Genomic DNA, 57,671 nt, shown 5'->3' with positions numbered 1-57,671 from the left:
GCCTGACTCTGGCGAACGGCGTCTCGGCGACCTGCACGATCGTCAACGACGACCAGGCGGCGACCTTGACCCTGGTCAAGACGGTGACCAACGACAGCGGCGGCACCGCGACGATCACGGACTTCCCGCTGACCGCGACCGGCCCGACCACGATCACCGGCGTCAGCGGCACCGCGACGGTGACCAATGCACCGGTCAGCGCCGGCGTCTACACCCTGACCGAAGCGACCTTGGCCGGTTACACCGCCGGTGCCTGGAGCTGCAGCGCGGGCACCTTGTCGGGCAACAGCCTGACCTTGGCGAACGGCGTGAGCGCGACCTGCACGATCGTCAACGACGATATTCCGCCGACGCAGACGATCGCCAAGACCATGGCCAATGCCGACAACGACGGCAGCGGCACGGTGTCGCTGGGTGACGTGCTGACCTACACGGTGACGGTGACCAATACCAGCACGACCACGAATCTCAATAACGTGGTGGTGAGCGATCCGACCATCACGCCGACGGGGGGCTCGACGCCGTGCGCAAGCGTCGCACCGGGTGGAACCTGCACCTTGATCGGTACCTATACGGTGATCGCGGCCGACGTGTCCGCCGGTTCGGTCAGCAACACCGCGACTTCGACCAGCGCTATCTGCCCGGCAGGGAGCACCGATCCAGCGTGCACCACCACGTTGACCACGCCGGTGACGGCGCTGAGCCAGACGATCGCCAAGACCATGGCCAATGCCGACAACGACGGCAGCGGCACGGTGTCGGTGGGCGACGTGCTGACCTACACGGTGACGGTGACCAACACCAGCGCCAGCGGCAACCTGACCAACGTGGTGGTGAGCGACAGCAAGATCACCCCGAGCAGCACCACCTGTGCATCGGTGGCGCCGGGTGCCACCTGCGTGCTGACCGGCACCTACACGGTGACGGCGGCCGACGTGACCGCCGGCAACGTGGTGAATACCGCGACTTCGACCAGCCCGGTCTGCCCGGTGGGCAGCACCGACCCGGCCTGCACCACCACGGTGACCACGCCGGTGACGGCGCTGAGCCAGACGATCGCCAAGACCATGGCCAATGCCGACAACGACGGCAGCGGCACGGTGTCGGTGGGCGACGTGCTGACCTACACGGTGACGGTGACCAACACCAGCGCCAGCGGCAACCTGACCAACGTGGTGGTGAACGACAGCAAGATCACCCCGAGCAGCACCACCTGTGCATCGGTGGCGCCGGGCGCGACCTGCGTGCTGACCGGCACCTACACGGTGACCACGGCCGATGTGACCGCCGGCAACGTGGTGAACACCGCGACCTCGACCAGCCCGGTCTGCCCGGCGGGCAGCACCGATCCGGCCTGCACCACGACGGTGACCACGCCGGTGACGGCGCTGAGCCAGACAATCGCCAAGACCATGGCCAATGCCGACAACGACGGCAGCGGCACGGTGTCGGTGGGCGACACGCTGACCTACACGGTCACCGTGACCAACACCAGCGTCAGCGGCAACCTGACCAACGTGGTGGTGAGCGACAACAAGATCACCCCGAGCACGATCACCTGCGCGAGCGTCGCGCCGGGTGCCACCTGCGTGCTGACCGGTACCTACGTGGTGACGGCGGCCGACGTGACCGCCGGCAACGTGGTGAACACGGCGACCTCGACCAGCCCGGTCTGCCCGGTGGGCAGCACCGACCCGGCCTGCACCACGACGGTGACCACGCCGGTGACGGCGCTGAGCCAGACGATCGCCAAGACCATGGCCAATGCCGACAACGACGGCAGCGGCACAGTGTCGGTGGGCGACGTGCTGACCTACACGGTGACGGTGACCAACACCAGCGCCAGCGGCAACCTGACCAACGTGGTGGTGAACGACAGCAAGATCACCCCGAGCAGCACCACCTGTGCATCGGTGGCGCCGGGTGCTACCTGCGTGTTGACCGGCACCTACACGGTGACGGCGGCCGACGTGACCGCCGGCAACGTGGTGAATACCGCGACTTCGACCAGCCCGGTCTGCCCGGTGGGCAGCACCGACCCTGCGTGCACCACGACGGTGACCACGCCGGTGACGGCGCTGAGCCAGACGATCGCCAAGACCATGGCCAATGCCGACAACGACGGCAGCGGCACGGTGACGATGGGCGACGTGCTGACCTACACGGTGACGGTGACCAACACCAGCGCGAGCGGCAACCTGGCCAATGTGGTGGTGAACGACAGCAAGATCACCCCGAGCAGCACCACCTGTGCATCGGTGGCGCCGGGCGCGACCTGCGTGCTGACCGGTACCTACACGGTGACGGCGGCCGACGTGACCGCCGGCAACGTGGTGAATACCGCGACTTCGACCAGCCCGGTCTGCCCGGTGGGCAGCACCGACCCGGCCTGCACCACGACGGTGACCACGCCGGTGACGGCGCTGAGCCAGACGATCGCCAAGACCATGGCCAATGCCGACAACGACGGCAGCGGCACGGTGTCGGTGGGCGACACGCTGACCTACACGGTCACCGTGACCAACACCAGCGCGAGCGGCAACCTGACCAACGTGGTGGTGAGCGACAGCAAGATCACCCCGAGCACGACTACCTGTGCATCGGTGGCGCCGGGTGCCACCTGCGTGCTGACCGGTACCTACACGGTGACGGCGGCCGACGTGACCGCCGGCTCGATCAGCAACACCGCAACCTCGACCAGCCCGGTCTGCCCGGCGGGCAGCACCGATCCAGCGTGCACCACGACGGTGACCACCCCGGTGACGGCGCTGAGCCAGACGATCGCCAAGACCATGGCCAATGCCGACAACGACGGCAGCGGCACGGTGTCGGTGGGCGACGTGCTGACCTACACGGTGACGGTGACCAACACCAGCGCGAGCGGCAACCTGACCAACGTAGTGGTGAGCGACAGCAAGATCACCCCGAGCACGACTACCTGTGCATCGGTGGCGCCGGGTGCCACCTGCGTGCTGACCGGCACCTATGTGGTGACCGCGGCGGATGTGACCGCCGGCTCGATCAGCAACACCGCAACCTCGACCAGCCCGGTCTGCCCGGCGGGCAGCACCGACCCGGCCTGCACCACCACGGTGACCACGCCGGTGACGGCGCTGAGCCAGACCCTGGCCAAGGCGATGACGGGTAACGCCGACGAAGACGGTTCGGGCACGGTGTCGCTGGGCGACACGCTGACCTACACGGTCACCGTGACCAACACCAGCGCGAGCGGCAACCTGGCCAATGTGGTGGTGAACGACAGCAAGATCACCCCGAGCACGATCACCTGCGCGAGCGTCGCGCCGGGCGCGACCTGCGTGCTGACCGGTACCTATGTGGTGACCGCGGCGGATGTGACCGCTGGCTCGATCAGCAACACGGCGACCTCGACCAGCCCGGCTTGCCCGGCGGGCAGCACCGATCCGGCCTGCACCACGACGGTGACCACGCCGGTGACGGCGCTGAGCCAGACCCTGGCCAAGGCGATGACCGGCAATGCCGATGAAGACGGTTCGGGCACGGTGTCGCTGGGCGACACGCTGACCTACACGGTCACCGTGACCAACACCAGCGCAAGCGGCAACCTGACCAACGTGGTGGTGAGCGACACCAAGATCACCCCGAGCACGACTACCTGTGCATCGGTGGCGCCGGGTGCCACCTGCGTGCTGACCGGCACCTACGTGGTGACCGCGGCCGACGTGACTGCGGGCAGCATCAGCAACACCGCGACCTCGACCAGCCCGGCCTGCCCGGCGGGCAGCACCGACCCGGCCTGCACCACGACGGTGACCACGCCGGTGACGGCGCTGAGCCAGACCCTGGCCAAGGCGATGACGGGTAACGCCGACGAAGACGGTTCGGGCACGGTGAGCCTGGGCGACACGCTGACCTACACGGTCACCGTGACCAACACCAGCGCGAGCGGCAACCTGACCAACGTGGTGGTGAACGACAGCAAGATCACCCCGAGCACGACCACCTGCGCGAGCGTCGCGCCGGGCGCGACCTGCGTGCTGACCGGTACCTATGTGGTGACCGCGGCGGATGTGACCGCTGGCTCGATCAGCAACACGGCGACCTCGACCAGCCCGGCCTGCCCGGTGGGCAGCACCGATCCGGCCTGCACCACGACGGTGACCACGCCGGTGACGGCGCTGAGCCAGACCCTGGCCAAGGCGATGACCGGCAATGCCGATGAAGACGGTTCGGGCACGGTGTCGCTGGGCGACACGCTGACCTACACGGTCACCGTGACCAACACCAGCGCGAGCGGCAACCTGACCAACGTGGTGGTGAGCGACAGCAAGATCACCCCGAGCACGATCACCTGCGCGAGCGTCGCGCCGGGCGCGACCTGCGTGTTGACCGGCACCTACGTGGTGACCGCGGCCGACGTGACCGCCGGCAACGTGGGGAACACGGCGACCTCGACCAGCCCGGCCTGCCCGGCGGGCAGCACCGACCCGGCCTGCACCACGACGGTGACCACGCCGGTGACGGCGCTGAGCCAGACCCTGGCCAAGGCGATGACCGGCAATGCCGATGAAGACGGTTCGGGCACGGTGAGCCTGGGCGACACGCTGACCTACACGGTGACGGTGACCAACACCAGCGCGAGCGGCAACCTGACCAACGTGGTGGTGAGCGACAGCAAGATCACCCCGAGCACGACCACCTGCGCGAGCGTCGCGCCGGGTGCCACCTGCGTGCTGACCGGTACCTACGTGGTGACGGCGGCCGACGTGACCGCCGGCAACGTGGTGAACACGGCGACCTCGACCAGCCCGGCCTGCCCGGCGGGCAGCACCGATCCAGCGTGCACCACGACGGTGACCACGCCGGTGACGGCGCTGAGCCAGACCCTGGCCAAGGCGATGACCGGCAATGCCGATGAAGACGGTTCGGGCACAGTGAGCCTGGGCGACACGCTGACCTACACGGTCACCGTGACCAACACCAGCGCGAGCGGCAACCTGACCAACGTGGTGGTGAGCGACACCAAGATCACCCCGAGCAGCACCACCTGCGCGAGCGTCGCGCCGGGCGCGACCTGCGTGCTGACCGGCACCTATGTGGTGACGGCGGCCGACGTGACCGCTGGCTCGATCAGCAACACGGCGACCTCGGCCAGCCCGGCCTGCCCGGTGGGCAGCACCGATCCAGCGTGCACCACGACGGTGACCACGCCGGTGACGGCGCTGAGCCAGACCCTGGCCAAGGCGATGACGGGTAACGCCGACGAAGACGGTTCGGGCACGGTGAGCCTGGGCGACACGCTGACCTACACGGTCACCGTGACCAACACCAGCGCGAGCGGCAACCTGACCAACGTGGTGGTGAGCGACAGCAAGATCACCCCGAGCACGACCACCTGTGCATCGGTGGCGCCGGGTGCGACCTGCGTGCTGACCGGCACCTACGTGGTGACCGCGGCCGATGTGACCGCCGGCAACGTGGTGAACACGGCGACCTCGACCAGCCCGGCCTGCCCGGCGGGCAGCACCGATCCAGCGTGCACCACGACGGTGACCACGCCGGTGACGGCGCTGAGCCAGACCCTGGCCAAGGCGATGACGGGTAACGCCGACGAAGACGGTTCGGGCACGGTGTCGCTGGGCGACACGCTGACCTATACGGTCACCGTGACCAACACCAGCGCAAGCGGCAACCTGACCAACGTGGTGGTGAGCGACAGCAAGATCACCCCGAGCAGCACCACCTGCGCGAGCGTCGCGCCGGGCGCGACCTGCGTGTTGACCGGCACCTACACGGTGACGGCGGCCGACGTGACCGCCGGCAACGTGGTGAACACGGCGACCTCGACCAGCCCGGCCTGCCCGGCGGGCAGCACCGACCCTGCGTGCACCACGACGGTGACCACGCCGGTGACGGCGCTGAGCCAGACCCTGGCCAAGGCGATGACCGGTAACGCCGACGAAGACGGTTCGGGCACGGTGTCGCTGGGCGACACGCTGACCTACACGGTCACCGTGACCAACACCAGCGCGAGCGGCAACCTGACCAATGTGGTGGTGAACGACAGCAAGATCACCCCGAGCACGATCACCTGCGCGAGCATCGCGCCGGGCGCGACCTGCGTGCTGACCGGTACCTATGTGGTGACGGCGGCCGACGTGACCGCTGGCTCGATCAGCAACACGGCGACCTCGACCAGCCCGGTCTGCCCGGCGGGCAGCACCGATCCAGCGTGCACCACGACGGTGACCACGCCGGTGACGGCGCTGAGCCAGACCCTGGCCAAGGCGATGACGGGTAACGCCGACGAAGACGGTTCGGGCACGGTGTCGCTGGGCGACACGCTGACCTACACGGTCACCGTGACCAACACCAGCGCGAGTGGCAACCTGACCAACGTGGTGGTGAGCGACAGCAAGATCACCCCGAGCACGACCACCTGTGCATCGGTGGCGCCGGGTGCCACCTGCGTGCTGACCGGCACCTACGTGGTGACCGCGGCCGACGTGACTGCGGGCAGCATCAGCAACACCGCGACCTCGACCAGCCCGGCCTGCCCGGCGGGCAGCACCGACCCGGCCTGCACCACCACGGTGACCACGCCGGTGACGGCGCTGAGCCAGACGATCGCCAAGACCATGGCCAATGCCGACAACGACGGCAGCGGCACGGTGACGGTGGGCGACGTGCTGACCTACACGGTGACGGTGACCAACACCAGCGCCAGCGGCAACCTGGCCAATGTGGTGGTGAACGACAGCAAGATCACCCCGAGCACGATCACCTGCGCGAGCGTCGCGCCGGGTGCGACCTGCGTGCTGACCGGTACCTACGTGGTGACCGCGGCCGACGTGACTGCGGGCAGCATCAGCAACACCGCGACTTCGACCAGCCCGGTCTGCCCGGTGGGCAGTACCGATCCGACGTGCACCACGACGATCAACACTCCGGTGGTGCCGTCGACGGTCAGCTACACCAAGTCCTCCAGCACGGCCGGTCCGGTCGTGGTCGGCGACGTGATCACCTACACGTTGACGACGACGGTGGCCAACGCGCAGACCATCGGCGCGCTGACCCTGACCGACACGCTGGGCGCTGGCCTGGATTTCGTGGCGGTGACCAGTGCCGGCAGCTACGCCTGCAACGCTGCGAACCCGCTGGTCTGCACGCTGCCGGCGGGCACCGTCCCGGGCGCCTACGTCGTGACGTACACGGCGCGAGTCAACGCTCAGGCCACCGGTTCGGTGACCAACGCGGTCGTCGCTACGGGCACGGACAACCCGACCTGCACCGGCACCTGCACCACCACGACTCCGGTGACGGCGTCGGCGGTGAGCTACGAGAAGACGGCGAGCACCGCCGGTCCGGTCGTGGTCGGCGATGTAATCACCTACACCTTGACGGCCACGGTGACCAACGCGCAGACGACGGGCGTGACCACGCTGACCGACACGATGGGGTCCGGCCTGGACTTCGTCGCGGTGACCAGCGCCGGTGCCTTCACCTGCAATGCGGCCAATCCGTTGGTGTGCAGCCTGCCGGCCGGTACGGTGCCGGGCAGTTACGCGGTGACTTACACCGCGCGGGTCAACGGCCAAGCCGGCGGCAGCGTCAACAACGCGGTGGTCGGTACCGGTACCGATGCGCCGAACTGCAGCAACGTGGGGTGCTCGGTGACGACGGAAGTCGCGCCGCCGGTGGTCAGCTACACCAAGTCGGCCAGTACGGCCGGCCCAGTGGCCGAAGGCGACACGATCACCTACACGCTGACGACGACGGTGGCCAATGCGCCGACGCGCAACGCCCTGACCCTGACCGATACCCTCGGCACGGGTCTGGACTTCACCGCGGTGACCAACGCCGCCGGCTACAGCTGCAACGCGGCCAACCCGCTGGTGTGCACCTTGCCGGCCGGTACGGTGCCGGGCACCTACACGGTGAGCTACACCGCGAAGGTCAACGCACAGGCATCGGAAACGGTGAACAACACCGTGGTCGGCACTGGTGCGGACAACCCGTCCTGCGTGGGCGCGTGCACCACCAGCACCACGGTTGCGCCGCCGCCGATCCTGCGGGTGATCAAGCAGGCCTCGCCGCGCGACGTGAAGATCGGCGACCTGGTCCGCTACACAGTGACGGTGGAGAACACCGGTACCGTCGACGCGATCGACGCGACCCTGGTCGACACGCCGCCCGCGGGCTTCACCTTCGTCGACGGTTCGCTGTCGGTCGCCGATCGCGACGGCGTCGGCCGCCTGGTCGGCACCTATCCGATCCAGGTCGACCAGGTCGACATCGCCGCCGGCGAGCGCGCGACGTTCACCTACCTGTTGCGGGTCGGCGCCGGCGTGCGCGCGGGCATCCACTCCAACAGTGCGTTGATGCGCGACAACGGCAAGATCGTCTCGAACGTGGCCACGGCCGAAGTGCAGCTGATCGCCGATCCGTTGCTCGACCATGCCCTGGTCCTGGGCACGGTGTTCGACGACCGCGACGGCGACGGCTGGCAGGACAGCGCGGCGATCGACGATGCGCGGGTCCAGGGCGGCTTCGCTCCGCAGGCCTACCTGCCGAACTCGACCACGGTCGACCGCGGCAACGGTCCGCAGGCGGAACCCGATGCGAGCTCGCCGATGCTGCACGGCATCGTCCTGGGCAGCATCTCGGCCCGCCAGTCCGATGCCGATCCGGCCGATGCGCACCGCGTGGTGATCAGCCAGCGCCTGAAGGAGCTGAGCTTCACCGACGACTTCGCCTTGACCACCAGGCAGGGCGTGACGGTGCGGATGGATGCGGCCGGTACTACCCGGATCGAACGCAGCGGCGACGCGGCCAAGAACCTGAGCGCGGCGGCGCCGACGGTGGAGCGTCGGGTCAGCCCAACCGAAGGCGGCTACGTGGTCGACTACATCGTCCGCAACACCGGTGTCGACGAACGCGGTATCCCGGGCGTGCGCATCGCCTCGATCGAGGGCTTGTTGATGGAGACCGACCAGTTCGGCCGCTATCACCTCGAAGGCGTGGACGTGGGTACCCTGGAACGCGGCCGCAACTTCATCCTCAAGGTCGATCCGTCGACCCTGCCTCCGGGCAGCGTGTTCACCACCGACAACCCGCTGACGCGTCGCGTCACCCCGGGCCTGCCGGTCCGCTTCGACTGGGGCGTCAAGCTGCCGGCGGGGCTGATCGAAGGCGGCGAGGAGCAGGTCGAGATGGAGCTGGGCGAAGTCTTCTTCGCCCCGGGCAGCGCCGAGGTGCGTGCGCAGTATCTGCCGGCGGTCGAGAAGATGGCCGAGAAGATCAAGCAGCACCGCGGCGGCGAAGTGGTGATCAGCGCCAACGGCGATAGCGAGTCGCTGGCGTTCGATCGGGCTTCCGCGGTCAAGGCCGCGTTGGTCAAGCAATTGCCGGCCGACGTGCTGCAGGCGCTGAAGGTCAGCGTCCGCGGCAACGCCGATGACCCGGGTTCGCTGATCGTCGGCCTGGGCGAGGGCGGTGCGCTGCTGGGCACGGTGCTGTTCGATACCGACAAGGAGACCATCAAGCCGGAGTTCGAGCCGCTGCTCGACAAGGTCGCTGCTGCGCTGGAGCGCATGCACGGCGGCGTCATCGCGATCGTCGGTCACACCGATGTACGCGCTTCGTACCAATACAACACTGCGCTCGGCATGCGACGCGCCAAGGCCGTCTACGACGCGTTGGCCCAACGACTGAGCCCCGAAGTGCGCGCCAAGGTGCGAGTCGAGTCGAGTAACGATCCGACAGCCCCTGTCGACGTGAAGCGGAATTGAGGGGGCGGATCATGAAGATGAAAATGAAATTGCTGGACTACACCCTGATCAGCCTGTTGGCGGGCGCAGCCCCGTTGGCGACTGCGCAGGAGTCCACCAAGGAGGCCGCCGCCCAGACCGAAGGGGCCGCCGAAGCCGTGAAGTGCACCGAAGACGCGTGCAGCGGCGAAGACGGCTTGCTGTTCAAGCTGCGCACGCGCAGCTACAGCAAGCCGGTCACCCAGGGCACGACGGCGAAGTCCTCGTCGGAAGCCCTGCAGCCGGACCGCCGCGTGACGGTGGCGCTGGAGCAGCCGGGCAAGGCGGTGGCGATCGGCAAGTGGTCGGTCAGCCTGCCCAACGGCGGCGTGATCTGGGCGACCGAGGATCCCACCCTCGGCCGGCCGGAGATGAACATCAGCAGCAGCAGCCTGGTGTCGTTCGACGGCACCAAAGTGCTCAAGCCAGTGCGCTTCTACGCGTACAACAACTATTCCTCGTTCATCCAGCGCGCCGAAGTGCTGATCTACCGCGCCAGCGACACCGACCTGGTCGATCCGCTGGCCAAGGTCGAGCTGCCGGTCGGTGCGATCAGCGAGGCCGAATGGGACGGCACCCTGCCGGCCGGTTATGAGGCGCGTGCCGGCGACGAACTGCTGTACCTCGTGCGTGCCTACGGCGCGGACGGCAGCGTCGACGAAACCTATCCGCAACGCATGCAACTGGTCCGGCCGGAAGAGGCCGAACGCGGCCTGCAGACCATGCGCAACGCCATGGAGCGCAAGCAGGGCACCTCGCTCGGCGTCGAAGAGGCGCAGCGCAACAGCCTGACCGAAGCGGTGTTCGGCAGCAGCACCCTGCGCCAGCAGAACATCGGCATCTACGGCTCGCGCATCCGCATCCAGGGCCGCAACATCCCCGAGAACTATTCGGTCACGATCAACGGGCGCAACTTCCCGGTCGACCTGGAACGCAAGCTGGTCGCCGAATACCTCGAGCCGATCGGCCGCCACGAGTACGACCTGCGCCTGAAGGGCGAGGGCGGCGAGATCAATCACAAGCTCGACATCGACGTCAGCGGGCGCTACATGTTCGCCGTCGCGATCGCCGATGTGACCGCGTCCAAGGGCAGCGCCTCCGGTTCGATCGAGCCTCTGGCCGGCGACGAGCACTTCGACAAGAGCTTCCTGCTCGAAGGCCGCCTGGGCTTTTATCTGAAGGGCAAGATCAAGGGCAAGTACCTGGTCACCGCCCAGGCCGACACGCGCGAGCGCGAGGTCAGCCAGTTGTTCAACGGCTTCTGGAAAGCCGATCCGCAGGACATCTTCCGCCGCCTCGATCCGGACCTGTATTACCCGGTCTACGGCGACGACTCGACCACCTACCGCGACGTCGACACCATGGGCCGGCTGTACGTCCGGGTCGATTGGGACAAGAGCCAGGCGCTGTGGGGCAACTTCGAGACCGGCATCACCGGCACCGAGTACGGCCAATACAGCCGTTCGCTGTACGGCGGCGCGGTGAACTGGCGCAGTCGCCGCAGCACCGTGCTCGGCGAGCCCGGCAGCGAACTGCGCGTGTTCGGGTCCGAGGCGCAGACCGCGCCCGGCCATAACGAGTTCATCGGCACCGGCGGCAGCCTGTACTACCTCAAGCACACCGACGTGCTGCCGGGCTCGGACAAGATCGTGCTGGAAGTCCGCGACGCCACCACCGGCCGGGTCGAGAACCGGGTCGACCTGGTGCGGGGCGCCGACTACGAGATCGACGAGATGCAGGGCCGCATCCTGCTGACGCGTCCGCTCGCGCAGGTCACCCGCGAGAACATCCCGACCTTGACCCGCGACACGCCCCTGGACGGCTTCACCCAGGTGCTGCTGGTCGACTACGAGTTCATTCCGAACGGCTTCGATGCCGACTCGGTCACCGCCGGTTTCCGCGGCAAGCATTGGTTCGGCAACCACGTCGCGCTCGGCGCGACTTATGTCGACGAGAACCGCGCCGGCGACGACTACACCCTGAAGGGCGCCGACCTGACCTTGCAGGCCGGCCGCGGCACCTACCTCAAGCTGGAGCAGAGCCGGACCGAAGCGACCAGCTCGCCGATCTTCTTCTCCGACAACGGCGGCCTGAGCTTCAACGAAATCAATTCCGGCCTCGACAACCGCAAGGGCGAAGCGCGGTCGGTGGAAGCGCGGGCCAACTTCAAGGAATTGGGCTGGACCGATCTGGACTGGTCGGCCGGCGCCTGGTGGCGACGCGTCGATCCGGGCTTCTCGATCTCGCGCTACGACCTGGGCCAGGAAGTCGAGGAACGGGGTTTCGAAGTGCTGGGCCAGTTCAATCCCTCGTTCAACATCTACGGCCGCTACAGCCGGGCCGAACGCGGCACCGAATCGCTGACCCAGGCGCAGCTGACCGGCGAATGGCGGATCAGCGACTCGACCACCTGGGCCGCTGAAATCCGCCGGGTGGAGGAGAACCGCGCCACCCTCGACGCCGCCGGCGTACTCGGCGCCCTGCAGTACAAGCGCCGCTTCGGCAGCAGCTTCGACCTGTACGGCACCGCCCAGGTGACCCTGGACGACGACGACGGCCGCTACGCCGACAACGACGCCTTCACACTCGGCGGCAAGTACGTGTTCGGCAATCTGTCGAGCGTCGGCGCCGAGCTGACCACCGGCGACCGTGGCGACGCGGCGCAGATCAACGCCGAATACCGCATCCAGCCCGACCACACGGTCTACGGCAGCTACACTTATTCGACCGACCGCACCGATTACGACCCGCTGTTCAACAACCGCCTCAACTCGGGTTGGACGCTCGGCCAGCGCTGGCGCCTGTCGAACCAGGTCAGCATGTACAACGAGAGCCAGTTCCTGAAGGCGCCGAACGAATCCGGCCTGGCCCATACCTACGGCATGGATTTCTATCCGAGCCAGGGCTGGAACCTCGGCTTCACCCTGCAAAGCGCACGCCTGGACAAGGAGATCGGCGAAGTCGATCGCCGCGCGGTCAGCCTCAGCGGCGGCCACACCTCGGCGGCGACGCAGTGGCAAAGCAAGCTGGAGTGGCGCGAGGACACTGGTGCGGAACGTCGCGAGCAGTGGGTCACGACGAATAACCTGACCCACAAGATCAACGAAAGCTTCCGGATCGCCGCCCGCTTCAACTACTCCGAGACCACCGACCAGATCAACGCCGAGGCCGGCGCCAAGTTCATCGAAGGCAACATCGGTTTCGCCTGGCGGCCCTGGAACAGCACCAAATACGCGCTGCTCGGCAAGTACACGTATCTGTACGACGTCTCGGCGCTGCCGCAGATCGGCGACAACGTGGCGTTCTACGATCAGCGCAGTCAGATCCTGTCGTTGGAAGGCATCTACAACCCGAACCACCATTGGGAGTTCGCAGGCAAGCTGGCGCGTCGCGAAGGCGAAGTGCGTTACGGCCGCCTCGAAGGCCAGTGGGCCGATTCGGCGACGACCTTCGCCGCCGTGCAGGCCCGTTACGAGTTCGCCGAAACCTGGCATGCGCTGGCCGAATACCGCTGGCTGGGCGTGCGCGACGGCGGCGACCGTCAGGGCTTCCTGGTCGGCGTGGACCGCGACATCGGCCGCAACTTCCGCGTCGGCGTGGGTTACAACTTCACCGAGTTCAGCGACGACCTGACCAACTTCGACTACGACCACAAGGGTTGGTTCTTGAATCTGGTCGGTACTTACTGACGAGGAGACACGGCAGTCGGGACTGCCGTGACCGACTGGCGGCGTGGGCTTGCCGAAAAGTCGGCGCGAGGTGGTGCCCGATGCGGTGGCGCCGCAGTTCGTGTTGGCGTTGTGCCAGCCCGTGCGAGTCGGGCGGCCGATCACTCATCGATGGAGCATGGACAACGACACGGGTGGCGACGATGCGGCGACGCGCTTACGCATGGGCCACAGCCTTGCACGCGATGTTCGGGCGATCGTCTGCCGCGTACAGATCCAGCGGGTCGCTCGCCAAACAGGAGCAGATAACTTGAAGGCCGTTTCCCCTTTCATGCGTATCGCGTTTTACGTGGCCGTCGCGAGTGCCTTGAGCGCCGTGGCAATGCCCGCATCCGCTCAGTTCACCGACCAGAACTGCAACGTCATCTGGGCCGAGACCAACACGAGTCCGACCAGCGTCGGTTTGTTTCGGGTCGATCCGGTCACACTGACCGCACAGCCGGTATCGGTGACCAATAACCTGACGGGCTCCGCTGGCTTGGCGATCGACGCACGCACCGGCTACCTCTATATCGTCGGCAACGACGACAACATCTATCGCACCAGCGGCGTCGCCGGGAACATGACCCAGGTCGCCACCGACATCGACGGTCCCGGTTCAGGTCCGGCGACCAATAAGTGGGCGCGAGCGACCATCCGCAACGGCGTGCTCTATGCGAATACGAGCGTGCCCACCACGGGCGGCGGGACGACGACGCATACCTGGACGACCAAGCGCTTTACGGTCAACGCCGATGGCAGCCTGACGCCCATCAGCGACCTCACCATTACCTTGAACAAGGCGAACACGCTGGACTACAGCGGCGGCGATCTTGCCCAGGACGACAATACCGGTCGTCTGTTCATGATGCTCAATCGTACCGGCAACGATTTTCTGTATTTCTATGAGGTCAACACCACGACCGGCTTGCTGACGCCGCTCATCACGTCGCTGGGGAATGGCGGAATCAGTAATCCGGTCGCGGGCATGGGGTGGGGCTCCTTCGCCGCGTACGGCGGTAATTTCTACATAGCGAGCGGATCGGGAAACTACGCTCTGTTGCCGACCGATATTCAGAGCAACCCGGCCATCGTTACCATTACCGGCGCGCCAGTGCCGAACAACGGTCAGACCGGGGCAGCCGACATGGCAGCCTGCGGCGCGCCGAAGTTCCAGATCACCAAAGCCGGGCAAGCCCGCGACGCGCAAGGCAATCCAGCCAGCGTGGTCGTCGTCGGCAGCACCATCGACTACACGGTGACGATCACCAACGTGGGCAGCACGCCGGCGACGGGCGCAAGCTGGTCGGATGCGCTACCGGTCGGCACCAGTTACGTGGCGAACACGGCTACGTTGAATGGCGCCAACCTCAACCAGGCGGCGTATCCGTTCGCGTCTAATTACCCAATCAATTCCGTGGGCAGGCCTGCAGGCACCATGGGCTTTCTCGCACCGAACAACGTAGCCACGCTGACTTTTCGCGTATTGGTCGACTCAGTGCCTGCCCCGACTGTGACGAATACTGCGACGACCGCATTCACCGGACCAATAGCGAGTCCGGCGCCGAACTGCGCTGTGGCCTTGACCGGCTACTGCGCGGTGCATGCCACTCCTGTCGGCACCACGCTCGCGCTGTCGAAGATCAGCAATGGCGGGGTCGGCTCGTTCGCCTTCACCGGTACCAACGGTGTGGCTGCGCAAACCCTGACGACGACCGTGGCTGGAACCCCGGTCAACGGCGCGGTGCAACTGCTGACTGCGACTGGAGTAGCGACGACAGTGACCGAAACCGCCGTCGTCGGCTACGCGGTAACCAGTATCGCGTGTACGGGGCTGGGCGCGGGGGGCACCGCAACGCCGAACCTCGCGGGTCGGACGGTGACTTTGGATGCCGCCGCGACGGCTCCCGGCGCAACGATCGTTTGCACCTTCACGAATGACGGCCAAGCCGCACTGAGATTGCAGAAGGCGCTCCCATTGGGACGCTTCGTCGCTGCCGATCAGTTCACCTTGTCCATTACGGGCCCCGGTGCTCCAGTTAGCGTGACCACGACCGGCGCCACGAATGTTCCGACTGAAGTCGCAATGCTGAGCTCGGCGCCGACAGGGACTACCTATGTACTGGGCGAAGCGGCTGCGAGCGGTGCGAATCTCGCCAACTACGTAACGACCTATGCCTGCACCAACGCCTTAGCGGGCGGACAGACTCCGAGCGGCAGCGGCGTTAGCTTTAATGTCGCCGCCGTGCCGGGCGACGACTTGACCTGCACGCTGACCAATACCCGCAACCCGATCTCGGATTTGGTCATCGCCAAGACCAACACCCCGGCCTCCGGCCCGAACGACCAGGCCAACGACACGCTGGCGCGCGGCGCGACTACGATTTATACCATTGCGGTCAGCAACAACGGCCCCGACACGGTTACCGGTGCAGTGCTCAGCGACCCGGCGGCCAATCGCAGCGGTCTGACCTGCACCGCGCCGCCGAGTTGCAGCGGCGCGGCCTGTCCGCCGGGCCTGACCCTGGCGCAGTTGGAAAGCGGCGTCGCCTTGGGCGCTTTGGCCAACGGAGCCTCCGTGGTCGTGACCCTGACTTGCACGGTCGACTGAGGCCGCGACATCTGCGCGCCGCCGAATCGCCGGCGGCGCATCGGCCCGAGGCGTCCGCCTGACGACGGGCACACCGGCGGACGGTTTCCCTCCGCGTCTGGACGCATCGCCGATCGCGTCGCTTGTTACTGCGACGCACCCGTTGCTTCTGCCTGAGTGGCAACCGCTATCGGTTTCGACGGCAATATCGCCATCGCCTCAAACTTCCGGCGCCTCGGCCGGCTGAAATGAGCCGCAGTGCTTATTCAAACTGAACCTTGCGAAACGCGCAGACGTATCTGGCCGAGGTGAGTTTCAATAACCGCCCGGCCAAAGACAAGTTTCGTTCGCGGGTTCTTTCGAAAATCCCGATTCAGTGTCACGCGGCTGACATTTACCGTCAATTAGCGCCCCAATAGGTGGGCTGGATAGGGCGAGGGCGAGGAGGAGTCGGCACGTAGCCGACACGAAGAGCGCTTTTCATCCCGATGTAAACCGTTTCATCGCGTAGTTGGCGAAACTTTGCCGGATCTGGGCAAAAACGTGACGGTTGGCACAGAATTTGTATTGCTATCCATAACAAGCGGCGGTTCGCGGCAGGTTGCCGGAGATCCGAGCGATGCAACCGGCAGCAAAAATCCGAGGCGTGGTGGATTTTGCTCATGGAGATTCCGGCGCACGGCTTTTATCTTGTTGCGCGGGCGGTGCGGGGTGTGCGGAGCGGGCAATTTAATTATTCCCGATTTCGCTGGCTGCGGCCTGGATGCATTGGCCTGCAACGGTTCGGATAACGATCGGCGGCGCACACATGAGGTCTGAGTTTCAAATGTAATTAATTGCAATGCGGTTGCTGGGTGCGATCCGGTGGACGCAGCCAGCCGGGTTGTGCCGGTCACCTGATAATCGGGGCCGAGCAATGTGGATATCGTTGCACATATCAAATTTTCATTTCGATCCGGATCCTGTTAAACGCACGCTTCGAGCAATCGTGTCGTGCCTGTGGTGTGCACTGAAGAACATTTAGTTTTCGCCGCGATTCGCCGGCGCGTTTCCAGCAAGAGAGGCTAAGGATGGCGGTAATGGACGAAAACCAGCGTTGGGCAGCCAGGGCGCAGGCCCGGCATCACCAATCCGTCGTCGCCCGCGACACGAATCGAGGCAGTCCGATTCCAAGGAGGTAATGCACTGCGTCAGTCGTCCGATCCCGGTTCGTGTCGATGGAATCGCCCCTATCGGCGACGACCCCTTCGGAACCCCCTAGACATACCCATAAGCAGATCACGCCGTGTGCAATAGCCATCCGTTTAACAGCGAACAAATCGACGATCCCGTAGACGAACTGGGAGCCGAGTCCATGTCCCAGTACGAAAGCGAGGAAGTGAAATTCACTCGGCTCGATGAGAAACAGTGGGCGGCCATCGAAGCCGTATTGCCGCGGACGGTCTATACGCGCAATGCCAGCGCCGACGATGCGCGACGGTTCGTCGAGGCCGCGTTGTGGGTCATGGCGACCGGGCGTTTTTGGACCGAGCTGCCAGAGGCGATGTATGGGCCCTGGCGCAAGAATTACGTCCGCAGCAACCGCTGGATTTACCGCGGCATGTGGCTGAGGGTGATCAATGCGCTCGGCCCGGACAGCGAACTGGCGGCGATGATCTCCAACTACATGAACTCGCAACTCGAGCGCCACCGGAAATTCGGTCGCCGCAACAACTTCCGCGACGAAAGCGGCGAGCCAGAGAACTGAGGTTTGCGTTGGGGATGGCCGCCGGTCCGGACCGCGGGCCGTGGCCATGGAGGAAGGCGCCGCTGGCCGCCGGGCAGGGCCCGGGGCGACGCCTTCTTCCACCTGCCGCGCATGGGTCTGGGGTGCGCTTCACCCGAGCGTCCCGATTCAATCCGGACCGAATATCCAGACCGAATATCCGACCGAATATCCCGACCGAACCGGGCGCGACCCGCCGATTGCGAGGCGTCCGACACCGCGTTCCCGGCGGCCCGTACCGGCACACTCTCTCCGTGCCGCCGGGCCGCCCTCCTTGAGCCTCCCCTGAAACCGGCACCGCCGCAGCCGCCCATTCCGACCGTTGCCGCATAGGCGCTGCCATCGGGCTGCGGGATAATGCCCGTCGCCGCGCGGTTTCCGCGCCGCGTACGCGCCGACCGGGACCGCCTCGGTCCGGTCCAATCCCCAGGCAGGGCCAGTCGCCCGTGCCCGATGATTCAAGGCAGACCCATGCTGGAACTGGTAGGTTTCGACGGCGACGACACGCTTTGGCATAGCGAGGGCTATTACCAGGAGGCCGCGGTCGAATTCGACCGGATCCTCAGTGCCTGGGTCGATGTCGACGACGCTTCGGTGCGCCAGCGCTTGCTGGCGGTGGAGCGCAGCAACCTCGCGCTGTTCGGCTACGGCGTCAAAGGCATGGTCCTGTCGATGATCGAGGCGGCGATCGACATCACCGAAGCGCGGATCTCCGCGGCCGGCATCCACCGGATCGTGCTGCTGGCCAAGGCCATGCTCGATCACCCGGTCGAGCTGCTGCCCGGCATCCGCGAGGCGGTCGAAGCGGTCGCGGCGCGCCACCGCATCGTCCTGATCACCAAGGGCGACCTGTTCCACCAGGAGAAGAAGGTCGCCCGCAGCGGCCTGGCCGATCTGTTCCACCGCATCGAGATCGTTTCGGAGAAGGACGACGCCAGCTACTCGCGAGTGCTGTCCGAATTCGGTGTGGCGCCGGGCGGTTTCGCGATGGTCGGCAATTCGCTGCGCTCGGATATCGAGCCGGTGATCGCGCTCGGCGGCTGGGGCATCCACATGCCCTATCACGTAACCTGGGCCCACGAGATGGAGCACGGCCTGCAGGCCGACCACCCGCGATTGCTGACCGTGGCCTCGGCCGCTGCGATCGCCGAGGCGGTGGCGCGCTGCGACGGCGCCGGCTGAGGCGCCTCGCCGAATACAAGCTGCCCTCGGCAGGGCCTCCGGGAAGGCGGCCACGCGCGAATCGGCGGCGCGACCTGGGTGCCGTGCCGCCCCCAACGGCGCTCCGCGACACGCGGTTCGTGACGGCGGTCATGCTCCGGTATCGGGGCAAGCGGTCGGCTCAGCGCCCGGCGCGCATCGACGGACGCGCTGCGCACGCGGTCGTGCCATTCGCCATCCCGCATCGCAGGTTTCGCAGCCATCTCCTCCTGAACCTTCCGCTTGCGCCGCCCCAACGGCGACTGAGCGGCGCGGGCAAGTGTGCGAACCATTAAAAACCGGTTCACCGTCGGAGGCTCACAGTCGCACCGTGCCTGCCGAGGAGCGGGCTTTACAGGAGACCGAGATGACCGCCTTTTCCCGCTGGCTCGCACCGATCGTCATCGCCGCCGGCATCGGCGCGGTCGCGATGCCTGCTCCGGCCCGAGCCGACGATCTGGCCCGGGTGATCGTCGATATCGCCGACGTGATCGTTCGCAACAACACTCCGTACTACCGTTACGGCAACTACGGTTACAACGACCGTTTGATCGTCGTACACGACCGTTATGGCCGGCCGACCTATTACCGCAACGCGCCGCGCTACGTCGAACACCGCTATCGCCCGGCGCCGCCGCGCTACAGCTACGGCCCGCGCTACTACGACCGCGACTGCAACCATCGCGGCAAGTGCAAGAGCACCTACTACGATCCGCGTTACGACCATCGTTACGACAATCGCTACTACGACCGTCACGACCGCGGCCGCTACGGCCGCCACGACAACGGCCGCTGGCGCGATCGCTACGACGACTGATCCGGGCGCCGGTTCACAGCCACACGACGGCGCCTCGGGCGCCGTCGTCGTTTGTCCGGGATCGCGGCGTCCGCCGAGGCGCGGCCCCGCAATGTTAGCCTCCCTCACCGGCACGACACGCCGTCGTCCATGACCGGTTCCGCCATCGTCCGAGGCCCGCCCATGCGCACCGTTAGCGAAAACACCATCGACCGTTCCGCCGCCTCTGCCCGCACTTCCGGGCCCCGCTTGCGTCCGCGACGCGCCTTGCTCGCCGCGCTGCTGCTGGCGGCGATCGCGGTGCCGGGCGCCGCATCCGCCCGCGGCTCGGTCGACTGCAAACTGAAGTTCAACATGTCCGGCTGGTCGGTGTTCTACAAGACCTCGTCGGGCAACGGCACCATCAGCTGCAGCAACGGCCAGAGCATGTCGGTGCGGATCAGCGCCAAGGGCGGCGGCCTGAGCTTCGGCAAGTCGCGCATCGTCAACGGCACCGGCGAGTTCTCCGGCGTGCATAACATCGGCGAAACGCTCGGCAGTTACGCTACCGCCGAGGCCCATGCCGGCGCCGCCAAGTCGAGCAAGGCGCAGGTCATGACCAAGGGCGAGGTGTCGCTGGCCCTGGCCGGCACCGGCGAGGGCTGGGATATCGGCGTGGCCTTCGGCAAGTTCACCATCTCGCGCTGACCGCGCGGGTTTCGCTGCATCGTTCTGAATCGCCCGCACCGGATTCCAGGAGCAGTCATCGTATCCCCGGCCGCAAGGAGGTCTCCATGTCCAACAAGCTCAAGACCCACTTCTTCGCCCTGACCGCGTCCGTCGCGGCTCTGCTGGGCGGCGGAACGGTCCAGGCGCAGGACGTCGCGGCCGGATGGAACCCGCGCAGCGGCGATGTCTGGGTGGACACTTGGCTCGGCGATATCAACCGCTACGGCGCCCGCTATCGGGAGCCGTTCGTCGATGAAATGGTCCGCTATTACGGTGCGCCGCGCGAACTGGTCGGCGACTTGTTGAACGAGCGCCGCTGGACGCCGGGCGACGTGTACTACGCCTGCGCCATCGCGCAAGTCCTGGGCCGTCCCTGCCGCTACGTGGTCGACGAGTGGGACCGCGACCACGCCGAAGGCTGGGGCGCGATCGCCCAGCGCCTGGGCATCAAGCCCGGTTCGGCCGAGTTCCACCGGCTCAAGCGCGGCTTCGTGCCGACCTACGACCGCTGGGGCCGGCCGATCACCATCGATACCGAACTGCGGCGCGACTATCCGAACCGCCCTTATCGCGATTACGAACGCGAGCAGGCCAGCGCAGCCAAGGACAAGGCCGGCAAGGAAAAGGCAGCCAAGGACAAGGTCGGCAAGGACAAGCCCGCCAGGGATAAGAACGCTAAGGACAAGCCTGCCGCGCGAGGGCAGGGCAAGGGCGACAAGGGCAACGGCAGGCCCTGACGCCGCGACGCTGACTCGCACGACGACCGCGGCCGCCGTCGTCGTGTCCGGAGCTGCGGCCGCGGCGCCGGCCGGTTTATGATCGAAGCATGAGCGACGACACCTCCAACGAGTCCGCGCCGGCCCCCAAACCGGTGGTCGGCAGCGTCCGTGTGGTCGATTTCGAGCCGCGCTGGCGCGGCGAATTCGCCCGTCTCAACATCGAATGGCTGGAGCGCTGGTTCAAGGTCGAACCGGTCGACCGCGAGGTGCTCGGCGATCCGCAGACCCATCTGCTCGCCGCTGGCGGCCGGGTCCTGTTCGCGGTTGACGAAGCCGATCGGGTGCTGGGCACGGTCGCCTTGATGCGTCACGAGGACGGCCTGGTCGAACTGACCAAGATGGCGGTGGAGCCCTCGCTGCGCGGCGGCGGCATCGGCCGCAAGCTCATGGCCGGCGCGATCGAGGCCTTCGCGCAGATGGGCGGGCGCGAGTTGTTCCTGGAATCCAGCACCCGTCTCGGACCCGCGCTCAAGCTCTACGAAAGCGTCGGCTTCCGCCATCGTCAGGCGCCGCGTCCGGGCTCGCATTACCAGCGCGCCGACGTCTACATGGTCTGGGAACCCGACGCTCCGGCCTGAGGTGTTCACGGCGTCGAGCCGGCCCGGCTCAGGCCACGGCCGCGTCCTCTTGCCGCTGCTGCAGCTCCCACATCTGCGCATACACGCCGTCGAGCGCCCTTAGTTGTGAATGCGTGCCGCGTTCGATGATGCGGCCGGCGTCCATCACCAGGATCTGGTCGGCGTCCATCACCGTCGACAACCGGTGCGCGATCACCAAGGTGGTGCGCCCGATCGCGAGCCGGTCGAGCTCGGACTGGATCGCGCGTTCGGACTTCGAGTCGAGCGCCGAGGTGGCCTCGTCGAAGATCAGGATCGACGGATTCTTGAGCAGGGCCCGGGCGATCGCGACGCGCTGCTTCTCGCCGCCGGACAGTTTCAGGCCGCGTTCGCCGACCGGCGTGTCGTAACCGTCGGGTAGGCCGACGATGAAGTCGTGGATGTGCGCGGCGCGTGCGGCCGCCACCACCTCGTCCTCGCCGGCTTCGGGCCGGCCGTAACGGATGTTGTAGCCGATGCTGTCGTTGAACAGCACCGTGTCCTGCGGGACGATCGCGATCGAGCCGCGCAGCGAGGCCTGGGTCAGGGCGCGCAGGTCGCGGCCGTCGATCGCGATCGAGCCGGCGTCGACGTCGTAGAAGCGATACAGCAAGCGCGCCAGGGTCGACTTGCCCGAGCCGGAATGGCCGACCACCGCCACGGTCGCGCCCGCGGCGATCTCGAAATCGATGCCCTGCAGAATCTCGCGACGCGGGTCGTAGCCGAAGCGGACGTCGCGGAAGGCGACCGTAGGGCGCGGGGAAGCCAGCACCTCGGCGTCGGCCGAGTCGCGCACGTCCTGGCGTTCGTCGAGCAGGCCGAACAGGCGCTCCATATTGGTCAGGGCCTGCTTGACCTCGCGGTACATCATGCCGAGCATGAACAACGGTGCCGACAGCTGCAGCAGATAAGCGTTGACCAGCACCAGGTCGCCGACCGTCATCTCGCCGGCGACCACGCCGCTGGCGGCCAGCCACATCATCGCGGTGACGCCGAGCGCGACCACCAGGCTCTGGCCGAGGTTGAGCACCGCCAGGGTCTTGATGGACATGACCTGGGCGTTCTCCAGGTGGCGCAGGTTGTCGTCGTAACGGCGCGCTTCGTGCTCTTCGTTGTTGAAGTACTTGACGGTCTCGTAATTGAGCAGCGAATCCACCGCGCGCTCGTTGGCGCGCGTGTCGGCCTCGACCGAGGCCCGGTAATAGCGCGTGCGCCACTCGGTGACCGAAAACGTCCACAGTCCGTAGGCGAACAAGGTGCCGAGGGTGATCGCGGCATAGCGCCAGTCGTAGATCCACACCAGCACGGTGGTGACCATCGCCACTTCGAGGATCACCGGGATGATGGTGTAGATGGTCCAGTCGAGCAGGTCGGCGATCGAACTGCCGCCGCGTTCGACGTCGCGGGCGACGCCGCCGGTACGGCGCGCGAGGTGGAACTTCAGGCTCAGCCCGTGCAGGTGGCGGAACACCTGCAGGGTCACCTGGCGCGAGGTGCGGGCCATCACTCGGGCGAACACGACCTGGCGCAATTCGGTGAACAAGGTCACGCCGATGCGCGCGGCGCCATAGGACAGCAGCAGCGCGACCGGCAGCATCAGCGGCGTGACTTCGATATTGAGCCGGTCGATGAGCTGCTTGAGCGCCATCGGCACGTACAGGTTCAACAGTTTGGCCGCCACCACCATCGCCAGCGCGATCGCGATCCGGCCCAGGTAAGGCCGCAGGTACGGCAGCAGCGAAGCGATCACCGACCATTCGCCGCGCCGGCCGGCACTGCGGGCGACCGGTGTGGCGCCTTCGGTCTCGCTGGCGGGTTCGCTGGGGGGAGTGGCGGCCATGCCGTCCTGTGCGGTGGAAAGGGAAGCCGAGCATAGGACCTCGAGTGCGCTTCAGGTCAAGCGGCTGCCGTTCCGGCCGGTGCGGCCGCGCGGCTCGCTCGAAATACGCGTATAAGGCATGGCATCCTGGGGCGAGCGGTGCGGATGCGTCGGCATGCCCTCGGGCTTGCATCCCGCCCGGCCCGTCCCCGTCGTTACGCCTTCGCAAGGAGCACCGCAGGCATGAAAGCTGTCCTCACCGCGGCATTGTTCGCCGTTTCGCTTTGCGGCGCGGCCACCCAGGCCCTCGCCCAGTCGATGGGCCCTCCCGGCGAGCCCCGGATCCAATCCTGTTTCCTGCTCTACGACCTCAGCGGCGGCGAGATCGGCCGCACGCCGTCGGAGGCCTGCAGCCGCCGGGTCAGCCCGGGCGCGTCCTTCGATATTCCGCATGCACTCGCCGGGCTCGATGGCGGCATCGTCCGCGCCACGGAACGGGTCGGCGCCGACGGCGCCAGCGGCAGCGACCAGGACCTGGACTCGGCGCTGCAGTTCTCCGCACCCTGGTACTTCCAGCGCATCGCCCAGCGCCTCGGCGCCCAGCGCGAGCGCGAGTACATGGTCCGCTTCAACTACGGCAATGCCGACACCAGCAGCGGCGCGACCGACTTCTGGGACGGCGGCTCGCTGAAAGTGTCGCCTGACGAGCAGATGCTGTTCCTGCGCCGTTTCTTCCGCGACGAGTTGAGCGTCGACCGGCAACACATCGCCGACGTGCGTTCGGCCTTGCGCCAGCCGCCGGGCGTCGTCGTCGGCAGCTTCGGCGCGGCGCCGTTCGGGCCTTCGCCGCCGCGCGACGATGTCTCGGTCGCGGCCAAGAGCGCCTCGACGGTGATGGACGGCAGGGAAGGCGTGCGCTGGCTGGTCGGGCAGGTCAAGCGCGGCACCCGCCAGTACGTGTTCGTCAGCTGCGTCACCGGGCCGAGGAACCTGCCGCAGAACGCCGCGGTGTCCCTGGCCGAGCGCGAACTGCGCCGCGCCAACGTGTTCTGATCGGGCTTTGAACTTCGGGCTCCCGCCAGCGGCGCCCGTCGCCCTTGCGCCGGGCCGCATCGAACCAGCGCCCTGCCTGGCCGGCAGGGCGATATGCATTCGCAGAATCGTCGGTCTCAGTTTGGATTCGACGGCGTCCGTTTCGGTGACGGGAGTCATGGACGCGAAGCCGCCCCACCCGGTAACCCTCGCATGCGGCCTCGGCCGCCCGCGGGGGCTTCGCCGTGCCGGTTCGCCGGACCGGGGGCGCGCGACCGGGCTTCGCGGTTTCCTTTCGGCCAAACAGGAGGTTTCGTCATGGGTACCACGCGCATCGATTTCGATAAAACATCGTTGATCAAGCCCAAGTACATTCCCGTCACCGAATCCGTCCGCGCCAATGGCCTGGCGTCCGGCGAAGAGCTGAAAAGCGCGATGGCCGAACTCAACACGCCGACCGTGCAGGAACAGGCGTTTCTCGACGAGTTCGCCAAGTAAGCGCCCCGGACCGGCGATCCCGCACGGCGCGCCGCATCGGCGCGTCCTGCGGTTCGCCGAGCCGCAGCTCAGGAGCGGGGAATGATTCCGTACGAACGAGAGCGCAGTCTGGACGATGCCAGCCGCGTCATCCGCGACTGCATCGCCCGGCGCGGCTGGACCGTGGAAACCGAGGATTTCGGCGGCGCGCTGACGACCGTCAAATGCAGCCTGCGCGATGCCGAGGGCGAGTTGATCAGCCGCGGTTTCGGCAAGGGCGATGCCGCGACCTCGATGGCCGGCGCCCTGCACGAGGCGGTCGAGCACTATTACTGCAAGGCGTCCCGCGTCTCGACCGCGGTCGAATACGTCGCCGCCGAACACTTCATCGACGATCCGCGCTACGCCGGCCTGCCGTTCCTGTCGGCGTTCGCCGACAATCGCGGCCGCCGCCTGGCCTGCCGGCGCTACCGTTCCTTCTTCGCCGGCCGCCGCGACATCCAGGTGCCGCTGTTCCTGAGCTTTCCCGACTATCCGGTCGCCGCCCAGGCGGACCTGCCGTCGGGCGCGCGGTTGGGCGAGGGCGACGATTTCGACTACCGCAGCGTGATCCGCTACAGCTCCAACAGCGGTACCGCGATCGGCGCCAGTCTCGAGGAGGCCGCCCTGCACGGGATCGGCGAGATCGTCGAGCGCGACGCCTGGTCGCTGTTCCTGCTCGCGCACTATCTCGGCGGGCCGGGCCGCTATGGCGCCTTGATCGATCGCGCCTGCCTGCCCGACGAAGTGGCACGGGTGCTGCGCCTGGCCGAGCATCGCATCGGCCGCAAGGTGTTGCTGATCGATGCGACCTCCGATCTCGGTTATCCGACCTTCATCGCCACCGTCGCCGAGCGCAGGCCCGAGGAGATCGTCCACCCGCACGGCTGTGGCGCGTCCTCGTATGCGCACTACGCGGCGATGCGAGCCTTGAGCGAGTTGGTGCAATGCGTGGACATCAAGCAGCACTCCGCGCATCTGGCCGAACTCGACCGGCTCGCGCTGGACGCGCTCGCCGCCTATCCGCGGCTGCAGGCCTGCGCTTATTTCGAGATCGACCGCGACCGTCTCGAGCGCGTCGACTGGCCGCATCCGGACAAGCCGCGGCTGGCGCCGGCCCTGCTGCTGCCCGAAGTCGTGGCCGACCTGGAAGCGCGCGGCATCGAGCTGTACTACGCGGTCAACCACAGCGAGGGCGACGATTACTGCGTGGCCAGCTGCGTGTCGTTCGAGCTGGAGCGGTTCTTCCTGGCGACGTCCGGCATCCTGATGGCGCCGGGGCGGCGCGGTCGCGAGTTCCTGGCCCGGTTGTCGCCCGCGAACGCATCCAGGCCGGTCGAGGCGGTGGAGCAGACCGGTTGAGGCGCGCCGGCCGGACGCGATGCTAACCGCGCCCGCGCACCTGTTCCCAGTCCAGTTCGAACCGCATCAGGTATTTGCGCAGCCGGTCGGCATCGTTGGTGCTGGTGCGGGCCGCGCGCGAAACCGCGAACAGCTCGCGCCCGGCCTGCGACAGCGACTTCGCCTGGCGGCAGATCCGCAGCACGTCTTCGAGCTGGGTGCGGTCGAAGCGGTCGAGCCCGGCCGCACGCTCCCCGAGCACCTCGTCGAGCAGGCCGTGGCGGGTGCCGGCGCCGTGCCACTGCCGGCGCAACCGGCCGATTTCCTCTTCGACCAGATCGGTGCGGATGCGTCCGCCGTCGGCCAGGGTCGCCAGGCGCATCACCGAGGCGCCGAGGTCGCGGAAATTGCCGGCCCAGGTCGCCTCGGGACTGCGCGCGAAAGCCAGATAGCGCTCGCGCGCTTCGCGGTTGAAGGTCACCCGTTGCCGGTTCTCGCGCGAATGGCGTTCGAGTTCGAAATCCAGGTTCGGCTCGATGTCCTCGGCGCGTTCGGCCAGGCCGGGCAGGCGATAAGTCCACAGGTTCAGCCGCGCCAGCAAGTCGTCGCGGAAGCGGCCCACGAGCACCGCCTCCTGCAGGTCGCGGTTGGTGCCGGCGATCAACTGGAAATCGCTTTCGACTTCCTTGTCGCCGCCGACCGGCAGGAAGCGCTTTTCTTCCAGCGCCCGCAGCAGCATCGCCTGTTCGTCGAGGCCGAGTTCGCCGATTTCGTCGAGGAACAGCAGCCCCTGATGGGCCGAGCGCAATAGCCCGGCGCGGTCGGTCGAGGCGCCGGTGTAGGCGCCCTTGATGTGGCCGAACAAGGTGCTCATCGCCCCGTCGCCGCGCAGGGTGGCGCAGTTGACCTCGACGAAGCGGCCCGGCAACTGATGCTTCTGTTTCTTCAACTCGAACACCCGGCGCGCGAGCTGGCTCTTGCCGGCGCCGGTAGGCCCCATCAACAGCATCGGCGACTTCGAGCGCGTCGCCACCGTCTCGATCTGCTCGATCATCCGGTTGAAGGCCGGGTTGCGCGTGGCGATGCCGCTCTTGAGCAGGTCGCGGTCGTGCAGCCGTTCCTCGGCGAAGCGCTGCGCGATGCGGTCGTAGCGCGACAGGTCCAGGTCGATCACTGCGTAGCTGCCCGGTGTTTCGCCGTTCTGCTTGCGCGGCGGTGCGGTCTGCAACAGGCGCCCGGGAAACAGGCGGCTTTCGGTCAGCAGGAACCAGCAGATCTGGCTGACGTGGGTGCCGGTGGTGATGTGGACGTAGTAGTCCTCTTCCTCGGGCTGGAAGTCGTAACCGCGCACGAATTCGTGCAGCGCCCCGTACACGCTCTCGAAATCCCAGGGGTCGGCGAGGAAGGTGTCGTGGCAACGCACCCGGGTTTCCGGCGAGACCTGGCCGAGGTCCTGGGCGACCACGGCGGCGAGCTTGCCGTAGCGGCGCTCGTCGACCAGCAGCTCGATCCGGTCCAGCAGCAGGTCCTCGTGCATGCCGAGCGACACCGTCGGCCGCCACTTCTCCCAACGGCCCGGGCCGAGCGCCGCGTCGAGCTGAGTGCCGAGCATGCCGACGACGACCTGACGTTTCATGTTTATACATCCATATATAAGGCGATCAGCAAGTATAGATAAAGAACCGGTAACGGAACCAGCGCGCCGGGCTTTGTGGCCGATAAATGCCTATAAATTCAAATAGATGGATTGGTGTCGGACGAGTTGGCACGGCGTTTGCGCTAGTACTCGGCAAGTCCGAACCGGAATGCCCCGATGGCCAACCCCACTCTCTTCGCAAGCTCCCGCGGCGCCCTGGCGCCGGCAGCCGCCTCGCACAACGAGGCCGGCGGCCTGGCCTATGGCCGCCGCGCGGAGTCGGCCCTGGCGCTGTACGCCGCGACCGGCTGCTTGAACGGCACCTTCTATGCGAGCGCCGGGGAGCAGTTGGAGCACGTGCTGCGACTGTGCGCGCAGGTGTCGCCGGAGTTCGTCGCCAAGACCGCGATCTACACCCGTCAGCGCGGGCACATGAAGGACATGCCGGCGCTGTTGCTGGCCAGCCTGACGGTGCGCGACGGCCAGACGTTCGAGCGCGCTTTCGCCCGGGTGGTCGACAACGGGCGCATGCTGCGCAACTTCGTCCAGATCGTTCGCAGCGGGCGGGTCGGCCGCAAGTCGCTGGGCTCGCAACCCAAGCGCCTGGTGCGGCAGTGGCTGGAGGCGGCGTCGGTCGAGCAACTGCTGGCCGCCGCGATCGGCCAGCAGCCCTCGCTGGCCGACGTGATCAAGATGGTCCATCCCAAGCCGGCCGATGCCGAGCGCGCGGCGCTGTACGCCTGGTTGATCGGCAAGCCTTACGACGCTGCGGCCTTGCCGGCGCTGTTGCAGTCCTACGAAGCGTTCAAGCGCTCGCAGGACGCTTCGATGCCGGGCTTGCCGTTTCAGTACTTCACCGGGTTGCCGTTGACGGTGGCGCACTGGACCGAACTGGCGCGTTCGGTGTCGTGGCAGGCCCTGCGCATGAACCTCAACACCTTCCAGCGTCACGGGGTGTTCGAGGACCCGGCGGTGGTGGCCGAGGTGGCGGCGCGCCTGACCGATGCCGACGCGATCCGCAGGGCGCGGGTGTTTCCGTATCAACTGCTGAGCGCCTACCACGCCGCGGCCGGCCTGCCGGCCGCGATCGTCGAGGCGCTGCAGGATGCGATGGAAATCGCGACCCGGCAGGTGCCGGTGCTGGCGGGCGAGGTGGTGGTAGCGGTGGACGTGTCGGGGTCGATGGCTTCGCCGGTCACCGGTTACCGCCCCGGAGCGACGACCAAGGTGCGTTGCGTCGATGTGGCGGCGCTCGTTGCGGCCTGCATCCAGCGCACGCAGCCGGCGGCAAGGGTGTTGCCGTTCGACACCCAGGTGCGCGGGCTGCGGCTGAATCCGCGCGACAGCGTGATGACGCAGGCGCAGCAGCTCGCGGCCTTGTGCGGCGGCGGCACCGCGGTCAGCGCGCCGCTGGCGCGGTTGAATCGCGAGCAGGCCCGGGTGGATCTGCTGGTGCTGGTGTCGGACAACGAGAGTTGGCGCGACACCCGTTCGGGCGGTGCGACCGAAACCATGCGCCAGTGGGCGCGGATCAAGGCGCGTTGCCCGCAGGCCCGGATGGTGTGCATCGACCTGCAGCCGACCGCGACCAGCCAGACGGTCGAGTCGCAGGACGTGCTGCACATCGGCGGTTTCAGCGACGCCGTGTTCGAACTGTTGGCCGTGTATGCGGCGCAGGGCGGCGATGCGGCGCGCTGGGTGGAGCGGATCGATTCGATCCCGCTGTGAGCGCGAACCAGGGATGGAGCCGCAGCGGCGCAGGAAGCGCCGCGACGCGAACGCAGGGATTGCGCCGCGTGGACGGGGCGACCCGTTGGCCGCACGCGCCAGGGAGGTGCGGTGCGGTCGCAGGAAGGCCGGCGGACAATGGGGTCCGCCGGCCGGCAATAGAGATAGAAGGGTAGATTTGCTTGCGAAGTATCGGCTCGTCGCTGCATTGCAGAAACGATGTTCATGTCTCTTGGACGCGGGTTCGAGTCCCGCCCGCCGCGAGGCGGTAGCTCAGATGGATAGAGCAGGAGCGTTTCGCCCTTACTTGTCGCATGGCAACGGCATCTGTCGGTCCATGGGGGCCGATAGATGTCCGGGCTTTCACAGAATAGAGATTGTCGTAACCGAGTTTGTCGATGCGCTGCGAATGCGTACGAAACTACTAGGTCGTGGGTTCGAATCCCGCTCGCTGCGAGGCGATAGCTCAGTCGGTAGAGCAAGTTTCGTCGGTCCTGGTCGCGGGGCATCGGCATCGGGCCGGCACAGGCCGGCTCCGATGCAGGAGGTTCCCCGACCGCGAATCACTCGAACCACCGGAAACATCCACAACAAGAATCGTTTCATCGATGCATGGCGAATGCTTGCGGAACTACATCGACTCCCAGGACGCGGGTTCGAATCCCGCCCGTCGCGAGACGGTAGCTCAGCCGGGCAGAGCCGGGAAATGTTTCGCTTCCCTCGTCGCCGTGCATCGACCTTTCACCCCAAGCCGCCCTCGCGGCCGCCGCGGGAGCCCGGCGCAAGGCGCTGGCTCTTCGGGCGTTCCCCCTTCATTGTGTGCGCAACAGAGAGCAAGACCATGAACATGAATCAGTACGATGTGATCAACGAGCCGGGCGCGGTGCCGATCAAGCATTGGACCCGCGGCGTGCCGCTCGAGGACGAGGCGCGCCGCCAGTTGCAGAACATCGCCAAGCTGCCCTTCATCCATCGCTGGATCGCGGTGATGCCGGACGTGCATCTCGGCAAGGGCGCCACCGTGGGTTCGGTGGTGCCGACCGTCGGCGCGATCGTGCCGGCCGCGGTGGGAGTCGATATCGGCTGCGGCATGATCGCGGTGCGTACCAGCCTGACCGCGCAGGATCTGCCGGACCATCTGGGCGAGGTGCGCGCGGCCATCGAGAAGGCGGTGCCGCATGGCCGCACCGTCGGCCGCGGGCTGCGCGACAAGGGCGCCTGGGCGAACCCGCCGGAGGCGTCGTTGCAGAGCTGGTCGAGCCTGAACGATGGCTTCGAGCGCATCGTCGCCAAGCACCCGAAGCTCGAGCGCAGCAACCACCTCAGCCACCTGGGTACGCTCGGCACCGGCAACCACTTCGTCGAGGTCTGCCTCGACGAAGAGCAGCGCGTGTGGTTCATGCTGCACTCGGGTTCGCGCGGAGTAGGCAATGCGATCGGCAGTCATTTCATCGAGCTGGCGAAGCAGGACATGCGCCGCTGGATGATCAACCTGCCGGACCAGGACCTGGCCTATCTGCCGGAAGGCAGCGATCATTACGCCGACTATGTGTTCGCGGTCGACTGGGCGCAGCGTTTCGCCCGCAACAACCGCGAGATCATGATGAAGCATGTGGTCGACGCGGTGCGCAAGGTCATCGCCAAGCCGTTCGAGGCGCAGGCCGAGGCGGTCAACTGCCATCACAATTACGTCAACCGCGAGCATCATTTCGGCAAGGACGTGCTGGTGACCCGCAAGGGCGCGGTGAGTGCGCGCAAGGGCGAGTTGGGCATCATCCCGGGCAGCATGGGGGCGAAGAGTTTCATCGTCCGTGGCCTGGGCAATGCCGACAGCTTCCACAGCTGCAGCCACGGCGCGGGCCGCGTGATGAGCCGCACCGAGGCGAAGAAGCGCATCAGCCTGGAAGAGCATGCGCGCGCGACCGCCCACGTGGAATGCCGCAAGGACGCCGAGGTGGTCGACGAGTCGCCGGCCGCCTACAAGTCGATCGATGCGGTCATGGCCGCGCAGAGCGACCTGGTCGAGATCGTGCATACGCTGCGGCAGGTGGTCTGCGTCAAGGGTTGAGACCCCGCTTCGACCTCGCACGGACTCGCAATTAATGGCGGCGGCCGCCACGGTCGCCGCGGAACGCAAAGGAGTACGGACGGCCGCCAGGCCGTCCGGATGGATGGATCGCAAGATGGAACTGATCGAAATCAGCGGGCACGAGGGCGGCGGACAGCTGCTGCGTACCGCACTGACCCTGAGCCTGTGCACCGGCACCGCGTTCGAGATGCAGCACATCCGTGCCAAGCGCTCGCGCCCGGGACTGATGCGCCAACACTTGACCGCGGTCGGCGCCGCGGCGCAGATCGGCTGCGCCCACGTACATGGCGCGCAGTTGGGCGCGACCACGCTGCGCTTCTTGCCCGGCGCGATCAACGCCGGCCGCTATCGTTTCTCGATCGGCAGCGCCGGTTCGGCGACCCTGGTGCTGCAGACCGTGTTGCCGGCGCTGTGGCGTTGCGCCGAGCCGTCGGAGCTGTCGATCGAGGGCGGCACCCACAACCCCTTGGCGCCGTGCGCGGACTTCATTGCCGATGCCTATCTGCCGGCCTTGCAGCGCATGGGCGTGGAGGCGAGCTTCGCACTGCTGCGCCATGGCTTCTTCCCGGCCGGCGGCGGTGCGCTGCAGCTGCGGGTGGAGCCGTGCGCGCAACTGCGCCGCTGCGTAATCGACCAGCGCGATGCCGAGCCGCGCCTCGACGCGACGGTGTTGCTGTCCGCCTTGCAGGACCAGATCGGCTACCGCGAGCTGGCGGTCGTCGCCGAGCGCCTGGGCCTGCCCACGGAACAGCAGCACCTGCGCCGCGTCGCCGATGCGCAAAGCCCGGCCAACGTACTGATGCTGCGTGTGCACGGCGAGCGCCACAGCGAGCTGTTCAGCGCGTTGGGCGAGCGCGGGCTCAGCGCCGAGCAGGTCGCGATCGGCCTGGTCAAGCAGGCTTCGGCCTATCTGGACTCGCCGGCGGCGGTCGGCGAGCACCTGTCGGATCAGTTGTTGTTGCCGATGGCTTTGGCCGGCGGCGGCGAGTTCACCACCGCCGCGCTCAGCGAACACCTGGTCAGCAACGCGCGCCTGATCGAGAAGTTCCTGCCGGTCGAGATCGACTGGGTCCAGGAGGCGAAGCGCTGCTGGCGGGTGACGGTGCGGTCGTAAGGGCGCGCGGCGGCGATGGCCGCCGCGCCGTTCAAGGCGCTTGCCCGGGCTCCGCCGGCGCCATGCCGCCGGCCGGTGCGGCGGGGTTGCTGACGCCGCTGCGCAATCGCAAGCTGACCGGACGGCCGGCGACCGCGACCGAGGCGGCGGCCGGCTTCATCACCCGGCCCTGCAGGTAATCGGCGCGCACGGTGTTCGCGTCCTGCCAGTGCAGGTCGATGCCGTAGGCCTGGGCGTTGCGGGTCGCGCCGTACAGCTCGGCGGCGGAAGGCGTGGAGCGCCAGTCGGCGCCGTGCGGCACGATCCGGATCCGATAGATGAAGGACGCGGTGGCGCCGGGGTTGGCCTCGGTCAGCACCGCGTCGGCCTGCAGGTCGGGCGAGGCGACGCGGGCGACTTCGACGTCGGGCATGATCGCATCGTGGCTGCAGCCGACGGCGAGGAGCGCCGCCAACAGCATCGTCGGTATCCGGGTCGGGCGGGTTTTCATTTCGGGCGATCGTCTCAGGCGGCTGCGGCCCGCACGATCCTAAGGGCGCGCGGCCCGTCGGAGTAGTGCGCATGCGTCCAATACGACGAAGGCGCCGGCATGGCCGACGCCTTCGCGCTCAGCTCTGGCGCGGCGGTCAATCCGACCAGACCCGCCACATGCCGGAGTTGTAGTAGTCGTAACCGGCCTTGATCTGGGCCTGGTCGCGCGGGTCGTCGCCGTAGCTGCTGTCGCCCAGGTCGTAGGGCTTGCCCCAACCGTCCTGCGAGGTGTCGGACTGGATCTGCACGAAGCCGGCGCCGCGCAGGCCGATCTGCTCGGGGATGTCCATCGCCGCGGCGACCACGCCGAAGTGGAAGTTGCCGTAGTTCTCGTACTGCGCGCCCTGGGTCTTGTAATCCCAAGGGCCGCCGCCCTGGACCTGCTCCTTGAACCAGACCATGTCGCCCGGATTCGGGAACTCGTGCTTGTGGGTGTCGGCGATGTTGGCGTCCATCGACACGCCGGGCGGCGCTTGCGGAATCTTCAGCAGGCCGGCCTCGATGGCCTCGTCGCGGCTCAGCACCTTGCCCATCGCCTGGGCGACGCCGTCGACATAGGGTTCGGCGCCGAGCAGGCCGACGTTGTCGCCCTGCATGGTCTGCAACTGCGGCATGGCCGCTTCGAACACCGCGGTACGGGTCGCCAGGTCGGCGCCCTGCGAGGCGTTGAGGATGCCGGTCAGCACGCTCGGGTCGTACTGGGTGGTGCCGGCGGTGCGGCCGCTGAAGTCGACGATGTACTTGCGGCCCATCGCGACGTTCATCACGTCCTGCAACTGCTCCTTGCTCAGCGAGCCGACCGCCTGCTGGAACGCCTGCGGGTCGTTGGCGAGGCTGGCCAGGACTTTGCCGGCCGCCTCGGTCTCGCTGTTGCCCCAGGTGCCCTGGGTGGCCTTGTACTCGCCGTCGATGTCGCCCTTGACCGCCTCGATGAAGGCGGTCTTGGCGTCGCTGCCGCCATGGCTGGCGATCGCGTCGGCGAAGGCTTCGAGCCCGCCGGAGCTGCCGTCGAAGGCCTCGACGAAGCGCGTGGTCTGCGTCCCGTCCAGGCCTTCGGCCAGGCGGTTGAACAGTTCGCCGCGCTCGCCGGCGCTCAACGAGCCCATCGCGCCGTCGATTTCCTGGGTCCAGTTCTTGATGTCGTCGTTGCTGAGCTTGCCGATGAACTCGTTGCGCTCGGCCGGGGTCAGGTTGGCGACCTCGCGGCTGATCGCGTCCAGGTCGCCCTTGCTGACGTCCCAGTCGAGCAGGCCCTGACTGAGTTTGTCCTGGGTGACGGAAACGGCGGAATCGACGCTCATGGAACGGCTCCTGGCCCGGTCTGGGCCGATGGTCGGTCGCGCCCGCGTTGCCGTCGGCCGGCCGCGGCGCAGGGGAAAGGCTGCAATGCTGACGCAGCCTAGACAGCCGCCAAGCGCCGGTAAATCGGGGGAAACCCTAGTCAGGCAGGCCCAATGCGCGATCCGTGCACATCGGCACATCGGGCCCGTCGCGACGGGCGGCTGGGAGCGATACCTCAGCCGCCGGTTCGGCCCGGCCTCTCGTGGCGAGGAGCCAAGCCCGGGCGCCGCCTGCGGAGGCGCCCGCGCAGTCCGGGACGCCGGCTCAGGCGGCGGTCGTGGCCGTGGTCGCGGCCGCCTGCTGCTGCTCGCGCTTGCTCATCAGGAAGGCGTGCAGCATCTCGGTCGACAGGCCATGCAGGGTCAGGCGGAAGCCGGCGCGCAGGGTCGACAAGGGCACCAGCGGATGGCGGTTGTTGAGCAGGACCAGGTGCGAGCGCGCATCGAGGATGGTCGCCACGTACAAGCCGATGGTCTCGTCGAGCTGCAGCGAATTGGTCGCGCGCCAGAAATCGCTGTCGGTGAGCAGCAACTGATAGATCGGCGTGAACAGTTCGATCGAACTTTGCAGGTCGAGGAAATTGCGCCGACGCCGCGGCATGTCCTCCAGCCGCAGCTCGGGTTGCTTGACCATCGACAGGTCGGGGTCGGCGACGAACTGCAGCTGCCGTCCCGCCGCCTGCAGGTTCTGGTTGAGGCGGATGACGAAATTGAACAGGTTGAGGTCGTGCACCAGGAACATGTCCTCGCGCACGTCGGCCACCGCGGCCGGACGCAGCGGGTTGCCCTGCACCTCGACCCCGGAGTTCTTGCCGATGAACTCCAGCACCTGCGAGCCGAGATGGAAGTGGCGCAGGATCAGCCAGTTGGCCTCCGGGCTCAGGAAGTTCTCCATGCCCCAGGCCAGCAGGCGGTGCAGGGTACGCGAGAACGCCAGCCGGCGCGGCGCGAACACCTTGGCCACCTGGATCAGCACGATCAGGGTGCGCGCCAGCGGCCGCATGAACGGCAACACGAACTGGCGCGAGCGCGAACTGGAATCGGCCAGCCAGGCGCGCTTGACCTCGTCGTCGAGCGGGGTGCTGCGGTCCAGGTACAGGGCCAGCCACGGACTGGGGTCGCGCGGGTCGTAGGCCTGCTCGAGGAACTCGGGTTGGTATTTCATGCCGGCATCACGTGATCGAACTGCATGAGATAGAGCTCCGCGGTGCGTCGGGCCGTGGCGACGATGGCGCGCGCGCCTTCGCCGTCGGCGTCGTGTTCGAGCACGATCTCGATCGCCCGCAGCCAGCGCGCCAGATGGTGCTCGTCGTTGCTGCCATGGTATTCGAGAAAGCGGAAGGCGTCGGCCGGCAGCGACAGACTGGCCTTCATCAACGGCAGCAGGGCGGGGATGATGCGCTGGCCCGTGCCTTCGATGATGTAGATCGCGCCGAGCAGGCCCAGCGGGTTCGGCGTGGCCGCCAGGGCGTGCAGGTAGCTGTTGAGCGCTTCGCCACCCGGGTTGCGGCGCAGCGCGTCGATGTCGGCGACGGCGCCTCCGGCCTTGCGGTAGTCCTCGTACAGGATCATGTAGTCGTCCTGCTCGTCGCCGGCATGGGTCTCGATCAGGGCGCTGAGCTCGGTGTACGGCGCCTGCACCGCGGCGGCGCCTTCGCGCATCCACTTGCTGCCTTCGCGGACCTGCGGGATCCAGTGCTGCATCCACTGCACGTAATCGGCGGTGGCGAAGCGGCGCTCGCGCAACTTTCGGATCACCGGCGTGCGCCAGGCGCGCGAGCGGTAGTCGTGCCAGATCGTCGCCAGCTCGCCGAGCAGATGGCGCAGCGCTGCCGGCGCGTCGGCCGGGTCGTGCGGCGGGGCGATCAGGTCGGCATCGGGCGTCGCCGCGACGGCCGGCGCGGCGACCGCCGCCGAGCGGCCTGCGAGCGAGGGCGCATCGGCGGCTTCGACTTCGATCAATACGAAGGCGACGGTGAAACGGCCGGACTCCGGGATGAAGCAGAGAATACGTTCGCCGGCCTGCAAGGTGCGGGTGCGCAGGAACTCGTCGAGCATGATGAAGATCGACGCCGCGCCGGTGTTGCCGCGCGAGGTCAGGTTGCTGTACCAGCGCTCGCGCGGAATCTCCAGGCCGGCCTTGCGCATCAGCTCGTCGACCACCGGGGCGAACCGTTCGGACGAGTAGTGGCAGAGGAAGTGATCGATCTTGGCCGGGTCGAACCAGCGGGCGTGGGCGAGCTTGGCGTACTCGTGCACGCCGACGTCGAACAGATGCGGCAACAGGCGGATGTCCTGGCGCAGGAACAGCGCGCCGTCGGCTTCGGCGGCCTGCCAGGACTCGTAGTCCAGATGGCTGCGGGTGCGGTCCGGAGTCAGCCCCAACTGCATGCACACCGGGTAGTCGCCGGAGAACGAACGCTGGTGGATGAAGCGCAGACGCAGGCGCAGGCCGTCGCGCGGTTTCGGCGCCGAGCTCAGCTGCAAGGCGCCGGCGCCGTCGGACAGCATCCAGCGCAGGAAATGCGCATCGAAATCGGCGTTGTAGTCGCGCGCCGCATAGCGCGAGCGCTTGAACAGGCGCGACGGCATTTCCGCCGCCGCGACCAGGGCGCGCTGGTGCGAACCCAGTTCGACCGCGGACGCGGCGCTTTCCCAGGCGCCGACGCCGGAGGCGCAGATGCCGTGCGCGGACAGGGTCTGCATCGGCGGCGCCGCCAGTTCGCCCTGCACCATGCAGGCGAAGCCCGGCATCAGCGCATCGCCGCCGGAGGTGCCGCAGGCGAGCAGGCCGATGCCGTCGAGCGCGGTCTCGGTGCTGGCCAGGCACTGGCGGATCGCCGAGGCCGCCATGTCGGCGCAGGAGTGCACGGTGCGGCCTTCGGCATCGACCGCGTAATGCCGGGTCAGGATGCCGTTCTCGGCCAGGATCCGGCGCTTGATGCGGTCCGACAACTTGGTCAGCGGCGCGATGTAGGCGTCCATCGCGGCGTTGTCGACGGGCGCGCCGGGCAGGAAGCGGCCGCTGCCCTCGATGAAAGTGCGTTCGAAACGGGTCGGCATCAACAATCCTTGGAAGTGGTGGCGGGCCGGTCCATGGCCGCGCGAGTATCGGCCGGGCGCAGGGAGCGCGAGCGATACTGCGGCAGGAACGGGCCCAGGACGAATACGCGCCAGGCGTAGCCGATGAAGCTGGCTTCGAGCAGGCGGGGATCGATCAGAGGGCGATAGCGGTGGTGGAGGCGCGGCAGTTCGGACCAGTGCGCGCGGCCGTGTTCGTGGTGGGCGGTGTGCAGGCCGATGTTGAACAGCAGCGGGTTGAGCCAGCCTTCGAAATTGCGCGCATAGCCGAAGCGCGCCGCATCGTCGGCATGGGCGTGCTGCAGGTAGTTGGCCGAGAGCAGCCAATGCAGACCCAGCAACTGCGGCCCGATCACCAGCGCCAGCGCCTTTCCGGGGTGGATTGCCAGCAGCACCGCCCATGAACCCAGCCAGGCGGCGTACTGCAGCAGATACCAGCGATACGCGCCCGGTGCGCGCCGGCGCACGCCGCGCAGCCAGGCGAACAGGAAGGGATAGATCACCGCGATCGCCTGCAGCGGATGCAGCAGCCAGCCGAGCGCGTGATTGTGGTCGCCGAAGCGCCAGGTGCGGGCGACATCGCCGGGGCCGTGGCGATGGCGATGGTGGTTGCGGTTATGCGCCGGATGGAAGACGAAGGTCGGGTGCCCCTGCAGCACCGTGATCAGCAAGTCGGTGGCGCGGTTGCGCCAGCGGCCGCGCCACATCGGCAGGTGCGCATGGTTGTGGTGGATCACGCTGACCGCGATCGCCAGGTACAGCATCAGGCCGTACAGGGGCAGACTGAAGCCGTGCCGCCACTGCCACAGCGCCAACAGCGGTTGCGCCAGCAGATAGAGCAGGCTTTGCAGGTCGCGGCGGTGCCGCAGCGCGCCGATCCCGCGGGCTGCGGCAGCGCCTGTTTTACCGGAGCCTGCCGCGCCGGGGGCGGGGTCGTCGTTCATGCGGCGCGGTCCGTGCGCGTGCTCGACGCCGCGCGGGCGTCTTCGGCAGGGTCGATCGCGGTGCCGGCCCAACGGTCGAACACCTCCAGCAGGAAGCCGTAGTTGCCGTTGTAGCGCGCGTGATGCAAGTGATGGCGGCGGCTGGCGCCACGCCAGCCGCGCGCCGGCGCTTGTCGGCTGGCCTCGTAATTGCTGTGGCCGAGGTTGTTCAGGGCGATGCTGAGCACCGGCAGGCTGGCCACGGCGACGAAGCTGAAGTCGTGCAGCAGCATCGGGATCAGCGGCACGCTGCCGAGCATCACCGCCTCGACCGGGTGGAAGGCGTAGGTCGAGAACGGTGTGGCGACGTGCGAACGGTGGTGCATGCCGTGGAAGCGGCGCAGCCAGCTCGTGTGCAGGGCGCGATGGTTGAGGTAGAAGTGCAGCTCGTTCCACAGGAACAGCACGGCGATTTCGAGCGCCACCCGCCACACCGGCGGGTCGACCGCGAACCGCGCCCAGCCCAGCCGCAGCATGCCCCAGGGCACGACCAGGCCGAGGCCGAAGATCAGGATCGAGACCGTCGAGGCGCCGAACTCCCTCCGCAGCTGGCCGGGCGGCAAGGGACGGGTGTCCAGGCGGCGGCCGTAGCCGAGCGCCGGCAGCACGGTGCGGGTGAGCCACCAGGTCAGGCCGCCGCTCAGCAGATAGAGCGCGGCGAAATACAACACGCCCACGACCATCACTTCGATGGCGCTCAGCGAGACGAACCAATGACCCACGTGCGGCTCCTGCCGATTACTCCTGCCGATAGCTTGCACTATCCGGCGGCGCCAACCCAGTGCGAAGCGGCTGGGTCGGCCGTGTCCGAAACTCGTTCGTACGGTGTGCGGTGTGCGCAGTGGAGTAGGGCGGCTGCGCTGATCGCGGCCGCGGCGGCTACCCGTTACGCGTCATTACGGCATACGCGCGGCCCGCCCGGGTTCGTCCTGGGCTTTCTGGTTCGATTCCTGCGCCAAGCGCTCGTCCCGCTGTTGGTTGTAGGCCTGCGTCTCGCGCAGGGTGTCCTGCATCGCCGGCGCCGGTTCGGTCGCCGACACGCCGGCGTGGAATCCGGGCGTGGTGCCCGCGACCCACAGCTTGCCGTCGACCACGGCGACCTTGTCGATGCGTTCCGCGTCCGGGATGCCGGCAAGCTTGGCTTCCAGCATCGCCCTGGCCACGGTCTCGTCGGTCACGTCCGCCGGCACGCCGCCGCGGATCATGGCGAACATCGCCTGGTCGCTCGGCGACAGCCGCGACAGGCTGAAGAGCGGCTCGGGACTGGCGGGCGAGCCTGTCGACATGACGTCCCGTGCGGACTGCCGTGCCGGTTCGACGGCCAGGGGGGCGTCCGAGCGAGGCGATAGGGTCCGTTGCGAATACGAAGCCGGCGCATCGCCGTACTGCGCCGGCTCGTACGGCCGGGCCGGTGCTTGCGAGGCTGGCTCGACAGTCCGAGCGGCGGCCTCGCGCGCCGGGGGCTGCGGCGCCTCGTCGCTTCTGGAGCGCGGCGCAGCCGGTGCGTCTTGCTCGGTGAATGCGGTCGGCCGAGTGGCCTCGGCAGGTTGTGCGGTTCGGACGGCTTCCTCGTTCGACGGCGTGCGGGGCTCGAACTCGCGCGCAGTCCGCGAGGGCGCTTCGTCGTCCTGGCGGGCCACGGCCGGGCGTTCCGGCGCGATGTCCGGCTGCGACGGGGACGCGCGTGCTGGCTCCTGCGAGGTCGCCCTGCTCGATTCGATCCGAGCGTGCTGCGCCGCCGACATCGCCTGTTGCGTGGCCGGGTCGGCCATGCCGGTGTCGGCGAGGCCCTGGTCGCGCTGGAACTGGCGGACGGTCTGTTCGGTCGCCGCATCGTATTCGCCGTTTCGAACCAGAGGCTCGCCGTCCGGCCCGCGGTAACCGACGCGGTCCAAGCGGTACTGCAACAGTTCCACTTCTTGCCCGCGGTCGCCGGGGCGCAGCGTGTCGTCCTGCGTGTCAGCAGCGGCGCTGACCGCGTCGGAGGGAGCGGGGGCGGCCGGCTGCGCGGAATCGGTCTGGACGACTGCAGGCTGGGCAGGAGCGGGCTGAATGGCAGCGGGCTGGGCGGGAACGGCTTCGACAGGAGCGGCTTCGACAGGAGCGGCTTCGATGCGAGGGGCTTCGATCGGAGCGGCCGGCACGAAAGCGGTCGGCGCTACCGCCGGCTCGGGTGCGCGCGGCGGGACTTCGGCTTGAGACGATCCGGATTGGGGCGATCCGAGCTGGTGCGATCCAGGTCCGGGCGACTCGGCTGCAACCGCCCTAACTTGGGCTGCGGCTTCCGCTTGGGGACGCTCGGGCTCGGCTTCGGCGATCGGTTCCGGCGCTGCGGCCGCAGGTGCGGGCGACGGCGCCGCCGCTGGCTCGCCCTCTCGGCGCAGGTCCGACGGCGGAACCGGCGCGCCGGTCGTGCGCACGGGTTGCGCCTCATCGAGCGCCGGAACCGACGGCGCGAGCTCGGGCGAAGCGGTCGCCACCGCGGCCTGCTGCGCCGCCTGCTGCACCTCGTCGCGCGACAGGCCTTGGCGGTTGGCTTCGCGCTCGGCCTGCTGGTGCGCCTCGCGTTGCTGCGGCGACAGGGTGGCGACCCGCAGCTCCGGGGTGTCGGGAATGGGGGCGGCGCGTTCGCGTCGCGCCGCTACGGCCTGCTGGATGTCCTCGGTGCTGGTGACCGCGACGATCTGCACCACGCCGCCGTCGCGACGCAGGTGCGCGAGCGGGCTGTCGATGTCGTAGCCGCCGTTCGGGCTGCGTTCCACGTGCAGGGAACTGGCATGCGGGTCGATGCCGTGCGCCTCCCGCGTGCGCTGCAAGGCGTCCATCACCGCGTCCAGCCGTTCCGGATTCGGCTGGATGCCGAGCGCGGCATAGGTCGACAGCACGTTGGCGCGGTCCTGTTCGTCGGGTGTCGGCGGCTGCCACCGCGGGATCGTCGCCAGATGACGGTCGTGCTGCACGAGTTGGGTTTGCAACTCGGCGCGCGTGGCCTCCAACTCGCGCTGCAGGTTGGCCGGCGCCGGGCTGCCGTCGCGCTGCCATTCGCCTTGCGCGTTGCGTCGGTACTGATCGCCGTTCGAGGCCTGCAGGCTATTGGGTTCGGCGAGAGCGGCGAGCACCGCCGATGGCATCGGCCCGAACTCGTCCCAACCGTTGCGCCGGTAGGCCTGCTCGTAGCGCGCGGCGATCGGCGCGGGCCCGTTGGCGATGTTGGCGCGCACGACCTGCTCGGCCATCCGGTCCAGCTCCGCGGCGCGTTCGGGCAGCGCTTTATCCGGCACGCTCAGCGGCTGGCCGCGGTCGGTGCGGGCGATCACGACCTGGCGGTACCAATCGCCGCTGTCTTCGTTGCGCTTCCAGTCGGTCTGGGCGAGGCTGTGCTTGTCGTGCTCGTTGGCAGGCTGCACGTAAGGGTCGCGCGGCGGCTCCAGCTTGCCCATCGCCAGCGCGCTGGACGCATTGCTGGCCAGGTAGGTCAGCTCCCGCGCCTTGTCCGGCAGGGCGGCGAAGGATTGCTTCACCGGCGTGGTGACGCCGTCGTCGCGCAGATCGCCGGGTTCCTGCCTCAGCCATTGCCGGCCGTTGTACTTCCAGTCCACACCGTCGCGGTCAGTCTGGTTGTAGATCTGGTGCTCGTCCCACAACTGGGCGGCCTTCTCGCCGAGCTGGCTGCCGGCGAGCGCGCCGACCGCCACGAACGCGATCGCACCCGGTCCGGTTTCCCAACCCACCGCAAGACCGGCCGCCGCGCCGCCGAGCCAACCGCCGGTGCCGCGCGCCGCGTAATGAGCGAACTGCGACTGCGCCGCGAGCGGATTGTCCTGCTCGAGCAGGGTGCCGACGCGGTCCCCGGTTTGTTTGGCGTCGTAGGCGCTGGCGGCCATGCCCAACGCCGAAACGCCGGCGAGCGTGGCCACCTTGCGCAGATTGGGCCCGGTCGCATCGGGCGTCGGCGCTTGCGCCAACGGCGCGCCGGGACGGACCAGTTCGTCGATGGTGGCGGCGGCCTCGGCGCGTTGCGCACTGTGGGCCACCTTGCCGCGATCCGCCTGTTCGCGCAGCAGCGCTTCGGCGGTCGAGGCGGGAACCTTGTCGTTCTGAGCGATGGTGTTCGGCAGGTCGCGATGCCATTCGGCTTGTTTCTGCCAGCGCTCACGCAATTGCTGTGTCACTTCTGGATCTTGCAGGCGCGCCTCACGCGCTTCGCGCAATGCGGCGCTAGGCAGCGTCGAATCCCGGCGGCTGTCATAAAGTTCGGTGCCGCTGCGGTCGAAGATGCGTACTGGCACGTTCGTCGCGCCACGGACTTTGTCGAGATTGTCCGGCAGGTCGCGATACACGTCATCGTGGAAAGACAGGGGGACGTCACGACCAAAACCGAACTGATCGAGGTTCTTTGTGAACCGTTCGTCGACGCCATGCTCGCTTTCGAGCCGGTGTGAAGCCATTGCACGAACTTCAACTTCGTAACCGGCGGCCTGCAGCTCGCGGATCATCTGGGTCGCGGGCTTCGCATTTCCAAGCGTGGTATCGACGATGAGGTTCTTACGGCCCTCGATTGCCGCCTCACGCAGTTCTCGCGCCCACTGACCTGCGTCAGCATTGGTCTGCTGCGACCATCCATAGGGGGAGGATTTTTGCCATTCCTCGGCTTTCAGATGGAACTTGCGAAGTTCATCCGGGTCAACTTGGACGACGTCGCCTTTAAACTCAAATGCTGCGGCTCGACCCAAGCCGCCTTTGCCGGCACCTGGCTGTCCCGCCAAGATGATCGCTTTAGGTCTTTCTTGTGCAGTCGTTGAGTTGAGGTTGCTCTCCGGGATGATTTCCTCCAGAAAGATGCGCTTGTGGGTATCTTTATCCAGCTTGTCTGGGTTGTCGCTCATCAGAATGTATCCTTAATTCTGCTGGAAATAGTTCCAAAGCGCTTCGTCGGTGAGCCAGACATGCTTCCAGCTTGCCTGTGACATCAATCGTTTCTTTTGGTTAGCTTGCGTAATCGCTTCGGCGTCCCCGTTGACTTGAATTGCCTCTAGTTCTTTCTGGGCTTCGCGGATAAATTCCTCGAGTTGCCCTTCCAGCATCCAGGTTGCGACCTCAAACTTCGAGCTCGCAGGTCTGTTTTCCGCTGCCACGAGATTGAGTTGTTTTTGTAAGCGATTGATGTGGTCAGGATAGTCACGAAGCAAATCCTGTAATTTCTTTGGCACGGGAGGGAGTGGTAAGTCGGTCATTAGGTGTCCCTTATCTGAGCTGCGAATTAGCGTATCTCATGTCTGCAGGCTTATGGTGATTGGCCGGATTGCGATTATCTTCGCCGAAGAATGCTTTCCTGGCGCCTTTGAAAATAATCCCAGAGCGCTTCGTCAGTGAACCAGACATGCCTCCAGGACACCTTCGACATCAAGCGTTGCTTCTCATTCGCTTGTGCAATCGATTCGGGATTTCCATTGGCCTGCGCGGCTTCGAACTCCGTCTCGGCTTCGCGATAGAAGGCCTCCAGTCGACTTTCCAGTACCCACACGGCAACTTCGAATTCCGGTGTCAGCGGCGACGGATCGTTAATGACGGTATTGAGAACCTCCTGCAATCGGTCGATATGCCCTGGATAGTCCTTGAGCATTTCCCGCAGTCGTTGTGGCACCGAGGCGGTGGGAGGCTACGGCTATTCGGTGCAGAAGTGCTGTTGTCCGTCATGGCACTGTGTTCCTTGTGCAGCAAGTCAGCTAAATCAGTAGGGCGCAGCCTTCTTCAAGTAGCAAGCTAATCGTCCCTAACTAGACCGCGTCTTCGTTCTGTTTGAAGTAGTCCCATAGATCCTGCAGGCCCTTCATGCCGCCATTGCTCGATCTGGCCCTGAACATCAGGGTCTCCTGCTCCTTCGCCATGGCGATCATGCTGTCATTCTCGCCTTCGCGTGCGGCGCTAAGCTCGGCCTGTGCCTCGTGGATGAACTCTTCGAGTTGCCCTTCCAGCATCCAAATCGCAATTTCGAATTTCGGGCTGACCGATTTAGATTCTTCGGCTACTCGATTCAGTTGCTCCTGAAGTCGTTCGATATGCCCCGGGTAATCCTTGAGCATCTCGCGCAGCTTCTTAGGAACGGGCGGTGGCGAGAGTTCAGCCATGACAGCATGTCCACGATGCAATACCGCATGGAGTATCGCTCAGGACGTGCCGCGTTGGCATCAGACTTTTCCTACACCGGCCTCGGGTAATTACCCGGCGTTTCGATATTCCTGCAGGGCGCGCGACGGGCCAGCTGCCGCCAGAAACAAATTAACGCAACCCCGAGTATCGCTTTCAGGTGCTCAACCCCCGCCATTGCTACACTTACGCCTTATCTCGGCCTGAGTTCGGCAGGTATCCGGGGACTCAACAGGGCAAGGCGGGTTTCATCAGTGACCGAAGCAAGCGGAAAAATCTTGGAATCGCAGGCCATCCGTCTGTCCGTCGCCCCCATGATGGACTGGACCGATTCCCATTGCCGGGTGTTTCACCGCACCCTGGCGCCGCATGCGCGGTTGTATACCGAGATGGTGCATGCGAATGCGGTCATCCACGGCGACCGCGCGCGGCTGTTGGCGATGGACCCGGTCGAGCATCCGGTGGCCTTGCAGCTCGGTGGCAGCGAGCCGGCATTGTTGGCGCAGGCGGCGCGGATCGGCGCCGAGCGCGGGTTCGACGAGATCAATCTCAATTGCGGTTGCCCCTCCGACCGGGTGCAGGCCGGGCGGTTCGGTGCTTGCCTGATGCGCGAGCCGACCCTGGTCGCCGCGTCGGTGGCGGCGATGATCGAGGCCTGCGACGTGCCGGTGACGGTGAAGTGCCGGCTCGGGGTCGACGACGATCATCGTTTCGAAGTGTTCCTGGCTTTCATCGACGAGGTCGCCGCGGCTGGTTGCACGATGTTCGTCGTGCACGCGCGCAACGCCTGGCTCAAGGGCCTGTCGCCGAAGGAGAACCGCGAGGTGCCGCCGCTGCGCTACGACTGGGCCTACCGGCTCAAGCGCGAGCGGCCGCAGCTCAAGGTCGTCGTCAACGGCGGCATCGCCACGGCCGAGGAGGCGACCTCGCACCTCGAGCACGCCGACGGCTCGATGCTCGGCCGCGCGGCTTATCACGAGCCTTACGTGCTGCATCGGATCGACACCGCCTGGTTCGGCGGCGAGCTGCGCAGCCGCGCCGAGTTGCTGCGTTCGCTGCGGCCGTATGTCGAGGCCGAGCTCGAACGCGGTGTGTTCCTCAAGCACATCACCCGGCACATGCTCGGCCTGTTCCATGGCGAGCGCGGCGGCCGCGCGTTCCGCCAGGTGCTCAGCGAGGGCGCGCATAAGCCCGGCGCCGACTGGTCGCTGATCGAGCAGGCCCTCGCGGTGACCGAATCCTTCGCCGCCCGCGACGCCGCCTGAGCTCCGGTTTTCAGGTTCTGCCCTTCCAAATCACCGCCGCCTGCCTGCGAGCCCGCATGATCACCCGCGATCCCGACGCCTTTTTCGCCCAGGCCCGCGCGCTGGCGCCGGATTTCGGCCCGGCCACCGCCCGTGCCGCCTTCCTGGTCGCGCCGGACGGGTTCGCCCGCGCCGAGCAATCGGCCGGGGACAACCGCTACATGGCGCAGGCCGGCGATTTCGACCCCGGTCGGGCCAGCGCCCAGCATCGCGAGCTGCACCGGGTCTTGTCGGCGGTGCTGCCGACGGTCTGCTTCGCCGGCGATCCGGACACCCCGGACGCGCTGTTCCCGAACAACGTGTTCGCGACCGGCCGCCCGGATGCGGCGCGGGCGCCGGGTGGGGCGCCGCGCTATCTGGTCGGGCGCATGCGCCACCCGGTGCGCCAGCGCGAGGCCGGCCGCGGCGACATCCGCGCCTTCTTCGGCCAGGTGCTGGGCTACGAGGCGGTCGATCTGTCGCTGCAGGGGCATCCCTGCGAGCTTACCGGGGCGCTGGTGATCGATCGCGCCCGGGGCCTGGGTTATGCCGGCCTGTCCGAGCGCTGCGACGAGGCCGGCGCACGGCTCATGCACGAGGCGCTGGGGCTGCGCGCGACCCTGCTGTTCGACCTGGCCCCGGGCGAGTACCACACCAATGTCGTGCTGGCGGTCCTGGCCGGCCGCGCCGCGCTGGTCAGCCCGGCCGGTTTCGCCCAGCCGGCGCTGGCGGCGGCCATTGCCGGTTTCTATGCCCCGCACGGGCTGATTCTGTCCGCGGCCGAACACGCTGCCTTCGTGGCCAATTCGATCGCACTGTCGGCCGAGCGGGTCTGGATGAGCGCCGCCGCCGGACGGGCCCTGGCCGAACCCACCCGGGCCGGCCTGGCCGCGGCGGGCTTCGCGCTGGCGACGGTCGAACTGGACGCGATCGAGGCCGGGGGCGGCTCGCTGCGCTGCTGCGTCGGCGAGATTTATTAGGAACGACTCTCAGCTGCGCGGTGTCGGTTTGCCCGTCCCACGTGTGATGGCGGTCCGACCGGCCTGAATGGCAGCCCGGATGTAATGGAAAAGTTCAGATCGGATTCACTGCCCCGTTCCGAAAATGCCCCCACGTCGCAAGTTCGCACATTCATTGTTCCGCTGGGGCATCCTAAGATCGTCATGAGCATCCGGTCCACCCGCGTCCTGTCGTTGCTGCTGCTCGTCGCCTCGTGCGCCGTGGCCGGCAACGCCCTGGCGCAGCACGACGACGGCCGCGGCGGCCGCGGGCACGACCGCCGCGACGACCATCGCTCCCTGTCGGACGCCATCCGCCGGGTCGAGCGGGAGAGCGGCGGCGGCCAGGTCCTGAGCGCCGAACGCATCCCTTTCGACGGCCGTGACGTAAACCGGGTCAAGGTCGTCGATTCCAGCGGCCGAGTCCGGATATACATGGACGACCCGCAGCAGAGGGGCCGCCGCGACGACGACCGCCCTACACGCCGCGACGACAATAACAACGACTAACCTTCGCTTCGACGGCCCGGGCGATCCTGGCGGGCCGACATTTATACAAGGGAGTGCCCATGCGAATTCTGCTGGTCGAAGACGAAGCGCCGCTGCGCGAGACCCTGGCTGCGCGCCTCAAGCGCGAGGGCTTCGCGGTCGATGCCGCGCAAGACGGCGAGGAAGGCCTGTACATGGGCCGCGAGGTGCCGTTCGACCTGGGCATCATCGACCTGGGCCTGCCGAAGATGTCGGGCATGGAGCTGATCAAGGCCCTGCGCGACGAAGGCAAGAAGTTCCCGGTGCTGATCCTGACCGCGCGGTCGAGCTGGCAGGACAAGGTCGAGGGCCTGAAGCAGGGCGCCGACGACTACCTGGTCAAGCCGTTCCACGTCGAGGAGCTGCTGGCGCGTCTCAACGCGCTGGTGCGCCGAGCCGCGGGCTGGAGCAAGCCGACTCTGGAATGTGGGCCGGTCATGCTCGATCTGGCCGCGCAGACGGTCAGCGTCAACGGCGGCAACGTCGACCTGACGAGCTACGAGTACAAGGTTCTGGAATACCTGATGATGCATGCCGGCGAGCTGGTCTCGAAGGCCGACCTGACCGAGCACATCTATCAGCAGGATTTCGACCGCGACTCGAACGTGCTGGAGGTCTTCATCGGCCGCCTGCGCAAGAAGCTCGATCCGGACGGTGCACTGAAGCCGATCGAGACCGTGCGCGGTCGTGGCTACCGGTTCGCCATTCCGCGCAGCGGCGACTGACCCAGGAGCCTTTCCGGACCCCTATGCGGCCCGCGTCTCCTCCTGATGCGGGCCGTCCGGCCCGTCCGACGCCATGAGCTGGGGTCAGCCCCGCTCGCTGCGCGCGCGCCAGTTGCTGGCCGCGAGCCTCGGCCTGCTGGCCTTCCTGGCCCTGGCCGGTTACGCGCTCGACCGTGCGTTCCTTGAAACCGCCGAAAGCAACATGCGCCAGCGCCTGACCAGCTACGCGCTGGCCTACGCCGCCGACACCGATTTCGGCCGCGGCGGCGAAATCATCCCGCCCTACGACCCGCCGGACCCGCGCTTCGACCGGCCCGGCAGCGGCCTGTACGCGGAAGTGATCCTGCCCAACGGGCACTGGGACTCGATGTCGGCGCAGGGGCCGGTGCTGCCCGACGGCGGCATGCTCAAGCCCGCCGAGGAAACCTTCGAAGGCCCGTTGCCGATCACCGAGATCAACGGCCGGGCCGGCGAGGCCTATCGCTATGGGCGCGGCCTGATCTGGAGCGTCGACGGCGACTCCAAGTCCGAGTTCCAGTACACGATCTACATCCTCGAAGACACCAGCGCGCTGCGCCAGCAGGTCGCGGTGTTCCGGTTGTCGCTGTGGCGCAACCTCGGCGGTGCCGGCGTGATCCTGCTGCTGTTGCAGGCGCTGATCATGCAATGGAGCCTGCGCCCGCTGAAGCGGGTGATCGAGGAACTCAAGCGGGTGCAGCGCGGCCTTGCCTCGCGCATGAGCGAGCGGCACCCGCGCGAGCTGGAACCGCTGACCGAAAGCATCAACGCCTTCATCGAGAGCGAACGCGAAAACCTCGACCGCCAGCGCAACACCCTGGCCGACCTGGCGCACAGCCTGAAGACGCCGCTCGCGGTGCTGCGCGCGCGCCTGGACGACAACCAGAACGGCGGCGCGCCGATCGACGCCGGCCTGCGCGAGGATGTCGACGTGCAACTGCGGCGCATGAACGACCTGGTGTCCTACCAGCTGTCGCGCGCCGCATCCGGCGGCCATGCACTGTTCGCCGCGCCGATCGCGATCGAGCCGCATGCCGAAGAAATCGTGCGCGGCCTGGAGAAGGTGTACTCGTCCAAGGGCATCCTGTGCGAGTTCGACGTGGCCGAGGGCGCGCAATTCCACGGCGAGCCGGGCGACCTGCAGGAACTGCTCGGCAACCTGCTCGAGAACGCCTTCAAGTGGGCGAACTCGCGCGTGCTGCTGACCGTGCAGTCGGGCGAGACCGCGGGCAACCGCCGCCCTGGCTTGCTGTTGGCGGTGGACGACGACGGCCCCGGCATTCCCCCGGAGAAGATCGCCTCGATCCTGCAGCGCGGCGTGCGCGGCGACGAACGCGTGCACGGCCACGGCATCGGCCTGGCGATCGTGCAGGACCTGGTGCGCGGTTATCGCGGCACGCTCGACGTGATTCCGTCCGAGGAGCTCGGCGGGACGCGGTTCGAGGTGAAGTTGCCGCCGGGGTTGTGAGGTAGTAGCGATGGTTCCGGGCGCGGCTGCACTTGCGCTCGCGAGCGCGTCCTCCGTTCCGCGTCCCGCGTCTTCTTGAATGGTCTCTCTGTAGGAGTAACGTAAGTCGCGACCGCTGGACGTGCAGCATCCGCAAGGCTGATGTCATGGAGCGAAGCGGCGTGCTTTCGCCAGGGTAGGAGCGGCGCAGGCCGCGATCGCCATGCAGCAATCTCGCGTCGTCTTTGGGGTGTCCTTGTAGGAGCGACGTGAGTCGCGACCAAGGGACGCGCCGAGATAAAAAGGCCGTGGCCATTCGTCGAAGCGGCGAGTCTCGCCAGGGTAGGAGCGGCGCAAGCCGCGACATCGCTGTGGCGGTCTTGCGGCGTATCGCTCATCGAATGAGATCAAGATCAAACCCAAAGCTTCCGCCGCTAAAGCGGCGGGTTACTTTCTTTTGTCATAAGCAACAAAAGAAAGGTAACCAAAGAAAAATGCTTTTCTTTGAATCAAGGGCCCGCGCGAGCGATGCATCCGCAGGGATCTACATACGGGACATCCCTGTCCCGATGAAAAACGGCCCGCATCCGTGCGGGCCGCCCTCCGGGTCTTCTGTTGCCTTCGCGAGTGCGAGTCGGCGCACGGCAGCAGCAAAATATTCGGGGCAACGGCAACGGCAACGGGTGGTTGCAGGGGCTCAAAGGTAGGGGTGGCGCAAGCCGCGATCGCCATGCCTTGATCTCGCTTCGCCTGGGCACCTTCCCTGTAGCAGCGACGTAAGTCGCGACCAAGGGACGCGCAGAGAAAACAAGGCCGTCGCCATTCGTCGAAGCGGCGAGTTGTCGCCAGGGTAGGAGCGGCGCAAGCCGCGACATAGCTGCGGCGGGTCTCGCGACGTTGATTGTCTGCCTGGCTCTTCCGCTCTTCCGCTTTTCCGGTCAAAGCAGACCCGGAGGGCGGCCCGCATGGATGCGGGCCGTGCGCAAGCAGGCCATGGATGGCCTGTCTGGAGCATCCCTGCGTCGGCAGCGATCGTGCTGGCCTTTGATCCGAGGAAAAGCACTTTTCTTTGGTTACTTTTCTTTTGTTGCTTTAGACAAAAGAAAGTAACCCGCCGCGTAGTGGCGGAAGCTTTGGTTGATCTTGATCTTGATCTGATCCAGATCACATCCGGAATCTTTCTTGAATCATGCGCCGCAAGTCCGCCACAGCGATGTCGCGGCTTGCGCCGCTCCTACCCTGGCGAGAGCACGTCGCTTCGACGAATGGCGATGGCCTTGTTATCACGGCGCGTCCCTTGGTCGCGACTTACGTCGCTCCTACAGGGAGAGATACCCAGGCGAGGCGAGGTGAAAACATGACGGTCGCGGCTTGCGCCGCTCCTACCCCTGGCGAAAGCACGCGGCCTCGATGGATGGCACAGGCATTGAGGTGTCGGCGCGTCCCGCGGTCGCGACTCACGTCGCTCCTACAGGGAGCGCGCGCCGCATCGGCCGCTGATACCCGCGGCCGCGACCGCGCGCGCCGCGCTACTCAAGCGAACGGCGACACGCCGTAGAACCGCTGCAAATGCGCCGCCACCGCGGGCATCTGCTGGCGCAGCAGGGCGGGGTCGCTGAAGTGGTATTCGGTGACGACCGCGAAGAACTCTTCGGGGGCTTCGGCGGCGTAGGGGTCGATCGCGGTGTCGCGGCCGGCGTCGACTTCGGCGACGAAGGCGTCGTAGGCCTGCTGGAAATCGCGCGCCCATTCGCGCTGCCACGGGCGCGGCAAGGGCGGGGTGCCGTCGAGCAGGTCGTCGAGCACGTCGAGCTTGTGCGCCATCTCGTGCGCGGCCACGCAGAAGCCGGCGCGCGGCGCTTCGCAGTCGGCCAGCACGTCGGCCCAGGACAGGATCAGGGGGCCGGCTTCCCAGGACTCGCCGATCAGTTCGTCCTGCCACTCGTGCAGCACGCCGGCCGCATCGGTGTGGCTGCGATTCACCCGGAACGCATCGGGATAGACGATCAACTGCGACCAGCCGCGCAGGCCTTCCTGGCCGAACTCGAGCAGCGGCAGGCAGCACAGGGCGGCGAGCAAGCAGCGCTGGTGCGGGTCGAGTTCGAGCTCGCCGATCGGGCTGATGGTTTTTTCGTGCAGGAAGCGCGCGGCCAGCTCGCGCAGGCGCTGCTGCCGTTGCGGATCGAGCGCGCGCGCCCACGGCAAGGCGGCGACGGCGTCGCGCCACAAGGCGTCATCGATCGGGGGCGGGCGCCGCAGGCGGCGCAACAGGTCGAACAAAGGCGGTGTCGTCAGCGGATCAGCGGAACATGCCCGGCAGGAAGTTGTGCCAGCGCGGCGACTGCAGGCGGTTGTTGGCTTCGGCGTCGCTGTGCACGCTCGGCTTGGCCTTGGTGTCGCGCGCGGTCGCCGGCGCGGCGCCGCGGCCGCTCGGGCGGGCCGCCGTTTCCTTGCGCGAGGCGCCGCTTTCGGGGCAGGCGTCGTTCGGGCTGAGCTTGTTGACCTCGCGCGCACCGACGTCCGCGACGGCCAAGGTCGCACTGGCGAGGGCGAACAGCAGGCACAGACAGATCCGTAGCATGGCGGAATCCTTGATCGGCCCGGCCGGAATCCGGCGTCGAGCGATTTCCCGACTATAGCGCGAAACCGAGACCCGGAGCCGGCTCCGGCCGCGCAAGATCGATGCTGCGCCGCAGCAGGTGGCCGGGCCGGTTTGCCCCAGACTGCCGCCATGGCGACCGCCCGTCCTCCGCTGACTGCGCCGGCCCTGCGCCGGGCCTTGATCGCGGGCGCGCGCCGGGTCATCGCCGGGCGCGATCTGCTCAACCGGATCAACGTGTTCCCGGTCGCCGACGGCGACACCGGCAATAACCTCGCCCACACCCTCGGCAGCCTGCTGAACGGGGCGCTGAGCCGACGCAGCCGCCACATCGGCGAGCTGCTGCTGCAGATCGGCGACGACGCCATCGACGGCGCGCGCGGCAATTCCGGGGCGATCCTGGCCCAGTTCCTGTACGGGCTGGCCGAGTACGCGCGCAGCCGGCCCGAACTCGACGCCGCGACCCTGGCCGCCGCGGTCCGCCACGGCGCGGTCCACGCCCGGGCGGCGCTCGCGCATCCGGTCGAAGGCACCATCCTCAGCGTCATCAACGCCTTCGCCGACGCTCTCGACGAGGCCGCCCTGGCCAGCCGCGACGGCGACCCGCGCCCGGGCTTCGCCGCCGCGCTGGTCCGGGCTCGCAGCGCCCTGGCGCGCACGCCGCAGCAGATGGCGCTGCTGCACAAGGCCGGGGTGGTCGACGCCGGCGCCAAGGGTTTCGTCGACCTGCTCGAAGGCATCGCTGAATTCGTCGACGGCGGCCCGCGCGCCTTGCGCGTGCATGCGGGCGTGAGCGCCGCCAACGAAGCCTGCGCCGGCCACGAGCAGGCGCCGGCGCACGACGCGGTCGATCCGCAGCGGCGCTGGTGCAGCGAATGCCTGGTGATCGGCGGCGGCATCGAACGCGCCCGGCTGCTCGCCGCGCTCGAAGCGATCGGCGCCGATTCGGTGGTCCTGGCCGGCGGCGAAGCGCGCATGCGCGTGCACGCGCACGTCGACGCGCCGCAACGATTGTTCGATACCTGCGCGGCGTTCGGCGCGGTCGAGGCGATGAAGGCCGACGACATGCTGCAACAGCAGCGCAGCGTCGAACGGGTGCAGCGAGTGGCGGTGGTGACCGACAGCGCCGCCGATCTGCCCGAGTTCCTGGCCGAACGTTACGGCCTGCAGGTGGTGCCGGTGCGGGTGTCGATCGACGGACGCGACTACCTCGACAAGATCGGCCTGGCCACGGACGAGTTCTACCGGCGCATGGCGGGCAGCGCCGGGCTGCCGCGCACCAGCCAACCGCCGCCGGGCGATTTCCGCCGCGCCTTCGAATTCCTGCTGGGGCATCGCGCCGAAGTCTTGTACGTGGGCTTGTCGCGCGCGGTCTCCGGCACCTTGCAGTCGGGCGAGCAGGCCGCGGCGCGCGCCGACCCGCGCCGGGTGCAGGTGTTCGACAGTTTCAATGCCGCCGGCGGCCAGGCCCTGCTGGCCTGGCGCGCGGCCGAACTGGCCGGCGACGGAGCCGAGCTGGCGGCGATCGTGGCCGAGCTGGAACGGCTGCGCCCGCTGACCCGGACCTGGGCGATGGCGCGGGATATCTCGCACGCGGTGCGCGGCGGCCGGATTCCGCCCTGGGCCGAGCCATTGGTGCGATACACCGGCCTGACGCCGGTCGCCAGGATACAGCCCGAGGGGCGGCTCGGCGTCAGCGGGGGGCTGTTCGCCAGGAAACATGCGCCCGAAGCCTTTGCCCGCCATCTGGCGCGCCGGTTGCCGAAAAGGCAGCGCTGGCGCGCGATCGTCGGCCATTGCGACGCGCTCGGCGACGGCGAGCGCTTGCTCGAGGCGCTGCGCCGCCGGCTCGACCTGGAGCAAGCCTGGCTGGTGGAGACCGGGCCGGCACTGGGCGCGCATGCCGGGCGTGGGGCGCTGTTGGTGTCGGTGCAGCCTGCGCCGTGAAGCGGGCAGGGGGCGGAGGCCCGGCTGAGGGGGCGTGGCTAGGGGGACGTGGCGAGGGGACGAGGGAGGGACGATAGCGGTCGCGGCATGCGCCGCTCCCAGCCTTTGAGGCCGGCGGAATCGCGGGACGTCTGCGTTCGCTCCGTATCGGCCCGCGTACCGGCTCGCGCATAATTCGCCCATGCCGTTCGCCGCCCTCATGCCGCCCTCGTCCGCCGCCATCGCGGTGGCGCCGCTGTCGGTGGCGCTACTGCTGGGGGCGTACGCGATCGGTTCGCTGTCGGGCAGCCTGTTGCTGGGACGCCTGCGCGGTGTCGACATCCGCGAGCAGGGCAGCGGCAACGCCGGCGGCACCAATGCCTTCCGCACCCAGGGCCTGCGCTTCGCGCTCGCGGTGGTCGTGTTCGACATCGGCAAGGGCGCGCTCGCGACTTGGCTCGCGCTGCGCTATGCCCCGGTCGGCGACGACTTGCCGGTCACCGCGCACGGTTACCTCGCCGCGTTCGCTGCGGTGCTCGGCCATGTCTGGCCGATCTGGCACGGCTTCCGCGGCGGCAAGGGCGCGGCCACGCTGGTCGGCGGCGTGGCGGTGCTGTGGCCGTTCGCGCTGCCGGTGCTGTTGCTGGCCTGGGCCGCGGTGCTCATCCTCAGCGGCTATGTCGGCCTGGCCACGGTGATCGCGGCGCTGTGCCTGCCGGTGCTCGCCTGGCTCGGCGACGCCGGGCTGCCGCGGCAATGCTTCGCGATCGCCGCCGCGGCGTTGATCGTGTTCACCCATCGCGGCAATCTGGCGCGCCTGCGCGCCGGCACCGAATCGCGCTTCGCCGGCGCGCGTCTGCTGCACCGTTGGCGCCGGAGCTGATGGACGACCGCGCGCTGTTGCAGCATCTGATCGCAGGCCCCGCTACCGGCGATGCGCTCGCCGGCGCCGCCGGGCAGACCCGCGCGGCGGTGTGGAAGCGCATCGAGGCCTTGCGCGAAGCTGGCGTAGCGATCGAAGCCAAGCCCGGGCGCGGATACGCACTTTCGCAACCGCTCGACCTGCTCGATGCCGAAGCGATCGCCGCCGCGCTGTCGGCGCCGACCCGTGCGCGCTTGGCCACGCTCGAGGTGGCCTGGAGCATCGACTCGACCAACAGCGAGCTGCTGCGCCGGCCGACCCCGGCGCAAGGCGTCGCGGCGCTGCTGGCCGAACGCCAGACCGGCGGACGCGGGCGCCGCGGCCGGGTCTGGGCCTCGCCGCTGGCGGCGCATCTGTACCTCTCGCTGTCGCGCTCGTTCGGCGGCGGGCTCGCCCGTCTCGGCGGGCTCAGCCTGGTCGCCGGCATCGCCGCGGCCGAGGCCCTGCAAGGCCTCGGTTACACCGCGGTGCGGCTGAAATGGCCGAACGATCTGGTCGTGCCGGACGGCGACGGCCTGCGCAAACTCGGCGGCCTGCTGATCGAAGGCGGCGGCGAATACGCCGGGCCGGCACGCGCGGTGATCGGGCTCGGGCTCAACGTGCGCATGCCGGCCTCGGCCGCGGCGTCGATCGACCAGCCCTGGATCGACCTGTCCGGGCTGTCCGGCAAGCACGGCACGCACAGCGTGGCCCGGGACGGCGTCGCCGCGGCCCTGCTGGAACGGCTGCTGCCGGCGCTGGACGAATTCGACCTCGCCGGGCTGGCGCCGTTCCTCGACCGTTACGCCGCATTCGACGCCTTGGCCGGGCAGGCGATCAGCGTGCACGGCGCCGACGCGACCCACCAGGGCATCGCCCTCGGCCTGGCCGACGACGGCGCCCTGCGGGTGCGCCTGGACGACGGCGAGGAGCGTCGTTTCCACGCCGGCGAAGTCAGCGTGCGGCGCGTGCAGGGAGCTTCGCGTTGAGCGCCTGGCTGTTCGACCTCGGCAACACCCGGCTCAAGTGCGCGCCGCTCGGCGCCGACGGCCGTCCCGGTGCCGCCGTGGCCTTGCCGCATCGCGAGGAAGACGTGGCCGCCGCACTCGCCGAGGCCTTGCCGGCCGAGCGGATCGAGGTGGCCTACCTGGCCAGCGTGGCGCATCCGGCCCTGCGCCTGGCCGTGCTCGATGCCCTGGCCGCGCGTTGCCGGCGGATCTCGATCGCGCGCACCCAGGCGAGCTTCCGTTCGCCGCAGGGCTTCGCCACGGCCGCGTCCGATCGCGTGCGCATCGCCTACGCCGAACCGCGCAAGCTCGGCGCCGACCGTTTCCTAGCCCTGCTCGGCGCGCATGCGCAAGGCGAGGGCGCGGCCCTGATCTGCGGGATCGGCACCGCGCTGACCATCGATCTGCTCGACGCCGGCGGCCTGCATCGCGGCGGCCTGATCGCGCCGTCGCCGACGCTGATGCGCGAAGCCCTGCATGCGCGCGCGCCGCAATTGCCCGAGCACGGCGGCGCGACCCTGGACTTCGCCGCCGACACCGAAGACGCGCTGGCCTCCGGCTGCGACGGCGCCGCCCTGGCCCTGATCGAACGCAGCCTGGCCTCGGCGACGGCCGCGCTCGGCCAGCGGCCGCGGTTGTTGCTGCATGGCGGCGGCGCCGATGCGCTGGCCGCCGCGCTGCCGTCGCCGACCCTGGCCCCGACTCTGGTCCTGCAAGGACTCGCGATCTGGGCCGGCATCGAAACATCCCGCTGAACCCAGGCGATAGAATCCGCGCATGCTCGTCCGTGCCCTCATCGTTCTGCTGATCGCGCTCAACATCGGCGTCGCCGCCTGGTGGGTCGCGCGCCCCGCCGCGCCCGCCGCAGCCGAGGAGAAACTTCCGCTCGGCGTCGCGCGCCTGCAGTTGGCCGGCGAATCCACGGCGGCGGCCGTCGCGCCCGCGCCGTCGGC

Annotated in this window: 38 protein-coding genes (1 of these 38 running past the window's edge); 24 read left to right on the top strand and 14 right to left on the bottom strand. The window is 67.7% G+C overall.

Annotated elements, in window-relative coordinates; all coding sequences use genetic code 11:
* The 9 genes from ACSAMQ_RS04560 to ACSAMQ_RS04520 all read left to right on the top strand — a co-directional run.
* A protein-coding gene (locus ACSAMQ_RS04560; protein WP_435394506.1) for a DUF7507 domain-containing protein crosses the window boundary here: on the top strand, positions 1-9,770 show its 3' portion. 1,030 nt of this gene lie to the left of the window's left edge; the window shows 9,770 of its 10,800 coding nt (coding positions 1,031-10,800); its start codon lies off the left edge, out of view; its stop codon occupies positions 9,768-9,770.
* Between the two features lie 17 nt (positions 9,771-9,787).
* Entirely contained in the window at positions 9,788-13,477 is a 3,690-nt protein-coding gene (locus tag ACSAMQ_RS04555; protein WP_435394505.1) for a hypothetical protein, read from the top strand.
* 157 nt (positions 13,478-13,634) lie between these two features.
* Complete coding sequence (locus ACSAMQ_RS04550) at positions 13,635-16,106, top strand: prealbumin-like fold domain-containing protein (RefSeq protein ID WP_435394504.1); 2,472 nt, start codon at positions 13,635-13,637, stop codon at positions 16,104-16,106.
* Positions 16,107-17,370: 1,264 nt separating this feature from the next.
* Positions 17,371-17,832, top strand: a complete 462-nt coding sequence (locus ACSAMQ_RS04545) for a transposase (RefSeq protein WP_435394503.1) — start codon at positions 17,371-17,373, stop codon at positions 17,830-17,832.
* A gap of 489 nt (positions 17,833-18,321) precedes the next feature.
* On the top strand, positions 18,322-19,032 hold the full coding sequence (locus tag ACSAMQ_RS04540; protein WP_435394502.1) for an HAD family hydrolase: 711 nt from the start codon (positions 18,322-18,324) through the stop codon (positions 19,030-19,032).
* Between the two features lie 385 nt (positions 19,033-19,417).
* Positions 19,418-19,867: a hypothetical protein gene (locus ACSAMQ_RS04535; protein ID WP_435394501.1), complete on the top strand. Its 450-nt coding sequence runs from the start codon at positions 19,418-19,420 to the stop codon at positions 19,865-19,867.
* A gap of 162 nt (positions 19,868-20,029) precedes the next feature.
* A complete protein-coding gene (locus tag ACSAMQ_RS04530) occupies positions 20,030-20,533 on the top strand; it encodes a hypothetical protein (protein ID WP_435394500.1) in 504 nt (167 codons plus the stop codon).
* Positions 20,534-20,619: 86 nt separating this feature from the next.
* Entirely contained in the window at positions 20,620-21,291 is a 672-nt protein-coding gene (locus tag ACSAMQ_RS04525; RefSeq protein ID WP_435394499.1) for a hypothetical protein, read from the top strand.
* An 89-nt stretch (positions 21,292-21,380) separates the two neighbouring features.
* Positions 21,381-21,911, top strand: a complete 531-nt coding sequence (locus ACSAMQ_RS04520) for a GNAT family N-acetyltransferase (RefSeq protein WP_435394498.1) — start codon at positions 21,381-21,383, stop codon at positions 21,909-21,911.
* A 28-nt stretch (positions 21,912-21,939) separates the two neighbouring features.
* Here the strand turns inward: ACSAMQ_RS04520 and ACSAMQ_RS04515 are convergent, their stop codons facing one another.
* Positions 21,940-23,769, bottom strand: a complete 1,830-nt coding sequence (locus tag ACSAMQ_RS04515; RefSeq protein ID WP_435394497.1) for an ABCB family ABC transporter ATP-binding protein/permease — start codon at positions 23,767-23,769, stop codon at positions 21,940-21,942.
* Positions 23,770-23,991: 222 nt separating this feature from the next.
* Here ACSAMQ_RS04515 and ACSAMQ_RS04510 point away from each other — a divergent pair, with 222 nt between their 5' ends.
* The 3 genes from ACSAMQ_RS04510 (at position 23,992) to ACSAMQ_RS04500 (ending at position 26,658) form a co-directional block, all read left to right on the top strand.
* A complete protein-coding gene (locus ACSAMQ_RS04510; protein WP_435394496.1) occupies positions 23,992-24,801 on the top strand; it encodes a penicillin-binding transpeptidase domain-containing protein in 810 nt (269 codons plus the stop codon).
* Between the two features lie 297 nt (positions 24,802-25,098).
* Positions 25,099-25,278: a hypothetical protein gene (locus ACSAMQ_RS04505; RefSeq protein ID WP_435394495.1), complete on the top strand. Its 180-nt coding sequence runs from the start codon at positions 25,099-25,101 to the stop codon at positions 25,276-25,278.
* An 81-nt stretch (positions 25,279-25,359) separates the two neighbouring features.
* The gene (locus ACSAMQ_RS04500; RefSeq protein WP_435394494.1) at positions 25,360-26,658 is read left to right on the top strand and encodes a YcaO-like family protein; all 1,299 of its coding nucleotides are present in this window, start codon (positions 25,360-25,362) and stop codon (positions 26,656-26,658) included.
* A 22-nt stretch (positions 26,659-26,680) separates the two neighbouring features.
* On the opposite strand, the gene rtcR is transcribed toward ACSAMQ_RS04500, so the two are convergent.
* Positions 26,681-28,273, bottom strand: a complete 1,593-nt coding sequence (gene rtcR / locus ACSAMQ_RS04495) for an RNA repair transcriptional activator RtcR (protein WP_435394493.1) — start codon at positions 28,271-28,273, stop codon at positions 26,681-26,683.
* 177 nt (positions 28,274-28,450) lie between these two features.
* Between rtcR and ACSAMQ_RS04490 the strand changes: the two genes are divergently transcribed.
* From ACSAMQ_RS04490 to rtcA, 3 genes are all read left to right on the top strand, one after another.
* Positions 28,451-30,001: a vWA domain-containing protein gene (locus ACSAMQ_RS04490; protein WP_435394492.1), complete on the top strand. Its 1,551-nt coding sequence runs from the start codon at positions 28,451-28,453 to the stop codon at positions 29,999-30,001.
* A gap of 841 nt (positions 30,002-30,842) precedes the next feature.
* Positions 30,843-32,069 carry an RtcB family protein gene (locus ACSAMQ_RS04485; RefSeq protein WP_435394491.1) on the top strand — a complete coding sequence of 409 codons (1,227 nt, stop codon included), beginning with the start codon at positions 30,843-30,845 and terminating at the stop codon, positions 32,067-32,069.
* A 115-nt stretch (positions 32,070-32,184) separates the two neighbouring features.
* Entirely contained in the window at positions 32,185-33,204 is a 1,020-nt protein-coding gene (gene rtcA, locus ACSAMQ_RS04480; protein WP_435394490.1) for an RNA 3'-terminal phosphate cyclase, read from the top strand.
* Between the two features lie 31 nt (positions 33,205-33,235).
* On the opposite strand, the gene ACSAMQ_RS04475 is transcribed toward rtcA, so the two are convergent.
* The 10 genes from ACSAMQ_RS04475 to ACSAMQ_RS04430 form a co-directional block, all read right to left on the bottom strand.
* A complete protein-coding gene (locus ACSAMQ_RS04475) occupies positions 33,236-33,694 on the bottom strand; it encodes a hypothetical protein (RefSeq protein ID WP_435394489.1) in 459 nt (152 codons plus the stop codon).
* Positions 33,695-33,830: 136 nt separating this feature from the next.
* Positions 33,831-35,036: a polymorphic toxin type 44 domain-containing protein gene (locus ACSAMQ_RS04470; protein WP_435394488.1), complete on the bottom strand. Its 1,206-nt coding sequence runs from the start codon at positions 35,034-35,036 to the stop codon at positions 33,831-33,833.
* A gap of 304 nt (positions 35,037-35,340) precedes the next feature.
* Positions 35,341-36,240: a DUF6999 family protein gene (locus ACSAMQ_RS04465; protein ID WP_435394487.1), complete on the bottom strand. Its 900-nt coding sequence runs from the start codon at positions 36,238-36,240 to the stop codon at positions 35,341-35,343.
* Entirely contained in the window at positions 36,237-38,138 is a 1,902-nt protein-coding gene (locus tag ACSAMQ_RS04460; protein WP_435394486.1) for an iron-containing redox enzyme family protein, read from the bottom strand. Before ACSAMQ_RS04460 ends, ACSAMQ_RS04465 begins: the two co-directional genes overlap by 4 nt.
* Positions 38,138-39,100 carry a fatty acid desaturase gene (locus tag ACSAMQ_RS04455; protein ID WP_435394485.1) on the bottom strand — a complete coding sequence of 321 codons (963 nt, stop codon included), beginning with the start codon at positions 39,098-39,100 and terminating at the stop codon, positions 38,138-38,140. Before ACSAMQ_RS04455 ends, ACSAMQ_RS04460 begins: the two co-directional genes overlap by 1 nt.
* Complete coding sequence (locus tag ACSAMQ_RS04450; protein ID WP_435394484.1) at positions 39,097-39,861, bottom strand: sterol desaturase family protein; 765 nt, start codon at positions 39,859-39,861, stop codon at positions 39,097-39,099. The genes ACSAMQ_RS04455 and ACSAMQ_RS04450 overlap by 4 nt, the downstream gene beginning before the upstream one ends.
* Positions 39,862-40,035: 174 nt before the next feature.
* Positions 40,036-44,025 carry a zeta toxin family protein gene (locus tag ACSAMQ_RS04445; protein ID WP_435394483.1) on the bottom strand — a complete coding sequence of 1,330 codons (3,990 nt, stop codon included), beginning with the start codon at positions 44,023-44,025 and terminating at the stop codon, positions 40,036-40,038.
* A 12-nt stretch (positions 44,026-44,037) separates the two neighbouring features.
* Positions 44,038-44,373 carry a hypothetical protein gene (locus ACSAMQ_RS04440; protein ID WP_435394482.1) on the bottom strand — a complete coding sequence of 112 codons (336 nt, stop codon included), beginning with the start codon at positions 44,371-44,373 and terminating at the stop codon, positions 44,038-44,040.
* Positions 44,374-44,447: 74 nt separating this feature from the next.
* A complete protein-coding gene (locus ACSAMQ_RS04435; RefSeq protein ID WP_435394481.1) occupies positions 44,448-44,762 on the bottom strand; it encodes a hypothetical protein in 315 nt (104 codons plus the stop codon).
* 154 nt (positions 44,763-44,916) lie between these two features.
* A complete protein-coding gene (locus tag ACSAMQ_RS04430; protein ID WP_435394480.1) occupies positions 44,917-45,267 on the bottom strand; it encodes a hypothetical protein in 351 nt (116 codons plus the stop codon).
* A gap of 297 nt (positions 45,268-45,564) precedes the next feature.
* Here ACSAMQ_RS04430 and dusA point away from each other — a divergent pair, with 297 nt between their 5' ends.
* From dusA to ACSAMQ_RS04405, 5 genes are all read left to right on the top strand, one after another.
* Positions 45,565-46,551, top strand: a complete 987-nt coding sequence (dusA, locus tag ACSAMQ_RS04425; protein ID WP_435394479.1) for a tRNA dihydrouridine(20/20a) synthase DusA — start codon at positions 45,565-45,567, stop codon at positions 46,549-46,551.
* A 56-nt stretch (positions 46,552-46,607) separates the two neighbouring features.
* Positions 46,608-47,549, top strand: a complete 942-nt coding sequence (locus ACSAMQ_RS04420) for an arginine deiminase-related protein (RefSeq protein ID WP_435394478.1) — start codon at positions 46,608-46,610, stop codon at positions 47,547-47,549.
* A gap of 183 nt (positions 47,550-47,732) precedes the next feature.
* Complete coding sequence (locus ACSAMQ_RS04415; RefSeq protein ID WP_435394536.1) at positions 47,733-48,077, top strand: hypothetical protein; 345 nt, start codon at positions 47,733-47,735, stop codon at positions 48,075-48,077.
* A 59-nt stretch (positions 48,078-48,136) separates the two neighbouring features.
* On the top strand, positions 48,137-48,820 hold the full coding sequence (locus tag ACSAMQ_RS04410) for a response regulator transcription factor (protein ID WP_031372686.1): 684 nt from the start codon (positions 48,137-48,139) through the stop codon (positions 48,818-48,820).
* A gap of 73 nt (positions 48,821-48,893) precedes the next feature.
* The gene (locus ACSAMQ_RS04405) at positions 48,894-50,306 is read left to right on the top strand and encodes an ATP-binding protein (protein ID WP_435394477.1); all 1,413 of its coding nucleotides are present in this window, start codon (positions 48,894-48,896) and stop codon (positions 50,304-50,306) included.
* A 1,512-nt stretch (positions 50,307-51,818) separates the two neighbouring features.
* Here ACSAMQ_RS04405 and ACSAMQ_RS04400 read toward each other — a convergent pair.
* Both ACSAMQ_RS04400 and ACSAMQ_RS04395 read right to left on the bottom strand, forming a co-directional pair.
* Entirely contained in the window at positions 51,819-52,514 is a 696-nt protein-coding gene (locus tag ACSAMQ_RS04400) for a zinc-dependent peptidase (RefSeq protein WP_435394476.1), read from the bottom strand.
* A gap of 70 nt (positions 52,515-52,584) precedes the next feature.
* Positions 52,585-52,866, bottom strand: coding sequence for a hypothetical protein (locus ACSAMQ_RS04395; protein ID WP_435394475.1), 282 nt, complete (start codon positions 52,864-52,866; stop codon positions 52,585-52,587).
* A 150-nt stretch (positions 52,867-53,016) separates the two neighbouring features.
* On the opposite strand from ACSAMQ_RS04395, the gene ACSAMQ_RS04390 reads away from it, so the two are divergent.
* From ACSAMQ_RS04390 to ACSAMQ_RS04375, 4 genes are all read left to right on the top strand, one after another.
* Positions 53,017-54,831: a DegV family protein gene (locus ACSAMQ_RS04390; RefSeq protein WP_435394474.1), complete on the top strand. Its 1,815-nt coding sequence runs from the start codon at positions 53,017-53,019 to the stop codon at positions 54,829-54,831.
* Positions 54,832-55,012: 181 nt separating this feature from the next.
* Entirely contained in the window at positions 55,013-55,693 is a 681-nt protein-coding gene (gene plsY, locus ACSAMQ_RS04385) for a glycerol-3-phosphate 1-O-acyltransferase PlsY (protein WP_435394473.1), read from the top strand.
* Positions 55,693-56,700, top strand: coding sequence for a bifunctional biotin--[acetyl-CoA-carboxylase] ligase/biotin operon repressor BirA (gene birA, locus ACSAMQ_RS04380; RefSeq protein ID WP_435394472.1), 1,008 nt, complete (start codon positions 55,693-55,695; stop codon positions 56,698-56,700). Before plsY ends, birA begins: the two co-directional genes overlap by 1 nt.
* Positions 56,697-57,473, top strand: coding sequence for a type III pantothenate kinase (locus ACSAMQ_RS04375; protein ID WP_435394471.1), 777 nt, complete (start codon positions 56,697-56,699; stop codon positions 57,471-57,473). Before birA ends, ACSAMQ_RS04375 begins: the two co-directional genes overlap by 4 nt.
* The last annotated feature ends 198 nt before the right edge of the window (positions 57,474-57,671 follow it).

The organism is Lysobacter sp. 1R34A, assembly GCF_051217035.1.
Lineage (GTDB): Bacteria > Pseudomonadota > Gammaproteobacteria > Xanthomonadales > Xanthomonadaceae > Lysobacter.
Note: the sequence above shows the minus strand (reverse complement) of the source record. Positions and strands in the feature narration are given on the sequence as shown.

Coding starts and splice junctions, on each gene's coding strand:
- ACSAMQ_RS04420 (WP_435394478.1), top strand. CDS start 46,608: ATGATCACCCGCGATCCCGACGCCTTTTTCGCCCAGGCCCGCGCGCTG.
- ACSAMQ_RS04435 (WP_435394481.1), bottom strand. CDS start 44,762: ATGCTCAAGGACTATCCAGGGCATATCGACCGATTGCAGGAGGTTCTC.
- birA (WP_435394472.1), top strand. CDS start 55,693: ATGGACGACCGCGCGCTGTTGCAGCATCTGATCGCAGGCCCCGCTACC.
- plsY (WP_435394473.1), top strand. CDS start 55,013: ATGCCGTTCGCCGCCCTCATGCCGCCCTCGTCCGCCGCCATCGCGGTG.
- ACSAMQ_RS04540 (WP_435394502.1), top strand. CDS start 18,322: ATGCTGGAACTGGTAGGTTTCGACGGCGACGACACGCTTTGGCATAGC.
- ACSAMQ_RS04470 (WP_435394488.1), bottom strand. CDS start 35,036: ATGAGCGTCGATTCCGCCGTTTCCGTCACCCAGGACAAACTCAGTCAG.
- ACSAMQ_RS04550 (WP_435394504.1), top strand. CDS start 13,635: ATGGACAACGACACGGGTGGCGACGATGCGGCGACGCGCTTACGCATG.
- ACSAMQ_RS04460 (WP_435394486.1), bottom strand. CDS start 38,138: ATGCCGACCCGTTTCGAACGCACTTTCATCGAGGGCAGCGGCCGCTTC.
- ACSAMQ_RS04485 (WP_435394491.1), top strand. CDS start 30,843: ATGAACATGAATCAGTACGATGTGATCAACGAGCCGGGCGCGGTGCCG.
- ACSAMQ_RS04490 (WP_435394492.1), top strand. CDS start 28,451: ATGGCCAACCCCACTCTCTTCGCAAGCTCCCGCGGCGCCCTGGCGCCG.
- ACSAMQ_RS04535 (WP_435394501.1), top strand. CDS start 19,418: ATGACCGCCTTTTCCCGCTGGCTCGCACCGATCGTCATCGCCGCCGGC.
- ACSAMQ_RS04405 (WP_435394477.1), top strand. CDS start 48,894: ATGAGCTGGGGTCAGCCCCGCTCGCTGCGCGCGCGCCAGTTGCTGGCC.
- ACSAMQ_RS04555 (WP_435394505.1), top strand. CDS start 9,788: ATGAAAATGAAATTGCTGGACTACACCCTGATCAGCCTGTTGGCGGGC.
- ACSAMQ_RS04530 (WP_435394500.1), top strand. CDS start 20,030: ATGCGCACCGTTAGCGAAAACACCATCGACCGTTCCGCCGCCTCTGCC.
- ACSAMQ_RS04500 (WP_435394494.1), top strand. CDS start 25,360: ATGATTCCGTACGAACGAGAGCGCAGTCTGGACGATGCCAGCCGCGTC.
- ACSAMQ_RS04410 (WP_031372686.1), top strand. CDS start 48,137: ATGCGAATTCTGCTGGTCGAAGACGAAGCGCCGCTGCGCGAGACCCTG.
- rtcA (WP_435394490.1), top strand. CDS start 32,185: ATGGAACTGATCGAAATCAGCGGGCACGAGGGCGGCGGACAGCTGCTG.
- ACSAMQ_RS04390 (WP_435394474.1), top strand. CDS start 53,017: ATGGCGACCGCCCGTCCTCCGCTGACTGCGCCGGCCCTGCGCCGGGCC.
- ACSAMQ_RS04455 (WP_435394485.1), bottom strand. CDS start 39,100: ATGAACGACGACCCCGCCCCCGGCGCGGCAGGCTCCGGTAAAACAGGC.
- ACSAMQ_RS04430 (WP_435394480.1), bottom strand. CDS start 45,267: ATGGCTGAACTCTCGCCACCGCCCGTTCCTAAGAAGCTGCGCGAGATG.
- ACSAMQ_RS04475 (WP_435394489.1), bottom strand. CDS start 33,694: ATGAAAACCCGCCCGACCCGGATACCGACGATGCTGTTGGCGGCGCTC.
- ACSAMQ_RS04395 (WP_435394475.1), bottom strand. CDS start 52,866: ATGCTACGGATCTGTCTGTGCCTGCTGTTCGCCCTCGCCAGTGCGACC.
- ACSAMQ_RS04525 (WP_435394499.1), top strand. CDS start 20,620: ATGTCCAACAAGCTCAAGACCCACTTCTTCGCCCTGACCGCGTCCGTC.
- ACSAMQ_RS04515 (WP_435394497.1), bottom strand. CDS start 23,769: ATGGCCGCCACTCCCCCCAGCGAACCCGCCAGCGAGACCGAAGGCGCC.
- ACSAMQ_RS04505 (WP_435394495.1), top strand. CDS start 25,099: ATGGGTACCACGCGCATCGATTTCGATAAAACATCGTTGATCAAGCCC.
- ACSAMQ_RS04520 (WP_435394498.1), top strand. CDS start 21,381: ATGAGCGACGACACCTCCAACGAGTCCGCGCCGGCCCCCAAACCGGTG.
- ACSAMQ_RS04440 (WP_435394482.1), bottom strand. CDS start 44,373: ATGACCGACTTACCACTCCCTCCCGTGCCAAAGAAATTACAGGATTTG.
- rtcR (WP_435394493.1), bottom strand. CDS start 28,273: ATGAAACGTCAGGTCGTCGTCGGCATGCTCGGCACTCAGCTCGACGCG.
- ACSAMQ_RS04415 (WP_435394536.1), top strand. CDS start 47,733: ATGAGCATCCGGTCCACCCGCGTCCTGTCGTTGCTGCTGCTCGTCGCC.
- ACSAMQ_RS04465 (WP_435394487.1), bottom strand. CDS start 36,240: ATGAAATACCAACCCGAGTTCCTCGAGCAGGCCTACGACCCGCGCGAC.
- ACSAMQ_RS04510 (WP_435394496.1), top strand. CDS start 23,992: ATGAAAGCTGTCCTCACCGCGGCATTGTTCGCCGTTTCGCTTTGCGGC.
- ACSAMQ_RS04445 (WP_435394483.1), bottom strand. CDS start 44,025: ATGAGCGACAACCCAGACAAGCTGGATAAAGATACCCACAAGCGCATC.